The 57,671-nt window shown below is 42.4% G+C and carries 46 protein-coding genes (1 of these 46 running past the window's edge); 28 read left to right on the top strand and 18 right to left on the bottom strand.

Features of this window, described 5'->3' with window-relative positions:
- From RE317_RS16265 to RE317_RS16250, 4 genes are all read left to right on the top strand, one after another.
- Positions 1-162 carry the 3' portion of a CdaR family protein gene (locus RE317_RS16265; RefSeq protein WP_005852250.1) on the top strand. It extends 852 nt beyond the left edge of the window, so only the last 162 of its 1,014 coding nucleotides appear in the window; its start codon lies off the left edge, out of view; its stop codon occupies positions 160-162.
- Positions 155-751, top strand: a complete 597-nt coding sequence (coaE, locus tag RE317_RS16260) for a dephospho-CoA kinase (protein WP_005852248.1) — start codon at positions 155-157, stop codon at positions 749-751. Before RE317_RS16265 ends, coaE begins: the two co-directional genes overlap by 8 nt.
- A gap of 66 nt (positions 752-817) precedes the next feature.
- On the top strand, positions 818-1,255 hold the full coding sequence (locus RE317_RS16255) for a DUF5606 domain-containing protein (protein WP_008671167.1): 438 nt from the start codon (positions 818-820) through the stop codon (positions 1,253-1,255).
- A gap of 196 nt (positions 1,256-1,451) precedes the next feature.
- Complete coding sequence (locus RE317_RS16250; RefSeq protein ID WP_032939774.1) at positions 1,452-1,715, top strand: hypothetical protein; 264 nt, start codon at positions 1,452-1,454, stop codon at positions 1,713-1,715.
- A 304-nt stretch (positions 1,716-2,019) separates the two neighbouring features.
- Here RE317_RS16250 and RE317_RS16245 read toward each other — a convergent pair whose 3' ends face one another.
- The 8 genes from RE317_RS16245 to clpB form a co-directional block, all read right to left on the bottom strand.
- A complete protein-coding gene (locus RE317_RS16245) occupies positions 2,020-2,160 on the bottom strand; it encodes a hypothetical protein (protein ID WP_005852143.1) in 141 nt (46 codons plus the stop codon).
- 48 nt (positions 2,161-2,208) lie between these two features.
- A complete protein-coding gene (locus RE317_RS16240) occupies positions 2,209-3,102 on the bottom strand; it encodes a fimbrillin family protein (RefSeq protein WP_008781651.1) in 894 nt (297 codons plus the stop codon).
- A gap of 124 nt (positions 3,103-3,226) precedes the next feature.
- Positions 3,227-5,740 carry a leucine-rich repeat protein gene (locus RE317_RS16235; protein ID WP_258968779.1) on the bottom strand — a complete coding sequence of 838 codons (2,514 nt, stop codon included), beginning with the start codon at positions 5,738-5,740 and terminating at the stop codon, positions 3,227-3,229.
- A gap of 69 nt (positions 5,741-5,809) precedes the next feature.
- Complete coding sequence (locus tag RE317_RS16230) at positions 5,810-6,709, bottom strand: fimbrillin family protein (RefSeq protein WP_117873497.1); 900 nt, start codon at positions 6,707-6,709, stop codon at positions 5,810-5,812.
- A 22-nt stretch (positions 6,710-6,731) separates the two neighbouring features.
- Positions 6,732-6,863, bottom strand: a complete 132-nt coding sequence (locus tag RE317_RS16225; protein WP_005852136.1) for a hypothetical protein — start codon at positions 6,861-6,863, stop codon at positions 6,732-6,734.
- Positions 6,860-7,120: a hypothetical protein gene (locus tag RE317_RS16220; RefSeq protein WP_008670085.1), complete on the bottom strand. Its 261-nt coding sequence runs from the start codon at positions 7,118-7,120 to the stop codon at positions 6,860-6,862. Before RE317_RS16220 ends, RE317_RS16225 begins: the two co-directional genes overlap by 4 nt.
- 353 nt (positions 7,121-7,473) lie before the next feature.
- Complete coding sequence (locus RE317_RS16215) at positions 7,474-8,649, bottom strand: helix-turn-helix domain-containing protein (protein ID WP_008670084.1); 1,176 nt, start codon at positions 8,647-8,649, stop codon at positions 7,474-7,476.
- Positions 8,650-9,081: 432 nt separating this feature from the next.
- Positions 9,082-11,670 (bottom strand): ATP-dependent chaperone ClpB, encoded by a 2,589-nt coding sequence (gene clpB / locus RE317_RS16210; protein ID WP_005841607.1) that lies wholly within the window; start codon positions 11,668-11,670, stop codon positions 9,082-9,084.
- Positions 11,671-11,944: 274 nt separating this feature from the next.
- Here clpB and RE317_RS16205 point away from each other — a divergent pair, with 274 nt between their 5' ends.
- From RE317_RS16205 to RE317_RS16195, 3 genes are all read left to right on the top strand, one after another.
- Positions 11,945-12,526, top strand: coding sequence for a DUF6621 family protein (locus tag RE317_RS16205; RefSeq protein WP_005841605.1), 582 nt, complete (start codon positions 11,945-11,947; stop codon positions 12,524-12,526).
- A gap of 12 nt (positions 12,527-12,538) precedes the next feature.
- Positions 12,539-13,435 carry a LysR substrate-binding domain-containing protein gene (locus RE317_RS16200; RefSeq protein ID WP_005841603.1) on the top strand — a complete coding sequence of 299 codons (897 nt, stop codon included), beginning with the start codon at positions 12,539-12,541 and terminating at the stop codon, positions 13,433-13,435.
- Between the two features lie 88 nt (positions 13,436-13,523).
- On the top strand, positions 13,524-14,510 hold the full coding sequence (locus RE317_RS16195) for a YeiH family protein (RefSeq protein ID WP_005852123.1): 987 nt from the start codon (positions 13,524-13,526) through the stop codon (positions 14,508-14,510).
- A 91-nt stretch (positions 14,511-14,601) separates the two neighbouring features.
- Here RE317_RS16195 and RE317_RS16190 read toward each other — a convergent pair whose 3' ends face one another.
- Complete coding sequence (locus tag RE317_RS16190; protein ID WP_008670079.1) at positions 14,602-15,891, bottom strand: DUF4010 domain-containing protein; 1,290 nt, start codon at positions 15,889-15,891, stop codon at positions 14,602-14,604.
- A 78-nt stretch (positions 15,892-15,969) separates the two neighbouring features.
- Complete coding sequence (locus RE317_RS16185) at positions 15,970-16,452, bottom strand: hypothetical protein (RefSeq protein WP_008670078.1); 483 nt, start codon at positions 16,450-16,452, stop codon at positions 15,970-15,972.
- Positions 16,453-16,585: 133 nt separating this feature from the next.
- Between RE317_RS16185 and RE317_RS16180 the strand changes: the two genes are divergently transcribed.
- From RE317_RS16180 to tatC, 3 genes are all read left to right on the top strand, one after another.
- Positions 16,586-17,095, top strand: coding sequence for a hypothetical protein (locus RE317_RS16180; RefSeq protein WP_005841596.1), 510 nt, complete (start codon positions 16,586-16,588; stop codon positions 17,093-17,095).
- 147 nt (positions 17,096-17,242) lie between these two features.
- The gene (locus RE317_RS16175) at positions 17,243-17,446 is read left to right on the top strand and encodes a twin-arginine translocase TatA/TatE family subunit (RefSeq protein ID WP_005841594.1); all 204 of its coding nucleotides are present in this window, start codon (positions 17,243-17,245) and stop codon (positions 17,444-17,446) included.
- Positions 17,447-17,452: 6 nt separating this feature from the next.
- Positions 17,453-18,283 carry a twin-arginine translocase subunit TatC gene (gene tatC / locus RE317_RS16170; RefSeq protein WP_008670072.1) on the top strand — a complete coding sequence of 277 codons (831 nt, stop codon included), beginning with the start codon at positions 17,453-17,455 and terminating at the stop codon, positions 18,281-18,283.
- Positions 18,284-18,369: 86 nt separating this feature from the next.
- Here the strand turns inward: tatC and ald are convergent, their stop codons facing one another.
- Complete coding sequence (ald, locus tag RE317_RS16165; RefSeq protein WP_008670070.1) at positions 18,370-19,461, bottom strand: alanine dehydrogenase; 1,092 nt, start codon at positions 19,459-19,461, stop codon at positions 18,370-18,372.
- A gap of 193 nt (positions 19,462-19,654) precedes the next feature.
- On the opposite strand from ald, the gene RE317_RS16160 reads away from it, so the two are divergent.
- The 4 genes from RE317_RS16160 (at position 19,655) to RE317_RS16145 (ending at position 26,170) form a co-directional block, all read left to right on the top strand.
- Positions 19,655-21,325 carry a M23 family metallopeptidase gene (locus tag RE317_RS16160; RefSeq protein WP_005841587.1) on the top strand — a complete coding sequence of 557 codons (1,671 nt, stop codon included), beginning with the start codon at positions 19,655-19,657 and terminating at the stop codon, positions 21,323-21,325.
- A gap of 42 nt (positions 21,326-21,367) precedes the next feature.
- Positions 21,368-23,008, top strand: coding sequence for a C69 family dipeptidase (locus RE317_RS16155; protein ID WP_008670067.1), 1,641 nt, complete (start codon positions 21,368-21,370; stop codon positions 23,006-23,008).
- A gap of 313 nt (positions 23,009-23,321) precedes the next feature.
- Positions 23,322-25,067, top strand: a complete 1,746-nt coding sequence (locus RE317_RS16150; protein WP_005841583.1) for a phospho-sugar mutase — start codon at positions 23,322-23,324, stop codon at positions 25,065-25,067.
- Positions 25,068-25,249: 182 nt separating this feature from the next.
- Positions 25,250-26,170 (top strand): DMT family transporter, encoded by a 921-nt coding sequence (locus tag RE317_RS16145; protein WP_117694780.1) that lies wholly within the window; start codon positions 25,250-25,252, stop codon positions 26,168-26,170.
- A gap of 48 nt (positions 26,171-26,218) precedes the next feature.
- Here the strand turns inward: RE317_RS16145 and RE317_RS16140 are convergent, their stop codons facing one another.
- Entirely contained in the window at positions 26,219-27,094 is an 876-nt protein-coding gene (locus RE317_RS16140; RefSeq protein WP_117694782.1) for an aldose 1-epimerase family protein, read from the bottom strand.
- Positions 27,095-27,260: 166 nt separating this feature from the next.
- On the opposite strand from RE317_RS16140, the gene RE317_RS16135 reads away from it, so the two are divergent.
- The 11 genes from RE317_RS16135 (at position 27,261) to RE317_RS16085 (ending at position 39,774) form a co-directional block, all read left to right on the top strand.
- Positions 27,261-29,312 carry a histidine kinase gene (locus RE317_RS16135; RefSeq protein ID WP_117873499.1) on the top strand — a complete coding sequence of 684 codons (2,052 nt, stop codon included), beginning with the start codon at positions 27,261-27,263 and terminating at the stop codon, positions 29,310-29,312.
- 127 nt (positions 29,313-29,439) lie between these two features.
- Positions 29,440-30,204 (top strand): LytTR family DNA-binding domain-containing protein, encoded by a 765-nt coding sequence (locus tag RE317_RS16130; RefSeq protein ID WP_005841573.1) that lies wholly within the window; start codon positions 29,440-29,442, stop codon positions 30,202-30,204.
- 265 nt (positions 30,205-30,469) lie between these two features.
- Complete coding sequence (locus tag RE317_RS16125; RefSeq protein ID WP_022508096.1) at positions 30,470-32,164, top strand: WG repeat-containing protein; 1,695 nt, start codon at positions 30,470-30,472, stop codon at positions 32,162-32,164.
- A gap of 22 nt (positions 32,165-32,186) precedes the next feature.
- Entirely contained in the window at positions 32,187-32,681 is a 495-nt protein-coding gene (locus tag RE317_RS16120) for a hypothetical protein (protein ID WP_008670055.1), read from the top strand.
- A gap of 150 nt (positions 32,682-32,831) precedes the next feature.
- Positions 32,832-33,317: a hypothetical protein gene (locus RE317_RS16115; protein WP_005852087.1), complete on the top strand. Its 486-nt coding sequence runs from the start codon at positions 32,832-32,834 to the stop codon at positions 33,315-33,317.
- A 12-nt stretch (positions 33,318-33,329) separates the two neighbouring features.
- Positions 33,330-34,280 carry a DUF6175 family protein gene (locus RE317_RS16110; RefSeq protein ID WP_008670052.1) on the top strand — a complete coding sequence of 317 codons (951 nt, stop codon included), beginning with the start codon at positions 33,330-33,332 and terminating at the stop codon, positions 34,278-34,280.
- Between the two features lie 7 nt (positions 34,281-34,287).
- Entirely contained in the window at positions 34,288-35,223 is a 936-nt protein-coding gene (locus tag RE317_RS16105; RefSeq protein WP_008781687.1) for a hypothetical protein, read from the top strand.
- An 11-nt stretch (positions 35,224-35,234) separates the two neighbouring features.
- On the top strand, positions 35,235-37,082 hold the full coding sequence (locus tag RE317_RS16100) for a WG repeat-containing protein (protein ID WP_008670048.1): 1,848 nt from the start codon (positions 35,235-35,237) through the stop codon (positions 37,080-37,082).
- Positions 37,083-37,100: 18 nt separating this feature from the next.
- Complete coding sequence (locus tag RE317_RS16095; protein ID WP_008670046.1) at positions 37,101-38,312, top strand: hypothetical protein; 1,212 nt, start codon at positions 37,101-37,103, stop codon at positions 38,310-38,312.
- Positions 38,313-38,739: 427 nt separating this feature from the next.
- Entirely contained in the window at positions 38,740-38,982 is a 243-nt protein-coding gene (locus tag RE317_RS16090; RefSeq protein ID WP_008670044.1) for a hypothetical protein, read from the top strand.
- 15 nt (positions 38,983-38,997) lie between these two features.
- Positions 38,998-39,774 carry a porin family protein gene (locus RE317_RS16085; protein WP_117873501.1) on the top strand — a complete coding sequence of 259 codons (777 nt, stop codon included), beginning with the start codon at positions 38,998-39,000 and terminating at the stop codon, positions 39,772-39,774.
- Positions 39,775-40,481: 707 nt separating this feature from the next.
- Here the strand turns inward: RE317_RS16085 and RE317_RS16080 are convergent.
- The 3 genes from RE317_RS16080 to RE317_RS16070 all read right to left on the bottom strand — a co-directional run bounded on the left by RE317_RS16080 (position 40,482) and on the right by RE317_RS16070 (position 46,981).
- A complete protein-coding gene (locus tag RE317_RS16080) occupies positions 40,482-41,999 on the bottom strand; it encodes an arylsulfatase (protein ID WP_008670041.1) in 1,518 nt (505 codons plus the stop codon).
- 215 nt (positions 42,000-42,214) lie between these two features.
- Positions 42,215-45,760 carry a pyruvate:ferredoxin (flavodoxin) oxidoreductase gene (gene nifJ / locus RE317_RS16075; protein WP_005852063.1) on the bottom strand — a complete coding sequence of 1,182 codons (3,546 nt, stop codon included), beginning with the start codon at positions 45,758-45,760 and terminating at the stop codon, positions 42,215-42,217.
- A 42-nt stretch (positions 45,761-45,802) separates the two neighbouring features.
- Positions 45,803-46,981 (bottom strand): ATP-binding protein, encoded by a 1,179-nt coding sequence (locus RE317_RS16070; protein WP_005852061.1) that lies wholly within the window; start codon positions 46,979-46,981, stop codon positions 45,803-45,805.
- 102 nt (positions 46,982-47,083) lie between these two features.
- Here RE317_RS16070 and RE317_RS16065 point away from each other — a divergent pair, with 102 nt between their 5' ends.
- Entirely contained in the window at positions 47,084-48,295 is a 1,212-nt protein-coding gene (locus RE317_RS16065) for a hypothetical protein (RefSeq protein ID WP_008670037.1), read from the top strand.
- Between the two features lie 38 nt (positions 48,296-48,333).
- On the opposite strand, the gene RE317_RS16060 is transcribed toward RE317_RS16065, so the two are convergent.
- From RE317_RS16060 to RE317_RS16050, 3 genes are all read right to left on the bottom strand, one after another.
- The gene (locus RE317_RS16060; protein WP_008670035.1) at positions 48,334-49,707 is read right to left on the bottom strand and encodes an efflux transporter outer membrane subunit; all 1,374 of its coding nucleotides are present in this window, start codon (positions 49,705-49,707) and stop codon (positions 48,334-48,336) included.
- A 21-nt stretch (positions 49,708-49,728) separates the two neighbouring features.
- Positions 49,729-52,830, bottom strand: a complete 3,102-nt coding sequence (locus tag RE317_RS16055) for an efflux RND transporter permease subunit (protein ID WP_005842146.1) — start codon at positions 52,828-52,830, stop codon at positions 49,729-49,731.
- Between the two features lie 66 nt (positions 52,831-52,896).
- Complete coding sequence (locus RE317_RS16050; protein ID WP_005842144.1) at positions 52,897-54,096, bottom strand: efflux RND transporter periplasmic adaptor subunit; 1,200 nt, start codon at positions 54,094-54,096, stop codon at positions 52,897-52,899.
- Positions 54,097-54,588: 492 nt separating this feature from the next.
- Between RE317_RS16050 and RE317_RS16045 the strand changes: the two genes are divergently transcribed.
- Positions 54,589-56,097, top strand: coding sequence for a TrkH family potassium uptake protein (locus tag RE317_RS16045; RefSeq protein ID WP_008670032.1), 1,509 nt, complete (start codon positions 54,589-54,591; stop codon positions 56,095-56,097).
- A gap of 125 nt (positions 56,098-56,222) precedes the next feature.
- Entirely contained in the window at positions 56,223-57,584 is a 1,362-nt protein-coding gene (locus tag RE317_RS16040; RefSeq protein WP_008781693.1) for an MATE family efflux transporter, read from the top strand.
- Positions 57,585-57,671 lie beyond the last annotated feature (87 nt).

Here is a 57,671-nt window from a genome sequence, read left to right as displayed (position 1 = left end):
GAGGATTTCTTTATCGGGGTGACTTATGAGTCTTTGTTGAACAATAAGGGGGAGAAGTGTCCGGTCAATCTCAAATCCATCCCCCGATATGTGAACCACGTCCGTTTGAATCCCAAGGAGGTGGATTATTTGATAGAACAACGAATTAAATTCAATGATTAAGATAGCGGTTACCGGTGGCATCGGCAGTGGAAAATCATACATTTCCCATTTGCTGGAGGATATGCATATCCCAGTGTATAATGCGGATAATGAAGCGAAGCGCCTTACTGTTTCCGATGCCGGAATTCGTGGGGAACTGATTGCTTTGTTAGGTGAGGAGGTTTATAAGGATGGTCTGTTAAACAAGCCGTTGCTGGCTTCCTATCTGTTTTCCGATCCGGCGCATGTGCTCCAAATCAATTCCATTATCCATCCCCGGGTACGGAAAGATTTTACCGTATGGGTGGAACGTCAGGAAAAGTGTGAGATAGTGGGTATGGAATCAGCTATTTTGTATGAGGCCGGTTTTCAGGATACGGTAGATGCGGTAATAATGGTCTATGCACCTGTAGAACTGCGTATACAGCGTGCCATGTATCGTGATGGAGCCAGCGAGGAACAAGTCCGGGCACGTATTGCTGCCCAGATGGATGATGAAGAAAAGCGTCGGCGGGCCGATTTCACGGTGGTGAATGACGGGGTGCAATTGCTCATACCCCAGTTGAACAGAATAGTAGAACAATTAAAAACCGAAAAATTCATACTATAAATTTGGGAGTTTCATTGGTGAATTGTACTTTTGCTTCCTCAAACCATAAATATAAAATAGAATAGTATGTTAAAGACCATTTTATCAATCGCGGGCAAACCGGGATTATATAAATTGATTTCTCAAGGAAAGAACATGTTGATTGTAGAAACAGTTGACGCGGCTAAGAAAAGAGTTCCTGCTTATGCTCATGACAAAGTTATCTCATTGGCGGATATTGCTATGTACACAGATGCAGAAGAAGTGCCTTTGAGCGAAGTGCTGGAAGCGGTAAAGAAGAAAGAGAATGGAGCGGTTGCTTCTATCAATTATAAAAAAGCATCAGCCGATGAGTTGCATGCTTATTTTGCAGAAGTTTTGCCAAATTATGATCGTGACCGTGTCCATAACGGAGATATCAAGAAACTGATTTCATGGTACAATATTTTGGTAAACAATGGTATTACTGAATTTGTAGAAGCTCCGGCAGATTCTGCTGACAAAGTGGAAGCTGCTGCTGAATAATTGAAATAAAGCGAAGGGGAAAGGCCTGTCAAGTAGATTGTAAACTGCTTGACGGGCTTTTTGTTTACCGGCATTATTGGTAAAAAAAGTATGTGTACTTCATCGGCGAAGTAAGTGGTGTTACTTCACCGATGAAGTACACATACTTTGTCTATGAACATATATTACCTTTTTCAGTGGGATACGGTCGTTTATAATGCCCTGTAGAGAATATCCTAAAAAATCCTTCAGATCTTTCAGCCTCTCCGCAAACACCCTGCCCGTCGGCGTTTCGGCTGAAGAATTGAGGTTATGGAATCCTTCAGCCAAGTGGAAATGTTTCAGCCGGTTTTATTTTCGGAGGAGTGGTTGTTCTGAAGGATATTTTCCGGCTGAAACATTTCGTGAGGTATATCCTTCAGCCGGAATGCCGACGGGCAGGGTGTTTGCGGAGGGGCTGAAAGATCTGAAGGAAAAATAAGGCGTTTCGGCATGTAGATACCGTTATGGAAAAAAACAACAGGTCAAATTTTAAAAAGCTCTTGTTCTTTCAATGAAAACGTCTTGTTCTTTTTTTAAAGACCTTGTTCTTTTCAGAAAAGAACAGGACGTTTGAAAGGTTAGTAACCTGCATGTCGGAAGGTTAGTAACGTGTGGGGCGACACGTTACTAATGTGTGGGTTGTAAGATTAGTAATGTTACAGGTGAAAGATTATATATCTTACAAGTGATACATATCATACAGGTATGAAGTTTCAGTATATGTTTGATAATAAAACAGTAGGTTATCTTTTTTTACGATTATCCAGTTCAATGAACTCTTTTCGGATGAATAAGTTTCTTATGTTTTTCAATATGGCAGATTTTTCAACTTCGATAGTCTCGGTGTCACAGCCTTTCAACCCTTTGTAACATTTTACTTTCATATAGGTATCGTTTTGATCGATATTTCCTTTTCAGATCACCGGAGTGTTTCAATTCGTTCTGCTGTTGGTCAGCGCAAGGTTCACCACCTGCTCCTCTCCGCCACGCAGCTCGGTCAGTCCGTCAGGGATGGCATAGGTGATTATTTGACCGCTCACGGTGATTTCTATCCACGGGGTGTCGCTGACGACGGGCTGAGGGAAGAGGATGGCGCGGAAGCGGTTGCCGTCACCGTCAGTGGATTTCAGAGGGGTGAAGTCGGAGAGTGTCCTGTGGGTAGTCACCTTGCCGTCATAGCCTATAGTACCCGTGGAACGCATATTCTTTATCACGATCGTGGCGTTATTCACATCCTCCTGCGTCAACGTGCCGGGCGTGGCGGAAAGGCTGAGGCTGACCGTGAGGCGGTACATTACGTGGCGGAAGTCGAGGGGAACGGCACCGTCGCTTTCCACACGGTGGAGGGAGGAGGCATGAAGCAGGTCGGTGGCGGCGTATTGCTCCTCGGTGCTCTGGTCGGTGGGCAGGGTGAGTTCTTGGATTGTTTCCATGTAGGTGCGTGCCGGGAAAAAGGCAAAGAAATTGAGCTCGGCGCTGTTGCCGAATCCTTCCCACGTCAGGTTGTCGGCTTCCCATGTGCCGTTGCGGAAGATAGCGGGATATATCATAGCGGATTCGGGGCGGTCCTCATGGGCGATGAATATCTCCGTTTTGTCACCGTTGTTGAAGCTGCCCTTACCGTCGTCGTTGATGGTGGCGCGTGTGGCGGGGTCGGCGGCGGCATCGCTGCCCGTGAAGCCGGCGATAGCGGTAGTGAAGCGGATGGTGTTGCCGTTGTCCGTGCCGCTATCGGGAGTCAGTGCATCGTCCTGCGAGCAGGCCGATAATCCGACCACACCCGACAGGATGGCGATAAGGCATATATTCTTTTTTATTATTTTCATATCGTTGCGTTTGTTAAATTACGTTGTTTTTATGGATTGTGGTTGAAGTTCCCGAAGTTGAACTTTGGCGGTGCCGAAGCTGAACTTCGACCGACTCGAAGTTCAGCTTCGGGAAAGGTGCGGATTATGGCTGCTGCGCAAAGCTGATGCTCTTCCATTGCATGAGGTAGCCGCTGCCTTTCTTCCCAGCCCATTCGTTGCCGTTGTGGACTTTGGGGAGGGCCGTGCCATCGGGCTTTTTGTCGGCGTTCAGCACGAGGTCGCAATTGGCGGGGTCGAATGCGTTCGCTCCGGAATGAGCGGCTCTGTTCTGAAAAACGCTGGTGTTCCCTATATTGCTGGTATCATCATCTATATTAACGAAATCTCCGGCTGCTGCGGCTTCTATCCGGGTGAGGCTGCTACAGCCCGTTACGATATAATTGCCGAACCGGGTACATGCCGGCAGTTTGAGCGTTTCGAGGCTCGTGCATCCGTAGAAAGCAGCCAAATCTATCGCTTCCACATTATCCAGCGTGAGTTCCGCCAATGAAGTGCATACCTGAAATGCGTATTGATCAATCCGGGTGAGCTGCGGAAGATTCACCGTAGTCAGCGCAGTGCAATTGAAAAAAGCATATTCTCCGATTACCTGCACATCACCGGGCAACACCACCTCCTGCAAAGCAGTGCAACCTGCAAAGGCGCTGCCGGGCAGTGTTGCCGATGTTCCCCAGCCCGTCACTCCGCTGAGGTCGCATTTCGTGATTTTCGTATTATAGGCAAATGCACCCAACTGACCATCGCCCATTCCTGTCTTGGAAAGTTCGCCCGTCAGCTTGATTTCGGTGTAGCCTGCGGCGAGGGCGGCCCGGATAGTTAGCTGTGCTTCGTCGGCGGTCATGGAGGTCATGTCGATGTCGCCGGAGGTGGGGGGTGGGAAACCTTTCGGGCACAGCTTGATTTGATGATCCGCCGGGTCGAGGTAAATCTCGAAGTTGCCGTCGTATTTCATCGACTGCCCTCCATAGAGGCTGACCATTGACTCTGGATTCACTATCAAATGATCGCAGTCCGCCTGCGTCAGTTGGTAACCGCCGGTTCCCCCGGCGATGGAGATTATGTCGACCAAGTAGAGCTTGAGGTGCACATCATCCGTGAGGGCTTTCGGAACGGAGATAAGGGGGTTGGAAACGGGCAGAATGCAGTTTAGATTTATGTAAGCCCCGTCGGCGGTCTTTCCCCCGTTCAGCACGAGGGTGGCGCCCTCCATGACTTTTGCACAGCCCGAACTGCCTGCCGCGTAAGACAATTCGCAGCCGTCACCCAGTTCCAATGCTGCTTTCTCGTCGGAAACCACAATCACAGGCATATTACCGTTGCCGTCCAATATCACGTTCCCGCCCAGCGTAATCCTGCCGTTACAAACACCTACCACGGCAGAATATGAGTTTGGAGCTTGAACCAACTTGATATTGGTGAGTTCGATATAGACGGCATCAGCGTCGGTATTGGCATTTCCGAGGAAGTAATAGCTGCCCGCTTCCCAAGCGAGGGTGTGGCCGCCGCCGTCTATCTTGAAGTAGCCGCTGCCGTTTATGTATGTGCGGCTGCTACTACTACCTCCTGCGGGTATCGTGATGTCGCTGCCCAGCGTAATGAGCGTAGGGGCGTCGGCCGAGCCGCCGCCCGTCTGCAGGGCTTCGTGCAGGGCTTCGTAGGTGGTGATGCCGGAAGTACCGCCGCCTATCACCACTTCATCCGTAATCTCCGGCTGCGTGTCCCAGCCGGAGATGTTGCTGCCGGTGAGTTCCACTTCAGTGTCGCCCGTGCCGGATTTTTTCTTCAGCTTGAGGTTGAGGGTGAGCCGCTTGCCGCTTTCGAGGCGGGTTTGGTTGCCGGGTTCGGCAGTGTTCAGGTCGGCAGGTACATGATAGTACCACACATCCTCGCCTACGGTTATTCTGAGCCATTCCGCACCTGCGGTGAGGTCTTGCGGTGCTACTTTCCAGTCGGCATTGGCGCCACCTTCGTTACTGAGGATTACACTGCCATCTACCCGGTCGTAGTTCACCACGCCGGTCAGCAGGTTCACCTCCACGCTGGCAAACATCGTTGGCGCGCCATTCTTTGCCACGGAGTTTATTAGGGCGGAAGACAAGTTCGTGCCGGTCATGCCATCGCCCGCTGCTAGGTTGATGACGAGCCGGTGCATCAGATGCTTGAATGTCAGTGCCACCGTTTTGCCCTTGCTTGCGGTGGCGGTGGCGTGGAGCAGGTCGTCCGTGTGGTTCCACGCTTGGGGCATATATAGGTATGCCGCCGGATCGTCAATGTCTGGCATGGTGTTCGTGATGCGTGGGTAGTGGGCGGAGAAAGTGACCGCTTCCGTTTCACTCAGGTCTTTCCAATAGAGCGGATTGCTGTTGCCGGCCCGGTAAGCGATGTTTTGGTTACTGTATGCCGGGGATGTGGCATCTCCGGTAAAAGTGTACATGCCCCATTCATCGGCAGGCTCGAATGAGCCTGCGCCGTCGGCATCGAGCTGCGGCGCGCGTGTCTGCACTCCCTCGATGTCGGCGGTGATGTGTACCGCGCCTTCGGGCAGGGTGTTGCCGCCCGGCAGGTCGTCGTTGTGGCAAGCCGTCAGTGCCAGCATGGCCAGCACCAAAAAGGTGAATAAGTATCTTGTTGCTTTCATATCATGAGTTTTTGTTGTTTGTCAAAATCAGATTTCCAAATTACCCGACACTGTGCCTTGCGTGTCCCACGGTTGGATCGTGGCATTCACTTCCACTTCCGTACCTACAGGTGTGCGTTTCAGCGTAATGGTGAAAACAGTTTTCTTGCCTTGCTCGAAGGTACGCTCGGCTTCCACCGGCCATGTCAATACAGTGCCGCCCGTCAGGGTTAGTTTCAAATTCCTTCCGCTTGCACCCTCTTGCGGCAGGATGATGGCGGAGGCGGTCTTGCCATCGGCGGCCGTGTTCAACGTAAGGGTGGCGAGGTCCTGCCCGGCAGTCAGCGTGTTCTGCAACACGTTGAAGTCTGCTGCTACGGGCTGTTTGCTCAGCGTGATGCCCATGCCTGCCAGTTCCGCATCACTCACGCCTTCACCGGCGGTCAACTCTACTTCCACACGGCTTAGGCGGTGGAAGAACTTCAAATCGACAGTATTGGTACTTTTGTCCTTTCCCGTGGCGTTGTCGCTCCGCAGCAGGTCGATGTCGGCAGGGGCCTTTTGGTCGCTCACATCCACCTTATATATATCGTCCGTCAGGTCGGTTTGCGGGTAGTAAGCAATGAAGTCCACCTTCTCATCCGCATTCAAAGGAAAGTAAATGGTCTGTTCTGTTCCGGCAGGTGTAAACTTTCCATCTCCGGCGGTGGTCACATACTTGCGGTTGGTGGCGTCGTCCGTCACTGTCTTCATTCCGTGTTCCAGCATATAGATACCGATACCGTCGTTTGCCTCCCATGTGTCGGTCGTGGCGCGGGGAAGCGTGATTTCTCCGGCAAAGGAAACGGCTATACGTCCGTCATCCACTTGCGGTTCATTTTCATTATTGCTACATGCGGCTATCATCAGGGCTGCCATGCCGATAAACAGATAATTTGTTTTCATCATACTATTTGTCATTTTAAATTTGTTACTTGATGGTTATATTCACCACTTCCTGTACCTGCCAATCGGTGATGGTTGCTGTACCTGCCGGAGTGTTGTTGCGGGCATCTGCTGTCACGCAGTTTCCGTCACGGGTAAATGCAGGTGCGGTGGTCATCGGTTCCCCACCCGGCGTCTGTGTATTGGCTTGGATGTCTTTTCTTGGGACGCGGCTGCTGTTTCGGACAGCTTTTGAAGGCCAGTTAGGGTCAGTTCGTCCTGTTTTGCGTTTTCTGCCGTTTTCACCTTGAACATATTATTTTCCTCCACAAAATGGAATACCATTTGCGGAGCTTTGTTTGTTGCCGGCGCAAACATCGGTGCGGCAACCATAGCCAGTAGTGTGTATACAAGCATAGTTTTCCATGCATTCATATCAGTATGGTATATTAGTGTTTTTTATATAGGATGCCTTGCGGCTGTTTTTCGTGCAGAAAGAGAAAAAAACGGGTTGCTGAAGAAGCTTTTGTGTTGCACAAAAATATAACATGTAAGTAAATGATTGCAAATAAAATCAATTGTCTTTCGTTCAAGTCAATGAAAGACAATTCTTTATATGCTGAAAAGCAGGAAAACTAACGAAAGACAATGTTTAATTAGCGAAAGACAATTTTATCCAAGTACGAAAAACAGTGTGGCAGTTGAGGACATTCAGAAAAAACAGGCACATCATTCACCGGTAATCTGATGCGCTGGATGTGGGAAAGATGATTTGGAAGGCAAAGATGTCAGGAGGATGTTTCGATTTCCGCATCAGTGTTCTTTAAGTAGATTTGTTTACAGTAACTTTTGGGAGTCATTTCCATCATTTTTTTGAAATCTCTGTTGAAATTACCGCTATTGTTGTATCCTACCATTTCACATACTTCTTCTATCGTATATCCGGGATTTTCGGCAAACAGACGGGCTGCTTCGCGCAAACGAAGCTCCTTGCGCCACGGACGGAAATCCATTCCGTAATGGTCTTTCATATATTGCCGGAAGAATGATTGGGACACTCCGAAAGAATCTACCACGATACCGGAAGGGATATCCTTCTCACAGTATGCTTTCTCATCTACATATTTTTGTAATCTTTCTTTTAATAGCCGCTCTTTTTCTTGAAAAACAGTTTTTGACTTTTCCTTGTTCTCTTTTACGGACTTGTCTGTTTCGCCCATGTCTGTTTCCATCGGATGTGCATAAATCTTTGTTTCGGGTGGAACAGCCGCAATGACCGGAATCGCAAATTTCATCCTGCGATAGTAGTTGACGAACCACATCACCATGAAGCTGTAATAAAGCACATACAGTGGAACAAAGAATTTGTACCAGTCGGTAAAAAATAAAATGGGTATAGCCATGATCCCAATAGCCAGTGCACTATAAAATCCGGTCTTTACCCATGCCAGACGATTCTCTTCGTCCTCATCATAATAGTCCTCTACCTCTTGTACCGTCTTGCGGTAAGCTTGCGTGAATTTTCGGGTATAGATAGTTAACTGGATAATATAAGCGGCGATGCCCGTATAAAAGAACCACAAATAATAGTCTATAAAACAAAACAAGGCGACAAACAGGATAATGCCTGCCGCTGCAATGCCTCCGGCCTGTCGGAACACTATGCTCCATCTGACTTCACCCGGACGTATGAAAACCAACATGGATATGGTAAAAAGAAAAGCCTGAAACGATGCAACGAAAAGTGTACTGGCAGGTTCAATACGATGGTCATAACCCGTAAAGCAGCATACCAGACTGAGAAGGGCGAGTACGAAATAAGAGGGCACAAGGATATTACGGGCCTTCCGTAACTTTTCTAATCCGCATTCCGGCGGTATCGTTGTAGTTGCTAGCATGCTTCCCAGCATCGCTACTATGAAAGCTGAAGTTCCCATCAAAATTTTATATGTCGTTTCATCCATGTGTTCAAATCGTTAGGGTTACAAAAGTAGTCTTTTTTGTATTGCGTGCCAAATAATTGGTTTTCAAAGAATAAGAAAAAATAATGATGCCCGTTGTCTCCTTTTCCGCCGAATAAGAATAGATTGGAGAAATTCTTATGATTAAAAATGGAGTTAATAAAAAATATACCAGTCTACACAGACTGTTCTGAATCTTGCCGTATTTCAGTTTTCTTTTTCTTATACAAAAATGAAAAAAGGAAGTAGAGATGGCTGATTAAACTGTTTTATGAGCTTATTGCCGTTTTTTAGCTATTGGAAACATATTGGTTAAGGAAATATTCAAAATATTGCAGATAGAGGGCTATAGTTAACGAAAAAAGGGGTGCATGATGAACACCCCTTTTGCTCAGTAAAGATAAGGCCTTATCTTTACTGGTTGTTTGTAACATTCTAGTTGCGGAATTTTAATCCGTCACCCGCTGTTTCTACGATAATCGGTTTGCTTCGGTCCACTTCCTGTGACAATAGCTTTTTGGACAAATCATTCAGCAAATAGCGTTGGATGGCACGTTTCACGGGACGGGCGCCGAATTCGGGATCATAGCCTGTGCTGGCAATGAAACGGACGGCCTCATCGGTCATTTCCAAAGTAATGCCGTTGCCGGCCAGCATATTCTTGATACCGTTGATTTGTAACATCACAATCTGTTCTATCTCTTCTCTGTTCAAAGGCAAGAACATGATTGTTTCATCTATACGGTTCAGAAACTCCGGCCGTATCGTTTTTTTCAACATGGACATAACCTCTTTCTTCGTCTCTTCAATCACCACTTCGCGATTCTCGTCATTAATCTTTTCGAACTGGCTTTGAATGTATGCGCTGCCCAGATTGGAAGTCATGATGATAATTGTATTCTTGAAGTTTACCGTACGTCCCTTGTTGTCAGTCAGACGTCCGTCATCCAAAACTTGCAGCAGAATATTGAACACATCGGGATGTGCTTTTTCTATTTCATCAAACAATACCACAGAGTATGGTTTGCGTCGGACGGCTTCTGTCAACTGACCGCCTTCATCGTAACCTACGTATCCGGGAGGCGCTCCGATCAGACGGGATACAGAGTGTTTCTCCTGATATTCGCTCATGTCGATACGCGTCATCAGACTCTCGTCATCAAACAGGTAGTCGGCCAATGCTTTGGCAAGTTCTGTCTTACCTACACCGGTAGTACCCAGGAAGATGAATGAACCTATCGGACGTTTCGGATCCTGTAATCCGGCACGGCTACGGCGTACGGCATCGGATACGGCTGCTATGGCTTCATCCTGACCTACCACACGCAAATGTAATTCTTGCTCCAGATGAAGCAATTTGTCACGTTCGCTTTGCAGCATCTTGTTGACCGGTATCCCTGTCCACCGTGAAACAACATCGGCAATGTCCTCAGCGGTAACTTCTTCCTTTATCATGGCACTGTCACCCTGCTTGTGTTTCAGGTCTTCTTGAATATCCTTGATCTCGTTCTCTAAAGCCTGTAATTTCCCATAACGGATTTCGGCTACTTTACCGTAATCTCCCTCACGTTCCGCTTTCTCGGCTTCGAATTTCAATTGTTCTATTTCCTGCTTGTTTTGCTGAATCTTGTTGACCAGTTCCTTTTCACTCTGCCATTTGGCTTTGTAAGAGGTTTCCTGTTCTTTCAGTTCGGCAATCTCTTTATTCAGTTGTTGTAATTTCGGCTCGTCTTTTTCACGTTTGATGGCCTCACGTTCAATTTCCAGTTGTTTCAGGTGACGTGAGATTTCATCCAGTTCTTCAGGCACGGAATCACGTTCCATACGCAATTTGGCAGCAGCTTCATCCATCAGGTCAATAGCCTTGTCCGGAAGGAAACGTTCGGTAATGTAACGGTTACTCAATTCTACAGCGGCAATGATGGCTTCATCTTTGATACGTACCTTGTGATGGTTTTCGTAACGTTCTTTTAACCCACGGAGAATGGAGATGGTGCTCAGCGTGTCCGGTTCGGCTACCATAACGGTTTGGAACCGGCGTTCCAATGCCTTGTCCTTTTCGAAGTACTTCTGATATTCGTCCAAAGTAGTGGCTCCGATGCTGCGGAGCTCACCACGGGCCAAGGCGGGTTTTAATATATTGGCGGCATCCATGGCACCTTCACCTTTACCGGCTCCGACCAAGGTATGGATTTCATCGATAAACAGGATGATGCTGCCTTCGGCTTTGATTACTTCATTGACAACAGATTTCAGACGTTCTTCAAATTCACCTTTGTATTTGGCTCCGGCAACCAGTGCGCCCATATCCAATGAGAAGATTTGTTTGTTCTTCAAGTTGTCGGGTACATCACCTCGGATGATACGGTGTGCCAAGCCTTCAACAATGGCGGTCTTACCGGTACCCGGCTCACCGATTAAAATCGGATTATTCTTGGTACGGCGGCTTAATATTTGTAATACCCTACGTATTTCTTCATCACGCCCGATAACCGGATCAAGTTTTCCGCTGCGGGCAGCCTCATTCAAATTAATGGCATATTTGCTTAAGGATTGATAAGTGTCTTCACTGGATTGTGAAGTTACTTTTTCACCTTTACGTAGTTCTGCTATGGCGGAGCGCAGCTCTTTGTCTGTCATTCCCGCGTCTTTCAATATGGTAGCGACAGTACTCTTTACATTCAACAAGGCCAGGATAATAGCTTCCAGTGAAACGAATTCGTCACCCATCTCTTTGGAATACTGTACGGCTCTTTGTAATATCTCGTTGCTTTCACGGCTAAGGTAAGGTTCTCCTCCCGAAACCTTAGGCAGTGAGTCAATTTGCTTGTCGATGACCAATGCGATCTGCTGGGCGTTCATTCCCAATTTCTGGAAAATGAAGTTGGTGACGTTTTCACCTACTTTCAGTACTCCGGCCAACAGATGCACAGGCTCGATAGCTTGCTGTCCGCGGGCTTGAGTTACGTTCACCGCTTGTTGCACTGCCTCCTGTGATTTAATTGTGAAGTTGTTAAAATTCATATTGTATCTCCTTTCTAAATATTATTCAAATACCTATTGAAAACGTAACTGTCACTGCTTTGTTCAGTGGCTTTTGCGATTTCATTTGATAATCGTCAAATAGTTTGCCAAAAAGAAAAAGAAAGCTAATGAAGTAAAATAAGAAGACAAAATGGCAGGCTCTCCGGCTTTTAAATGAAAAAAAGTCCGAATTGTACACAAAAAGGCAGATAACTCTTTTTGCAAGCAGATGATAATTGCTATCTTAGCATCGAAATCATAAAATGAAAACGAGATGACAAATGAAATAAAGTTTGCAGATACTGTAATTCTGGTGGATGTAGCCTATGTAGACAGGGTGGCGGGTGATTTATCCAAACATTTTGGTGACGTGGTGGGCCGTAAGTTGCCGAAAGCGGATTTACCGGTGTTGTTGGAATGTCTGTCACTGGATAGTGGAATACCCTTGGGGGAGAATGCAGTTCAGGTATTATTTATTTATGACGAGGAAAGTAAGAAAATGGATGCTTTTCAGCCGTCGGATTTGGAAAAGGAATTAAATAACGTGGCTTTCAAAAGCCAGTTGGGAGAGTTTGCACTTTATTCTTTCGAACCATCGGATATGGCTAGTCGCGAAGAGTTGTTTCTGGAGTCTTTGAGAGTGGTGGTTGATGCAAAAGAGGTGAAACGGGTGATTATTGTCCCTGCCGAAGAAGAATATGGAGATAAAGTTCCTGCTATATTAAATAAGGTGGACGGAAAAGAAAAAATGACGGTATTCGGTATGAATCCTCCAACCAGTGAAGTCGCTTATCAGTGGGAGATGTTTGGATTCGCTGTTTTACAGTCGTTAGGAATTAAAGCAGACGAACTATAATCATTAAAAAACATGTCTGATTTCAGGTTAAGAGTATTCAGTAGTGTTGCGAAAAACCTCAGCTTTACAAAGGCTTCGCAAGAGCTGTTTATCAGTCAGCCGGCTATAACCAAGCATATTCAGGAATTGGAAACGATGTACCAGACACGCCTTTTTGAGCGAATGGGGAACAAGATCTTGCTGACTGATGCAGGCAGGTTGTTGTTGGAGCATTGTGAGAAAATTTTGGAAGATTACGGACGCTTGGAGTACGAGATGAACTTATTACGTAATGAGCATACCGGTGAGTTGCGCTTGGGAGCCAGTACTACAATTGCCCAATATGTGCTTCCCCCTTTGCTGGCCCGCTTTATCGAGAAGTTTCCGCAAGTGTCTTTATCACTTTTCAGCGGGAACTCCTCTGAGGTGGAAAAGGCATTGCAGGAACATCGTATAGATTTGGCACTGGTAGAGGGAAATACCCGGCAACCTAATTTGAAATATACTCCTTTTCTGCAAGATGAGCTGGTGGCTATCGTCCATACTCATAGTAAGTGGATGGATTATGATGAGATAACTTTGGATGAATTGAAAGAAGTTCCTCTTGTGCTTCGTGAAAGAGGTTCGGGAACATTGGATGTATTGATTACCGCTTTGCATAAACACAACATAAAGTTATCGGACCTTACTATCCGTATGCACCTGGGAAGTACAGAGAGCATTAAATTATTTCTGGAAAATAGTGAGTGCATGGGGATTTTGTCTATCCGGTCTATTAATAAAGAACTGTATTCAGGGAAGTTTAAAGTATTGGATATAAAAGACCTGGTGATGTTTCGTGAATTTGATTTTGTCCAATTGCAAGGGCAGGATACAGGGCTCCCGGCTCTGTTCATGCAATTTGCCAATCATTATAAGGAAAAGTTATAACTTATAATTAAAAACGATTAGATTGTTTTTGAAACATATATTACCTTTGCATCCCGAAATGGAGAAATAATGTTAAAAAGTAAAATATATGATTTCAGTAACAGCTTTACAGCAAAACAGCAAAACTATTTATGTAGGTTTGCTTTCCACGTTAACGGTCTTTTTGTTGATGGACTATATTCCGGTATTGGCTTCATTTTCCCAGTGGGTCACTCCCCCCGTATCTTTATTTCTGGGGTTGATATTTGCATTAGTTTGCGGACAGGCCTATCCTAAGTTCAATAAAAAGGTTTCTAAATATTTGTTGCAATATTCTGTAGTGGGATTGGGGTTCGGTATGAATCTTCAGGCTTCTCTGGCTTCCGGTAAGGAAGGAATGGAATTCACGATCATTTCTGTAATCGGTACAATGATTATAGGTATGTTTATAGGGCATAAACTTTTGAAGGTAGATCGTGATACGGCTTATCTTATCAGTTCGGGTACTGCAATTTGTGGGGGAAGCGCTATTGCTGCTGTGGGTCCTGTATTGAAAGCTAAAGATAGTGAGATGTCTGTGGCTTTGGCTACTATCTTTGTATTGAATGCCATCGCTTTGTTTATTTTTCCGGTGTTAGGCCATATGTTTGGGTTAGATCAACAACAGTTTGGTACTTGGGCAGCTATTGCTATTCATGATACGAGTTCTGTGGTGGGAGCAGGTGCGGCATACGGTGAAGAGGCGTTGAAAGTGGCGACAACAATCAAACTGACCCGTGCACTTTGGATTATTCCTTTGGCATTCGCTACTTCTTTTATTTTCAAGGGAAGCGGTAAGAAAGTAAGCATTCCTTGGTTTATCCTTTATTTTGTTGTGGCTATTGTTCTGAATACTTATGTGCTGGATGGTGTGCCTCAATTCGGGCAGGCTGTTTCCGGACTGGCACGTAAAGGATTGATTATTACCATGTTCTTTATTGGAGCTTCCTTGTCTATGGATGTATTGAAGCAAGTAGGTATGAAACCTCTGATTCAAGGTGTTGCTCTTTGGGCGGTGATCAGTCTTAGTTCATTGGCTTATATTCTACTTTTCTGATAGGGATTTATTAGAATATTAAAAAGTATGCGGATGATATGGATTGTCTGAAAAATCCTGTTATCCGCATGTTTTTTTATGAGAATATAATTTAGAAGTAATAGATGAATAATAGTACAGCGTTTACTCCAATGACAGTGAGGAATCCTTTCCATACATAAGGTAGCATTTCTTTTCTGCGGGAGGAAAAAAATATGGCATAGAACATATTCACTACGATGTTGCTGATGATAGCTTGCATGATACAGGCCCCTACAATGGTTGCCGGAATATTTCCGCCTTGTAACAGGTTTAGTATGAAAGGAGTGATATCACTTAATCCTGTTGCAATGGAGAGAATACTCAAACCTCCTGTTCCTGCATAAACCAATGTATAGTGAGTCAGAAATGTAAATACTACAAATAATAAAGCAAAGATCAGAGCGACTTTGAATTCCAGTGGATTACTTTCCGTTTCCGTTTCTTCAATAACTTCGCGCTCGCCTTTTATAGTATGCTTTTTATGGATGAATATGCCGATGCCGGCGGCGGTTGCAGACATGATGAGCAGATAGGGGTAAATATTCAGAAAGATGGAAGTGCTGAATATAAGGATCAAAATCATGAAACGTAAGAACATCATGCTGACAGCAAGCATCATGGCAGATACATATTCCGGTATTTCATGCGCTTGTACCCGTTTGCATTTGCGGGCAAGGATGGAAATGGTAGCGGTGCTGCTATACAGACCACCGATAATGCCCGAAACCAAAGTGCCTGATTCGCGGAAAACATATTGCTTCAGCAGGTAGGACAAATAGGAGATACCCGATACGACTACAGTAGCCAGCCAAATGGTGTATGGAGTGAGATTGATACCCGGTATGAGAGGTTCCTTGGGTAGCATGGGCAAAATGATACCGCTGATAGCCAGAAATTTTGCCAGTGTGATCATTTCATCATTCTGCATCCGTTGTACAAGTTCTGTGAAGGTGTGTTTCATTTCTGTGAAAAGAAGCACGGTGACTACCATCATCACGTAAAACCAGGAAGGTTGTGTACTTATGATAGGAGCCATACAATAGGTGATAAGGGCGATGATGATTGTTGTCACTCCAAACACGTGGAACTGGGATTGCTTGACATAATAATTGATGCCCAGTAACATACCTAAAATTATTCCGCCTCCCATAAATAAATGCATTTCCTTAGGATCAAGTATATAGAGGAGATATCCCAAAATGCCGATAAAAGTAAAAGTCCGGTCTGTGCCGAAAAGCGTAGTTTCCCCCTCTCGTTTCAGGCTGATTCTCCGTTGGGATAAACCGATGAGTAAAGAGAACAAGGTCACCAGAATGAAAGTAACCAATTGCTGGGGAAGGTAATCGTACAACTTTTCCATAAATCTGTCAAGATTAGGTTGATGTAATAGGTTTTTCCTTTTAAACTGCATTGACTCCTCTGATGGATTCAAGTGGCTTTAAAACGCTTGCTTAAACTGGCTTTCTTCAAAAAGTCCTTTTAATTTATCATCACTTTTTATTTGGTTGATGATTGTGGACAGAACTCCTGCTTTAGGCAATTCTACCACAACGTCTGTTTTATATTTACCACCGCTCTGCCGGCTGTTTTCACAGACTACTTTTAAGTTAGCAGCCTCTTGCTGGGTAGCCATATGGATCAGATCTGAGAACTGTTCCCACTCTGCATTACCGAATTTTTTTTGAGACTTGGCAGCCATTTCCGCCTTTGCTTTGATCTGGCTGGTTATTGCAGTACGGGCTGCAATGACCGCCTTCTTTTTGGAGGCAGTGGCATCACCGCTCTGAGCTGATGCTGAGGCACGGAAGAAGTCTGCGTTTGTGCTATATGCATTTCCGGTACAAGGAGTACTTTGTGCCTGTGCCCATGTTGACATTCCAAGGACGAAGGCTAAAAAATAGATGAATTTATAATATTTCATAGTTGTAATTTTATCAATCTATTGCGAAGATAGAAGAATATTTGATAATATAAACAAGAAAAGGGAAAAAAAAGATTGAGCTTGCTTTATGAAATGATTATATTTGCAGAAATTAAATGAAAGGTTAGTATTCATGGAATCAACAACAAAACTCTATTCGTTAAATTACACAAACGCAAATACTTATTTATTTGCATTCGTGTTTATTGTAGGTAATGTGGTATTGCCGCAACTTTGTCATTTGGTGCATTTGGGTGGACCTGCTATGTTACCCATTTATTTCTTCACATTAATAGGTGCTTATAAATATGGATTCAAAGTGGGGATGTTGACGGCTGTTCTTTCTCCGCTTGTCAATAGCTTCTTGTTTGGAATGCCTTCTGTGACCATACTTCCGGCTATATTGGTAAAGTCGGTATTGTTGGCGTTGGTGGCGGGATATATGGCAGATCGTTTCCGTAAGATTACGATTCCTGCATTGCTGGGGACTGTTATGGCATATCAGGTGGTGGGTACCTTGATAGAATGGGCTCTTGTCGGTGATTTCTATTTGGCGGCACAGGATTTCCGGATTGGAATTCCGGGCATGTTGCTCCAGATTTTTGGTGGCTATGCTTTGTTGAAAGCTATTGCAAAAAGATAAGTTGTAAACATTTGATGTTATGCTGCAAATTGTGAAACAGCCTGAAAATGGTGGCGCTGGCTATGTTCTGGTAGCTGTCATGGATGGAGATCCCGGTAAATGGATGACTTTGTTTTTTGATAAATCATTTAATAGTTAATAGATAAAATGACAGGCACATTATTATTTTTAGGATTAGGAATGCAGGAAATATTATTCATTGCATTGATTGTTCTTTTATTCTTTGGTGGGAAGAAGATACCCGAACTGATGAAGGGGTTGGGCAAAGGGGTTAAGAGTTTTAAGGAAGGGATGAACGGGGTGGAGGATGATATAGATGGAAAAGATAAGAAAGGGGAAACGAAAGAGTGACAAATGATGGAACAACAGCAGAAGATACTGACTTTTTGGGATCATCTGGAAGAACTGCGCCATGTCTTGTTCCGTATTGCAGTGGCTGTGGTATTTCTAATGTTGGTAGCATTCTTGTTTAAGGATGAGCTTTTTGCTATTGTTCTAGCGCCTAAGAATGCTGATTTCATTATTTATCGTTTTTTTTGCCGGATAGCTGATTTCATGGCTATGCCTTCATTATGTCCGGAAGTGTTTTATGTGAAAATGATCAATACCCAATTGGCGGCTCAATTCATTACTCATATGAGCGTGTCTTTTTATACGGGTTTTTTGCTGGCATCTCCTTATGTTATTTATCAGTTGTTCCGTTTTGTTTCGCCGGCTTTATACGAGAATGAAAAGAAATATTCTACCCGGATTGTAGGGTGGGGCTATTTTCTTTTTATGATGGGAGTTCTTTTGAATTATTTTTTGATTTTCCCTCTTACTTTCCGTTTTCTTGCTACCTATCAGGTCAGTATGGAAGTGGAGAACACGATTACTTTGTCTTCGTATATGGATACATTGATGATGATGAGCCTGATGATGGGGATTGTTTTCGAGATTCCTGTTCTTTGTTGGCTTTTTGCCAAACTGGGATTTCTTACGGCTGATTTTATGAAGCGGTATCGTCGTCATGCTATTGTTATTATTCTGATAGTTGGAGCTGTTATCACTCCTACGTCAGATGTCTTTACATTGATGATGGTGTCTGTGCCCATGTATTTGCTTTACGAAGTCAGCATTTGGATTGTAAGTCGGACAGGGAAAAAACAGCAGGAAGAATCCTTGGAGGAAGTGCTTGAAAAATCATGAGATGATAATCCTTATAAGTATTATATCGTAAAAAAGGAAGACCTTCTAAAAAGGCCTTCCTTTTTTCCATTAGGATCCATACTTTATTAAATCTTCCAGCCAAAGGCCTCTGCCACGGCCGGAAACACAATCTTTCCGTTGACAATATTCAAGCCGTTTTTTAGTCCAGGATCGTTTTCGCAAGCTTTTTTCCAACCAAGATCTGCCAATCTGATGGCGTATGGCAGTGTAGCATTGGTTAATGCCAAGGTTGAAGTACATGGTACAGCTCCCGGAATATTGGCCACACAGTAATGGATGATACCGTCTACTTCGTAAATAGGTTCGGCATGAGTTGTAGGATGGGACGTCTCAAAACATCCTCCTTGGTCAATGGCCACATCTACCAGTACAGTACCCTTTTTCATCAGTTTCAGCATAGGGCGTGTTATGAGGTGGGGAGCCTTTGCACCGGGGATAAGAACTGCACCGATTATCAAATCAGTTGTTGGCAGTTCTTTTTCTATATTGTGGCTGGACGAGAATAATGTTTTTACATTTTTAGGCATGAACTCACTCAACTGACGCAGGCGGGGTAATGAAATATCACAGATTGTGACATCAGCCCCTAATCCTGCAGCCATTAAAGCTGCATTGGTTCCTACAATGCCGCCGCCTAATACCAGCACTTTGGCTGGCTTGACACCGGGAACTCCACCTAGCAAGATGCCACGTCCTCCTTGAGGCTTCTCCAAAAAACGTGCTCCTTCCTGAGTGGACATTCGTCCTGCCACTTCACTCATGGGAATCAGCAGAGGCAGTCCGCCTTGTTTGTCTGTTACAGTTTCGTAAGCTAGGCATACTGAACCACTACGCATCATTGCCTCCGTTAATTCTTTGTCACAGGCAAAATGGAAGTATGTAAATACCAGTTGGCCCTTACGTACCAGGTTATATTCACATTCGATGGGTTCCTTGACTTTTATAATCATCTCGGCAATGGCGTACACATCTTCTATAGTAGGAAGGATACGCGCTCCGACTTTCTCATACTCTTCATCGGAAAATCCGCTGTTTATACCTGCGGTGTGTTGTATATACACCGTGTGACCTCTCTGTACCAACTCGTGTGCTCCTGCAGGGGTTAATGATACACGATTCTCGTTGTTTTTGATTTCTTTAGGAATTCCTACTATCATAATTGTCACATTTAAGGGGTTTGACTGCCTCAAAGATAACAAAATGTCAGAAAAGTAGGTTTTGTCTGGATATGTTTTTTTCGTAATAAATGTATGTTTAGCAACATTGTTTTAAGGGATATTCTGTTTTTTATTTGTAAGTTTGCGGAGAGATTCAAAATTTTTGTGATGAGTTCTCCATAAAATAAAGAAAATGACTTTACGAAATTATATAATCATAGCAGCTTTGGGCAGTGTTCTTGCTGTACGGGCACAGGAAGAACCGGCTGCTCCTGTATTCCGTCCTCCTTTTGATTTTCCGCTTATTCTGAGCGGTAATTTCGGTGAACTGCGTTCTAACCACTTTCATGGAGGAGTGGATTTTAAAACCCAGGGAGAGGTGGGAAAACCTATTCATTGCATTGCCGACGGATATGTGAGCCGTGTACTGGTTACTCCCGGAGGATATGGGCAGGCTATTTTTATTACGCATCCCAATGGATATACTTCAGTATATGGACATGTGTTGAAATTTGCTTCTGCAGTGGCAAAAGTGGTGGAGGAATATCAATATCGGCATGAAACTTTTGCTGTGGATTTGAAATTCGAGCCTCATCAGGTCAGTTTCAAAGCTGGAGAAATCATTGCTTTAAGCGGTAATGAAGGGTATTCTTTCGGACCGCATCTGCATATGGAGATACGCCGTACGGATACTGGTGAATTGATAGATCCCTTACAGTTCTATACCGATAAAATTAAAGACACTACTCCGCCACGTGCGTCAATGATTATGCTTTATCCGCAGCGGGGCGCTGGAGTTGTGGAAGGCTCACAAAGAAAAAAATCCATATCTGTTGCTTCTTTGGGACAACCGGTTTCTGCTTGGGGGAAAATAGCCGCTGGCATTAAGGCATACGACTATATGGATGGCACACATAATAATTATGGTGTGCGTTCCGTGGTACTCTATGTGGATACGACAGAAGTTTTTCGCAGTACGGTGGATGGCGTTTTGCCCGAAGAGAACCGGATGATTAATGCCTGGACAGACTATGAGGAGAATGTAAAGAGGCATAATTGGGTGATGCGCTCACAGATTCTTCCCGGAAATAGTTTGCGCATGTTACAAGCCAATGATGAAGGAGGGGTGGTTACGATTGATGAAGAACGTGATTATCATTTTCGTTATGAATTAGCTGATTTATACGGGAATAAGTCGACTTATCGTTTCATTGTGCGTGGCCGTAGGCAGCCGATAGAGGAATATCATCCGCAGGTAAAACATTATTTGGCATGGAATAAAGGTAATGTGGTTCAGGAACCGGGTATGGAACTGGTTATCCCCCGAGGAATGTTGTATGAGGATGTGGCACTGAACTGTCATGTGGTTAAAGATACAGCTGCAATATCTTACGAGTACCAGTTGCACGATGAGCCAGTAGCTTTGCAGGCTGGGTGCACGTTGATGATCGGGGTACGCCATCTTCCTGTAGAGGATACGTCGAAATATTATGTGGCCCGTAAGTGGGGAAAAAGGAAAGGTTCAGCAGGAGGAATTTATGAAAATGGTTGGATGAAGACTTCCATCCGTGAACTGGGAACCTATACCGTAGCTATAGATACTTTGTCTCCACGAGTGACCCCATTAAATAAGGCACAATGGAAGACAGGTAAGGTTCAGTTCAAAATAGGAGATGCGGAAACGGGTATTAAGGATTATAAGGTGAAGATAGACGGCGAATTTGCCTTATTCGGTTTCAGTTCCAAAAATGCGAAATTGTGGATGAAGCATCCTGAACGGTTAAAAAAAGGAGTCGCCCATAAATTGGAATTGGTGGTGACAGATTATTGTGGAAACGAAACAAAAGAGGAATATGAATTTTGATGGTAAAATAAGTATTATACACAATTAAAAAGTTATATATTAATGAAGAATAAACTGATTTTAGGTGCTGCCTTTCTATTGGCGGCAATAACAGAGAGTTTGGCATGCACTAACTTGATTGTAGGTAAGGGAGCCTCGGTTGATGGTTCTGTTATCGTTTCTTATTCCGCTGATTCATACGGAATGTTTGGCGAGTTGTATCACTATCCTGCCGGTATGCATGAAAAAGGAGCCATGCGTGATATCTATGATTGGGATTCGGGCAAATATTTAGGGCAAATAAAAGAAGCGCGTCAAACCTATAATGTGGTAGGTAATATGAATGAATTTCAGGTAACCATAGGTGAAACTACTTTTGGTGGACGGGAGGAATTGGTTGATTCTACCGGTATTATGGATTATGGAAGTTTGATTTATGTAGCTCTCCAGCGTTCTCGTACAGCTAAAGAAGCCATACAGGTAATGACGGATTTAGTAAAAGAATATGGTTATTATAGCAGTGGCGAATCATTCAGTATCGCTGATCCCAATGAAGTCTGGATTTTGGAGATGATCGGTAAGGGTCCCGGTGTGAAAGGTGCTGTATGGGTAGCAGTCCGTATACCGGATGATTGTATTGCCGCACATGCTAATCAGAGCCGGATTCATCAGTTCAATATGAATGACAAGGATAATTGTCTTTACTCTCCGGATGTGATTTCTTTCGCTCGTGAAAAAGGTTATTTTGACGGTATGAATAAAGATTTCAGTTTCTCGGCGGCATATAATCCTTTAGATTTTGGTGGTGTACGGTTCTGTGAAGCGCGTGTATGGAGTTTCTATAATATGTTCAACAAGTCGGTGGGAGATACCTATCTTCCTTATATTCAGGGGGACAGCAAAGAACCGATGCCTCTTTATATCAAGCCTTCCCGTAAACTTTCAGTACGTGATGTACAAGCGGCTATGCGCGATCACTATGAGGGTACTCCACTGGATATAACTAATGATCCCGGTGCCGGTCCGTTTAAAACTCCTTATCGTCTGTCTCCCTTGAGTTTTAAAGTAGGAGATCAGGAATATTTCAATGAACGTCCCATTTCGACTCAGCAAACGGCTTTCACTTTTGTGGCACAGATGCGTGCTAACCTGCCCGATGCAATAGGGGGAGTATTATGGTTTGGAACAGATGATGCTAATATGACAGTGTTTGCTCCTGTATATTGTTGTTCGGATCGTATTCCTGACTGTTATAGCAGTAAAGAAGCCGACTGTGTAACTTTTTCATGGGACTCTGCATTTTGGATTTATAATTGGGTGGCCGATATGATTCGTCCACGTTATAGCCTGATGATTGATGATATGCGTGCCGTTCAAAATAATTTGGAAGATACTTATGCGAATGCACAGGCTGGCATTGAATCTTCTGCCATGAGCTTATATGAGAAAGATCCTGTAAAGGCAAAAGAGTTCTTGACTAACTATAGTTGCATGACAGCCGAATCGGCAATAGACAGCTGGAAGAAATTGGGCGAATTTTTGATTGTGAAGTATAATGACGGTGCTGTGAAAAAGATGGCAAAAGATGGAACCATACTTCGTCCTGAAACCGGTCATTGCGCTCCTTTGGTACGTCCGGGGTATCCCAAAGAATTTTTGGAAGAACTGGTAAAGGCCACCGGTGAACGCTATAAGATGAAATAGGATATATTTTTGTATGTTCTGAAAGTCTGATTAATTAGTGGAGGGGCAGGTTATGATCCTGCTCCTGTGCATAATAAGATAGTTTTTTAGATTGTATTCAGGATGCCTGGGAGCTTTCCCGACTGTTATATAGTAGTGTTTTTTTACCTTGTATGGTCTTCTGCTTTTTTATGACAGATTATTTTAGGGGGATAATCCTTTATATCTCTAATTTTCTTCTTTCAAATTTCTAGGATTTTTAATTTAATTCTTTTACATTTGTCAAGACGTAAAAATCGGATGTAATTATAAACCTTATAAATAACAAAAAATTATGGAAAATGAAGAATTGATAAAGCAAGTGACAGAGAAAGCAGAGAAATGGTTAACACCTGCTTATGATGCCGAAACACAGGCTGAAATTAAGAAAATGTTGGCGAATCCCGATAAGACTGATTTGATTGAAGCATTTTATAAAGATTTGGAGTTTGGGACAGGTGGTTTGCGTGGTATTATGGGCGTGGGCAGTAACCGTATGAATATTTATACGGTAGGTGCTGCTACTCAAGGTTTGTCCAATTATCTAAATAAAAATTTTAAAGATCTCGATCAGATATCTGTTGTGGTAGGTCATGATTGCCGTAACAACAGCCGTTTGTTTGCGGAAATTTCTGCCAATATCTTTTCTGCGAACGGTATTAAAGTATATTTGTTTGAAGATATGCGTCCTACTCCTGAAATGTCATTTGCTATCCGTCATTTCGGTTGCCAGAGCGGTATCAATATTACTGCCTCTCATAATCCGAGAGAATACAATGGTTACAAGGCTTATTGGGATGATGGTGCACAAGTATTGGCTCCGCACGATAAGGGTATCATTGATGAGGTGAACAAGATTTCATCGGCTACCGACATCAAGTTTGAAGGTAACAAGGATCTGATTCAGATTGTGGGCGAAGAGGTAGACAGCGTCTATTTGAATAAAGTGAAAACAATTTCTATTGATCCTGAAGTGATCAAGCGTCAGAAGGATTTGAAAATTGTGTATACTCCGATTCATGGTACAGGTATGATGTTGATTCCGCGTGCATTGAAGCAATGGGGATTTGAAAATGTACATACCGTGCCTGAACAAATGGTGAAGAGTGGCGATTTTCCGACTGTTGTCTCTCCGAATCCGGAAAATGCCGAGGCTTTGTCTATGGCTATTGATTTGGCTAAGAAAATAGACGCTGACATTGTAATGGCTAGCGATCCGGATGCTGACCGCGTAGGTATGGCTTGTAAAAATGACAAAGGAGAATGGGTGCTGATCAATGGTAACCAAACCTGTTTGCTGTTCTTGTATTATATAATAAAGAACCGTATTGCGATGGGTAAGATGAAGGATGATGATTTCATTGTGAAGACTATCGTTACTACGGAACTGATTAAATCTGTCGCAGACAAGAATCACATCGAAATGTTGGATTGCTATACCGGATTCAAGTGGATTGCACGTGAAATCCGTTTGCGTGAAGGCAAACAGCAATACATCGGAGGTGGTGAAGAAAGCTACGGATTCCTGGCCGAAGACTTTGTCCGTGATAAAGATGCTGTTTCTGCTTGTACATTGTTGGCGGAGATTTGTGCTTGGGCAAAAGACCAGGGCAAGACCTTGTTCGAAGTTTTGCTTGATATTTATGTGGAGTATGGTTTCTCAAAAGAAACTACTGTGAATGTTGTGAAACCAGGAAAGAGCGGGGCAGAAGAGATTAAGGCAATGATGGAAAACTTCCGTTCTAATCCTCCGAGAGAAATAGGCGGTTCTAAGGTTGTTCTTGTCAAGGACTTTAAAACTTTGAAGGTGACTGATGGTAACGGGAATATAACAGAAATAGATATGCCGGAGGCTAGTAACGTATTGCAATATTTTACGGAAGATGGAACTAAGATTTCAGTTCGCCCGTCAGGAACAGAACCTAAAATCAAATTCTATGTGGAAGTAAAAGGTGAAATGGGTTGCCACAAATGTTTCGATGCCGCTAATGCAGCTGCTGAGGAAAAGGTGGAAGCCGTAAGAAAATCACTGGGAATTTAATCGAGTATAAGCATCGGGCGAAAGTCTGAGAGAATATTCATAAATAAAAGAAGGGGTGGTGGAGATGTATTTCTCTATCCCCCTTTTCTTTTATTTCCGTGCCATTTATATCAAAATCTACACTTCTTTGTTTATTTTTTGTTGTAACTTTGCCTTCTGTTTTAAATAAGGTAAAAGATATGATGTGGTTACTTCTGGCATTTCTCTCGGCTGCATTGCTGGGATTCTATGATGTATTTAAGAAACAGTCGTTGAAGGACAATGCGGTTATTCCGGTATTATTTCTGAATACGTTGTTCTCTAGTTTGATATTTCTTCCTTTTATTGTATTGTCAGTGTGGAGGCCGGGAATATTGGAGGATTCTATTTTTTATGTGCCTGTTGCAGGGTGGGAGGTGCATCGTTATGTAGTGTTGAAATCTGTTATTGTCCTTTCGTCGTGGATATTGGGATATTTTGGGATGAAGAATCTGCCTATCACAATTGTGGGACCTATAAACGCTACTCGTCCGGTGATGGTGTTGGTGGGAGCTTTAGTGGTCTTTGGTGAGCGATTGAATTTTTACCAATGGATTGGTGTGCTGATGGCTGTCTTCTCTTTTTTTATGCTGAGCCGCAGCGGAAAGAAAGAGGGAATAGATTTCAAACATAATAAATGGATTTATTATGTGGTAATGGCAGCTGTGTTGGGAGCGGTCAGCGGGCTTTATGACAAGTATCTCATGGCGCCTGTCGATCAAGGAGGTATCGGACTGGATAGAATGATTGTACAGTCATGGTATAATATCTATCAATTGTTTATGATGGGAGGTGTTTTGATGTTGTTATGGTGGCCGAAGCGCAAATCTACCACTCCGTTTCATTGGCATTGGTGTATTATTCTGATATCTATTTTTCTGTCGGCAGCTGATTTTGTTTATTTCTATGCCTTAAGCTTGGATGGTTCAATGATTTCCATAGTATCTATGGTAAGGCGTGGCAGTGTGCTTGTTTCTTTTCTATTTGGTGCAATGGTATTCCGTGAGAAGAATCTTAAAAGCAAGGCTGTGGATTTGGCACTGGTACTTATTGGTATGATATTTTTGTATTTGGGAAGTCGGTAAGCAAAAAAGACGGGGTGTGACTCATCGTGCATACCCCGTTATTTTTGATTACTCTATAATGATTTTATATTCTACATCAAACGTTTCTTTTGGTTCCAATTTCTGTATCCATTCACGGTCCTTTAATTCGCCCGAATACCCTACAGAATCGCAACTTCCATACCATGGTTCAATGCAAACAAATGGGCAATCGGGATGTGTCTTGGTAGGAGACCACAAAGCTACCAATGGAGAATTAAATTCCAAACTGATATGGGGCTTTTTCTTTTTATCCAGTAAGGTTATTTTTTTCAGTTGTTTATTGTCAAAAATATAAGTGTCACAATCAAAAGTATGAATATCAATTGGCATCAGCCCTTCTTTGTTTAATTTTAGTACATGACGTTCTGGTGATACGCACCCCTTTTCGGTTGGCATGATATATTCTAAGTCAGACTTTCGGTCAAAAACAAAGAAGCCACGATCCTTTGTAGCAGCATCGAACTCGGGGAAATAGAAAGCTGGGTGTGCTCCAATCTGGAAATACATATCCATGGCTCCCAGATTTTCTACACGCCATTTTACGGTGATTTTATTTTCTTCCAATAAATATCCCACCAGCAGGCGGAAGGGAAAAGGAAACTTGCCCAATGTATCAGGAGTGCTTTCCAACCAATATACAGCTCCTTTGTCTTCTTTATAGGTTAGTTTGAAGTCCATATCACGTGCAAAACCGTGTTGTCCTATTTCATAAGTATTTCCGGCATGACGGTATTTATTGTTCCACACACGTCCTACTATAGGGAAAAGGACAGGTGAACGCCGTCCCCAAAATTTAGCGTCGCCCTGCCAAAGATATTCTTTGCCATCCTTTTTGATACTTTGAAGCTCGGCACCATGCTCGGCTATTTGTACAGTCAGGATAGAATTAGATAGTGTTTCCATGTTTCTTCGTTTATAAATTCTTTTTTCAAAGGTAGGGATGTTTCATGACATGACAAAGTGAATCTTCATCTTTGTGTAAATTTTATCTAAAAGGCTGTTTGGGTCAAATAAATTTTAATAAAAGTATATGGTTGTGTTTATTTTTGCTTATGTTTGTCAATAAGCTATGAAGGAGGATAAGATGGAGAACATACATTTGATATTTAAATTTTTATGGTATAGTGTATTATTTTGTATATGGGGAGTATCTTGTACAAGTTCCGGAACTTATAAAAAGACCCAAATGGATATCTATATGCAGTATTATGATTTTATAATTGATTCATTGTCAAAAAATCCTAGTTATGTATGTACCCGGACTGCCAGGCAAATGTCGGTTGCCACAGATAGTGTGGCGTATTACCATTATCTTGTTCTTTTGGCAAAAGCATATATGTTTAAATCCGAGATGGATTCGGCTAAACTTAGCATGGATAGAGCGGAAGTATTTTGCGAAGGAGCTGAACCGTCATCGTTAATTAATGATTTGTATGCTGAGATTTACAATATGCGGGGTAATGTATGTGCTCGTCAAGGGTTGACAGATTCTTCAGTGGTATGTTTTCAAAAAGCATTTGATTATCGTTTGAAGGGTAGTAACAGAGATATGCTTCATGATATTTCTATTAATTTGGCTGATGCTTTTGTCCGTACCGGTCATTATGATAAAGGCGCGATGTGGTATCGTAAAGCTTTGTCTTACTGTGATTCATTGAAGATTCCTGAAGAAAAACGTTTTCCTGTTTATTACGGATTGGCACAGGTTTATATGGAACTTCGTGATTTTACGTCTTGTGATCATTACTATGAACTGGCTGCCCGGCAATATGATAAGATGCTTCCATTTGAGAAACATATTTATTTAAATAATCGTGGTAATTCTTATTATTTTCGTGCTGATTATCCTAATGCTTTGGAATTTTTCAGAAAATCATTATTGTTAGCTCGTTCTTATCCGGATATGATTTTTGAGGAACATCTGACTGAAATGAATTTGGGAGAAACTTTTCTATTGATGAATCAGGTTGATTCTGCCGCATACTATTTAAACCTTTGCAGTGATTTTTTTCGTTCTATCGAAAATCAGACGGCTCTCTATTATTTGGATACCCAATTGATTGAACTTGCCTTGAAGCAGAATAATTTGTCTTTAGCACGTAAACGTATGTCTGAGGCTATACAGCCTGATTATGTGGAACCGAATATGCAGCATATCCGTAACCGTTACCTGCAACATTATTTTGAAGAGGTGGGGGATTTCAAACAAGCCTATTATTATCAAATGGAAAATCAGCGTATTGATGATTCTACACGTAATGAGCGTATTAAAATGCGTACAGCTGAAATTGATCTGAAATACAGTCAGGACACCACGCTGATGAAGCAGAAAATTTTTATCCAGCAAAAAGAGAATGAAGTACTGGCGCTGAATCAGACGCTTTACCTGTGGATGTTTGCCTGCATCTGTATTTTGGGGCTCGTTGTTTTTGTTTACATGTACAACAAGAGACAGCGTTTCCTGCTGCAAATGAAAAGTCAGAATATGATTGCCACTTTGCGTATGGAGAATATCCGTAACCGGGTTTCCCCCCATTTCATTTTTAACATTCTGAACCGTGAGATGGGAAACTACACCGATGAGCAGGCCGGAAATATGCGTGGGTTGGTAAAGCTGATGCGGCGCAACCTGGAACTGACCGAACAGCTGTGCGTTACCATGGCCGAGGAACTGGACTTTGTCAATACGTTTATCAACCTGGAACGTGAAGCATTGGGAGATAGCTTTATACTGTCCACATCCATAGATGCTGCCATCCATCTTGACCAAGAAATACTTCCTTCCATGATGATACAGATTCCGATAGAAAATGCCATCAAGCATGCCCTGAAGGACAAAGAGGGGATGAAAAGACTGTGGATTGATATCAAGAAGACCGGGGAGGGAATCTGCGTCAAGGTGCGTGACAATGGGGGAGGTTACCGGATAAACAGTGCCAACCATGGTACAGGCACCGGTATAAAAGTGATTCTTCAAACCATACAGTTGTTGAACGCCAACAATAAAAAGCATATCGACATATCCATAACCAATGTGCAGCTGGAAGACGGAGAAACCGGTTGCGAGTTTGCTGTCTTCCTGCCCCAAGGCTATGATTATAATTTGAAAAAGATGGTTTAGTTGTTATTTTTGCTAGGATAGTGTCCGAAACGGTCGCTATAGTTCCATAACCGGAGTGTCGGGTTTGTGCGTTAAAACATGTTTTAATACTTTTGTTCCGTTAATAACTAAAGCAGGATTGTTTACTATGGATAAACTATACAGGGTCGTAATAATTGATGATGATGAGTTCTCTGCGGACAATCTTTGTCTGGAGTTGAAGAAATATAACAGGCTGTCTATAGACGGGATGGCACGTAACGGTGCGAATGGCCGGAAACTGCTGGAAAAAGTTCATCCGGACTTGCTGTTTCTGGACGTGGAATTGCCGGACATGAAGGGCATGGAACTGCTGGAACAGCTAAGGGGGGCAATCACTTGGAATATGCAGATTGTGTTCTATACAGCTTATGATAAGTACATGATTTATGCTATTCGTGGAGCAGCTTTCGACTACTTGCTGAAGCCTATAGACAAGAAGGAGCTGGAAGGGATCATTGACCGCTTCATGAAAAAGGCGGAAGAGTCGGCAGCCGCATCTTTGGTTATCCCTCCGCGTGTGTATTCGGCCGGCGAGCATACTTTTATGATATCCACACCCATCAATGACTTGCGCATTCTGCGCTCCATTGACATCGGTTTTTTCCGTTATAACTCCGACCGGAAACTGTGGGAAGTGGTGCTGAACAACCAGCTGCCTTTGCTGCTGAAGAAAAATACTACGGCCGATCATATCAAGGGATATGACTCCTGCTTCGTCCAGATCCATCAGTCGTATATCATTAATATCAATTATCTGATGATGATTAAGGAGAACCGCTGCGTCATGTTTCCCCCGTTTGAGAATATTACGGAACTTCAGGTTTCCAAGAAGTTCAGAAAAGAATTGCAGGATAGGTTTTATTTGTTGTAGTGAATCTATTGATGACGTTGAAAATACAAGTTTATAGAAAGTGATTTTAAGTCACAGTGGAAAAGCAGGAGTCGTGAGATTGCTGCTTTTTTTGTTTTTAGTGCTTAATTTTCCCTTTGCGGTATATGGAAATGAGGCTATATAGTCGTTAATTTAGATAGAATAGTATGCTTGTTAGGCTGTTTGATACTTTCTCTTGGTTTTGTGAATTTGTAAAATGACGTTAATTGTTTTTCTTTGAAGCCGCATAAGGTTAAAAAAAGACATGTATATGAATGAAGTAAAAAAAGTAATATTGTTTTTATTATGCTGTGCTATACCTTTTAGTTTTTATGCACAGAAGGCGCGCCAAAATGCTGTAACAAAGAAATGGGGATATGAGCAGACCGAAAATAAAGGATGGTGGGAAAATTCAAAATATAGGGGTAATTCTATGTTTGGTGGATGGGATGCGGCTTTAGTAAATCAGGATTATGAGATAAATTGGTTGATTTCTCCACAATATGAAGGGGTGACCAAGAGATTTACAGAAAAGTTGGCAGGAGTAGTTTTAGGAGGAAAAGTAGGTTTTATAGACATACACAACCGTTTTATAATTAAACCGCAGTTTGAAAATGCAGATGATATTCATGGATTTAATTTAGGACTGTCTGCGGTAAAGAAGAATGGCAAGTTTGGCTTTATAAATAAAAAAGGAGAATTTGTCATTGAACCTCAATTTGATTACGCTGATAATTTTAGAGATAACATGTTGGCTACAATCAAGCAAGAGGGTAAGTTCGGGGCTATTAATTTAAGGGGAGAAATCGTTGTTCCATGTAAATATATTCTAGAAGAAGCAATGATAAGCGTTCCTATATCCAATAAGGTATATCGCCAGAAACAAGAAGAAGTGAAAAATGCGAAAGGGAACGGTGATTTTGATGATTTGCTTGATAAAATCGCTGAATGTAGCAGAGAGGTCAATGAAAAAATTAATAATCCTGGAGCAGAAGTTATAACCGATTCTCTCAGAATAAGGGAAGATAATGGTAAAATGGGCCTTGTAGTGGGAGGACAAACTGTAATTCCTACAGAATATGAGGAGCTTATAATAGCAGAAGATGGATTTGTTCTTGCTTGCAAGCAGGATAAATGGGGGGCTTTGGATATATATGGGCGTACTATATTGCCTTGTGTTTATCAATGGGTATATTATGATGTATCGGCAAAGGTCTGGATTGCCAAAAGTCTTGCAATGGGGCTATATAATAGTCAAGGTGCTTTATTACTACCGGGAAGGATTGATTATATAGGTAGTTTTGTGGATGGCAAAGCACCTGTTTGGCTGAATTCCGTACTCGGTTGGATAGATACGAAGGGACAACTCTCTGATGGCTTTGCAGAGGATGTGACAGAATCCTTTTTGAAAGAAGAAAAAAAGGGAGTGGCAGGTGCTTGGGGTATGTTTAATTTATTGACAGATTTGATTCCGGACTATGCCATGGCCCACTATTATATGGGAAAAGGGCAAGTGACTGATGGCATTTATTCTAAAGGAATGGAGCATCTGAAGATAGCGGCAGAATTGGATCCGGATAATGGAGAAGTAGCGTTAGCGCTGAAGCAAGCCAAAAAGGACAAGAAGAAAAGAACGTTGAATACGATTGGTTACATTGCAAGTGTGCATAATGATTTGGAATCTACAAACTCTAATTCTTTTAAAGATGAAAGCAGGAATCAAAATAAGCCTTCATCCGGAATTAATCTGGGAGTTTCTATGGATGAGGTAGATGCCCTTGGTGGGTCTACAGCTACTGCTATAGCAGGAGGTAGTAATCATTGTGGTTTTTTGAAATATGTGTTAGAAGATCTTGAAGAAAAGATTCAGAAGAATACGGGCGAATTGATGGGAGAGTATTATCGGAAAGTGAAGGATGAATATTTGCAGTTTGCCGGTAAAGAAGGGTGTGAACAATAATATATAATTAAAGAATAGAATTATGAGAGTAATGAATGTGAAATTTGTCGGTAGAATCATTATGACGGTTCTTTTTGTATTCATCTGTATTGGAGCGCACGCAGATGATGCCCCTTTAAAATATGAGATAGAGGGAGAAGGAGTAGGTGCACAAGGTACTTATTTGGTAAAAGTGACAGTAATCCAGAAGAAAAGTAAATTGGATGCCGATGTGATCAAGAAGTGTGCAGTTCATGGGGTGCTTTTTAAAGGATTTTCCAGCCAGACTTCACGCACCCGGCAGAAACCTTTGGCAGGAAGTATGGTGGTAGAACAGCAACATCAGGATTATTTTGATGTCTTTTTCCAAAAAGGAGGTTCTTACATGAATTTTGCCAATATGGTAGGAGAGAATCTTTCAGTGGTGAAGATGGGAAAGCAGTATCGAATTTCAGCAGTGGTTTCCGTTGCGAAAGACGCCCTCTATCAAGAGCTGGTATCAGCCGGAGTTATTAAAGGACTAAATAATGGATTTTAGCTTATGTATAAGAGGTTGATTGTTACTTTTCTGATACTGGCTGACGGATTATTGTCTGCTTTTGCCCGGCAGGCTCGTGATGTGATTAATCTGAATAATGGTAACTTGTATCATTGAAATTAGACTATGAATTTTAAAGAAGAAAAAATTATGAAACATCTGTTTTATACGTGGAAATTGGGATGTCTGCTTTTACTTATCCTTGCCGGATGCAGCAGCAAAAAAAGTGTTTCTTCCTATCATTCCTTTGAGAGTGAATGTTTGGGAGTAGAACTGGATGGGTCGGAAACACTTCGCGCCTGGGGCAGAGGGAAAAATCGTACAGATGCTATAGAGCAGGCAAAGAAAAATGCAGTAAGAGATGTCTTGTTCAAAGGTGTTGTTGCCGGTAGTCGTGAATGTAGTGTGCGCCCTTTGATAACAGAAGTGAATGCACAGGAACGGTATGCATCTTATTTTAACGACTTTTTTAGAGACGGAGGGGAATATCTGAAGTATGTAAGTATGGAAGATAAGAAAACAAATTCTAACACGAAGGCTTCTAATAAAACCCAAATTTCTTATTCCACTACGGTGCGTGTGCTTCGTTCTCAATTACAGCAGAAACTGATAGAAGATAAAATTTTAAAACCATAAAGACAGAAAAACATGAAAAAATTATATGCTATTTTATTTCTTGTAGCACTTATACACACCGGAGTGTATGGGCAGGCTAAAAAACCCACCATTATGGTTGTTCCCGCTAATGTGTGGTGTACCCATAATGGTTATACACAAAAATATAACAATCAAGGCACTATTACTGAAATTCCGGATTATAAAAAGGCATTGGATAATGATTTGAACTTGGTGAATGTCATAACGAAAATAGGTGAATTGATGGCTGAAAAAGATTTTCCGTTGAAGGATATGGCATCTTCTATTCGTTCCATAGAGCAGAGTTCGGCGGAACATGAGATGACTACCAGTTCTACTTCGGGAGCTTCACTGGCAGAGTCTCCTTTGGATCGGTTAATGAATAGAGCTAAAGCTGATATTCTGATTGAAGTAGTTTGGAATATTAATACAATGGGTCCCAAACGTTCTGTTACTTATACTTTGCGAGGCTTGGATGCCTACACTAATAAGCAGGTCGCAGCGACGCAAGGTACGGGAGAACCTTCTATGGCTGCTGAAGTGGCAGTATTGTTGGAAGAAGCGGTAGTAGACAAGATGGATGCTTTCGTAAGTCAATTACAGAAACATTTTGATGATTTGATGGCTAATGGCCGTGAAGTGGCATTAGAAGTCCGTGTGTTTGATAATGGGAGCGGCGTTAATTTGGAAAGTGAATTTGGGGGGGATGAACTACAGGAAATCATAGAAGATTGGGTGGCGCAGAATACGGTGGCTCATCGTTTTAGTTTAACTGATGCAACTGAGAATATGATGCTTTTTGAGCAGGTACGCATTCCGCTTTATCGTGAAAATGGAATGGCTAGAGATACAAGAAGCTTTGCAAATGATTTGCGCAAATATCTCAATCAGAAAGCCAATCTTACCTGCAAAGTAATGACGAAAGGGTTAGGTAAAGCTGAATTGGTTATCGGAGAAAAATAGAAAAGATATGAAAATAAGGAATATGATATTTGCCGCTTGGTGCGCATGTTGTGTCATGTCTGTGGCAGCACAGGATTGTGAGATAAGCCTTACCATAGCTAAAGCTGCCCAGAAAGAGGAACTTCCATCCCAGGTACAAGAGATTTTAGGAAATCGTTTAGCTGCGGCAGTGGCCGGTCAGGGGAGTGTTGCCAATTCCAATTTTACACCATTCTTTATCACAGCTAAGACCAATACTTTATATAAGGAAACATTGTCCGGTCCTCCTGTCAGTACAGCGCTTACTGTTCAATTGACTTTGTATATAGGCGATGCAGTAGGGCAGAAAGTATTTTCTACTCTCACTGTGGATGCAAAAGGAGTAGGTACTAATATTAACCGGGCATATATCAATGCTTTCCGTGCAATAAATGGCAATAACGTGAAAATACAAGAATTTATACGCGAAGGGAAAGAAAAAATTATCTCTTGGTATAATAGTAATTACAGGCAAATATTGGTAAAAGCGCAAAAAAGTGCTTCTATGCATGAGTATGATGCTGCATTGTATTATGTTACCTCTATTCCTGAATGTTGTGTCGGCTATGAGGAAGCTAGTAAACTGATAGACACTTATTATACTCAATATGTGAATTATAATTGTCAATTGATTATGCAATACGCCAGATCCGAATGGGCGAAGTCACCCGATGCGGAAGGTGCTTCAAAGGCTTTTGACTGGTTGGTTTTCATTGAACCGGGAAGCAGTTGTGAAGGTGAAGCTAAAGTTTTGTATAATGAAATAAAGCAAAAGGTGACCAGTGATTGGGATTTTGAGAATCGTGAGAAATATAAGGATGAAGCGGGGCTGAAAAAGCAGAGGATAGAAGCTGCCAGAGCTATAGGTGTAGCATTTGGTAATGGGCAGCAACCGGTTACTACTAATATTACTTGGCTCCATTAATTCAAGTTCAAATGATTTTAAATAAAGAGAATATGAGAAATAAAAAAGTTATCCTAATTCTATGTCTGCTGGTGCTGGTCAGTGGCTCTGTGCAAGCTCAGAGGTTGAAGGCCGTGCAGAATGAAAAGGGGCGTTATGGCTTTATGACGGAAGACGGGACGGTAGTGATAAAATATAAATATGATGAAGCTACTCCCTTTAAAGACGGTATCGCTAAAATAGGAAAAGATGGAAAATACAGTCTGATTAATGAAGATGGTGAAATCATTACAAAACGGAAATATACATATATCGGTGAATTTTATAACGGGGTTTGCCCCGTCGCTGAAGGTGGAAATACTAAAAAAGGAGTAATGCTAACCACGGGTGGGCTCATAGGCAATAAAGCTAGTAGCAATACAGGTGAAAAATGGGGGTTGATTGATAAGACAGGTAAGGAAATCCTGAAAACCGATTATGAAGCAATGGGAGATTTGAATAAGAAACTGATATATGTCTTGAAAGGCAAGAAGTTCGGGTTCATTGATTCAGCTGGCAATATCATAGTGAAGCCTACTTATAATTTTATTGGCAGTTTCAATAACCAAGGAATCTGTTGGGTTAATATCGGTGGCAAATACGATAAAAAGAACAACATGGTGTCTAAAGGTAAATTCGGGTTAATCAATGAAAATGGGCGGGAAATAATTCCTGCCAAGTATGAAGATGTGGGCAACTTCCCTGTTTTGCGAGATAAGAAAACCGGAGCTTTGCTTGATGAGGCTGCCTTTTATACCAAGGCAGACCAGTCTGCATTTCCGGCTACCAAGCAGGAAATACAGAGCTTGCTGCTTCCCAAACCTCATGCCGCTGAGTCCCAGTTGCCTTCATCGAGGGTCGATTATTTTTATTTCATTAATAAGAAATCCCAAGGGTTGGTAGATATCCATGGAAATACTATTATTCCTTTAACTGCCAATCAGGCTATTCTTCCTCCTTCAGACAATATGCTTAGGCTTGCTAAAGTGGAAAAGAAGCAAATAGCTAAAGCTTATTATGATTTGGATGCTGAAGTGATGGTCAGAATATCTTCTTCAGAAAAGGGAAAGTTTGGAGCTTTCAGCCATAATTTAGCTCCGGTTTCATTGGATGATGAGTTGTATTTCATAGATAAAAAGGGGAACAAGGTGATTGGTGGCCTGTCAAAGGCTTTCCTGAGTAATGAAGGATACCGGGTGGTACAAAAGGGATCGGCTTTTGGCGCTATTGATTCTACAGGGGCAGTTGTTATTCCTATTGAATATACCAATTCGCTTACCAGCGTGAACAATGGACGTTTGGGAGTACAAAAAAATGCTTCTTGGTTTTATGTGGATATGAAAGGACAAATCGTATCCGATAAGTATGACCGTATAGGCAATTTTCATCAGGGGTATGCATCCGTATGCCTGAACAAATTATGGGGGGCTATTGATTTGCAGAACCGGGTTGTCGTTCCTTTAGAGTGGCAAGGTGTAGCTCCTATAGTCGATCCGAAATTGATATGGGTGAAAAAGGATAACCTGTATTATCTTTATGATGGGGTGCAAAAGTCTGTTCGTCTGAAGCAGGGATTTGCCAATGCGTCCAACTTTGATAATGAGATGGCTTATGTGATGTCTGATGGAAAGTGGGGGATTATTGATCCGGATGGCAAGGTACTGGTGCCTTGCTTGTTCGAGAAAGAAGAGGATATGGTCTTGGCCAAACAATATATGTTAGCGGAAGACAAGAAGAACTTGACCGAAGTAGAGGCTCTTCGAGTGATTGCACGTTTTGACCCGGATACAAATATGTTTAAGATAACCTCTGTCATTCCGGATAAACATTGGGATTATTAATTATTGAATGTTTGAAAAATGAAAAGATTCATTATAATACAGCTGTTGGCGGTGGTATTCGCCGCTCAAATTCAAGCCCAGGGAGACGGCGAAATAAAATATCGCCGCAGTTCTCTTTATAGCATGATGATCAATCACGAAGGAAGAGAATTTGGTGATGAAATAAAGGATGTTTTTCTCAAAATTCCTGTCCCTGATAAATATAATAACCATGATTTAAGTGTAAAAGTAATCTATACTTCTGAAAAGAAATTGGATAAAAACCATGAGGAGATAGATGAATTTATCAGAAACAATGGTATTGCCAGCCGTATGGTAGGACGCTGGTTTAACCGTGATTACATGACAGGGATCTGTGATGTGGAACTGGTGAAAGAACGAGGGCTGTATAACGCTTCCGAACTGGACAAGGCTCTGGCATCCAAGACTCAACGCGGAAACGCTCTGCTGGAAGATGCCGGTGAGGACTTGATTGGAAATACTTTTCTTATTGTGAATGACATTCGCTATATTGACCGTTCAAAAGGTTCAAGTGTGTGGGGAGGAATTGTCAAAGGACTGGGTGCGGCAGCGGCTATTTACACCGGTGAGACATCCTATATGGATTTAGGTAATTCTACGGGAGATATGGTTGCATCCTATAAGGGGTTTAAAGTAAATATTGATACTTATCTCTATCAACTGGTTTGGGATGAAGAGACTGCAACAAAATTCTATACTCAATATTATACTGATAAGGATAATAAGGAGAAGGTGAATGCTTTCAATAATAACCGTAAGATGTTCAAGTTGAAGTATGTGGGCAGCCAGCATAGTGATGGAAGTAACACTTCCTTTTTGGGTATTAACTTGGATGAGCCCCAGCAAATGGTGCGAAAGGCATGCCAACGTGCCATTGATGAAAATATAGCGAGTCTGCAAAAGAATTTTGACCAGTTCAAAGTGAATACTCCCTTAATCAGTGTTTCTCCCCTGAAAGCTTATATTGGCTTGAAAGAGGGAGTCACTGAAATGTCTAAATTTGAAGTGCTGGAAGCTGAATTGAGCAAAGAAGGCAAAATGACTTATAAGCGTGTAGGAGTGATTCAGCCTAAGGAAAATCTGATTTGGGATAATCGCTATATGGCTTCCGAGGAACAGGCTTATGGTTCGGACTTTGGTTTTACCACTTTCCGAAAAGTATCGGGTGGCGATTTTTATCCGGGAATGTTGATTCGTGAAATAAAATAAGTGTTTAAGTTAGCCGGCTTCGTCAACAGAAGTGAAAATAGGTTACTTGCCAAAAAGATTTGTTGATATGGCTGAATAGTGAAACATAAAACAAACAGGCGTTTATTCTTTGGAAATGAACGCTTGTTTGTTTATGTTTTAAATGGTTCTATACTGCCAGCTTGGAGAGGTGTGAAAAGTAGAACTGTTTTTTTGATGGCTCTTCCAATTTCATATCATATAGAGCTGGAATGTGAAGCTTAATTTACAAATTTTCAAGCTTGTCTTATTGGCATAATTTATTTATTGTATATATAGTCGTTAATTTTAGCTGCTTGGTATCTGCTTTAGTGTGTTTAGTGTAAATCTTGACAAATGATGGTTTTTTGAATATAAAAGTTGCAATACATTTGCAAATGTAAACTTATAGAGTCAATTGTTACGAAGTATGGAAAAGACAATTATTGCAGCACTTTTAATGCTGATTTCGTTAACATCGTATGCACAGGGTTTAATGTGGACTGCGAAGGCTGAACTCAATATGAGCAGCATGTCTAACGTAGAGGAATCTAAAATGCATCCAGGTTTCTATGCAGGAATAGGAGCTGGGTATGTTATTGATGAAACTTGGTCTGTCCGTCCTTCTTTATTGTTCACTATGAAAGGAGTGAAACAAGATTACAAATTTTAATAAAAATACTGCATTATGAAGAAACTGTTTTTTATCATGGCTATGTCCGTATGTGCATTCACGGCACAAGCACAAACTACTTCCGGTATTCGTGTGGGGTTGAATATGACCAGTGTTACAGGGAAGTATAATGATCTTATGGCAGATCAAGATTATAATAATAAAAGCTATATGGGTTACAGTATCCATTATTTTATAGATGTTCCTGTGATTGGAAACTTCAGTATTCAGCCTGCTGTTGGACTTTCTATGAAAGGTATCACTTATGAGTACGATAAATTTACCACTAAAAAGTCGCATCGGCTCGATTTGGATTCTTATAAGAAATATGATGTGACGGAATCTCGCGGCACTAGTGTCACTCAGAAACATAATCTGGGATATTTGGACGTTCCTATTTTATTTGCTTATGCTTTACCTTTGTCAGAATCGTTTAGGGTTCAGTTGGGAGTAGGGCCTTACTTCTCTTATGGGTTGTTTGGTAAGTTTAAATATGAGTCGGATAAATATTTGACAGTATCCCCCGATAAATATGGAGAAAATAAACATACCATAACCAAAGATGATTGTCCCTCCTTTGGCAAGAATGATGATGCGGACGATCCTAAAGGTAATATTAACCGTTTTGATTGGGGAATTGCCGTACAGGGCAGCATTTATTGGAAACGCTTGTTTTTGAATGTCGCTTATCAAAAAGGTTTGAAATCGGCTAATATTACTGACGAGAAGAATGAAGGGAAAGATAAATTGGCCCTTTCCAATTTGTCGTTAGGGTTAGGCTTTATATTTTAAGTTGTGAACAGGCTGAGGAACTGTTGGAAAATAGAAGAATAGAGAGGTATCAGAAATTTGATGAAACTTGTGCACCCTTTCTTGCCGAAATGAAGAATCTGTCGGGTGTAAATAGAGGTTCATTTGGAAACGTATGTGTAGAAACCCGTTTCCGGTCACTGTTCCGTATCGTTCCGAAAGTCTTTATTCTTTTCGGAAAAGACAAGGACGTTTACAAAAAAGATGAAGACGTCTGATAAAAAGAACAAGACGTTTCATTCCAAAGATCTATATCTTTCAATCTTTAGTTTAAGTCTTTCCGGCTCTACCGGTTTAGCCTTCTCCTCCGAAAGGGAAGGATGCTGGATGTGACGGCAAAACTTGGTACAGGATTTCGTGGAACTTGCTGCAAGATCCGACAGAACTTGTATCAAGATTCTGAATACTTTAGCAAGGAAAGTCGCAGTTTCGAGGCTGCACAAGCTTACCGTGTTTATTGCACAAGCCTGCTTTGTCCACCGGACAGGGCAGGCTTGTACCATGGAACAAGGTGGATAAAGTGGTGGCTGCAGGCATTTTTCTTGCATAAAATAATGTATTGCCATCACCTCTCTAACTCCCTATTCATAGGGAGTACAGGGAAAAGGTGACAGCAGTGGCAACAGAATTATAAAACTCTGTTGTAGGAAAGTGGGGCAATTGGAAACGACTCCTCTGTACAACACACGTTATCTTTTATTTTCTTTTTCCGGATAATGAGGTCCATAAAGCATGGTCTTCTCCTTGACCACCAATCGGCCGTCCTTCACGAACTCTTCGCCGCGTTCACTTAAGTGGCGAATCATTTCATTACGCATTTCCGTCAGCTGCTTCCTGTATTTTTTGTCATTGACGGCATTGTGCAATTCCTGAGGGTCTTGGGTCAAGTCGAATAATTCTTCGGTACCGGTATGGATACGCCATATATATTTTATTTTGCCGTCAGTCAGTGCACACCAATAGTTATCATCACTGTAACAGGTGGCATGCTCCAGATCCAGATACTTGCGCCAGTTTGTTTCCATGCCTTTGGCAAGCGGTAACAAGGAACGGCCGTCCATGTCAGTGGGGATGGTCACATCGGCTGCATCGAGGAAAGTGGGAAGAATATCACGCAACTCTACGGGAGCGTCTGTTTTTCCCGGTGTAACGTGGTTGGCAGAAGGCCATTTCACGATGTATGGCACATGAGTGGAGCCCTCGTATGGATAGGTCTTTCTCCAGTGATAATGGTCGCCCATCATATCGCCATGATCGGAAACGAAAACGATTAATGCGTCATTATACATATCCTTTTCTTTCAATGTTTGGATAATTCTGCCTATCTGTTCGTCAATGAAAGTGATGTTGGCATAATAATGACGTCTGGAATTGCGTGCATATTCATTGCCAAAATTACCGTATGGAGCGTCTTGTGCCGTTTCTTCAGGATTTAGTTTCTTGGCGTATTTGCCACACCAGTCTCCGATGGCAGGATCGGGTATTAGGGCATCCTTATACATGTCCAGATATCTTTGTGGTGGATCATACGGACTGTGCGGACGGGCAAAAGAAACTTTCAGAAATAACGGTTTGTTGGTCGGATCGTAGTTGCTGATAAGTTCACAGGCCATTTCTCCTGTCCAATAGGTAGGATGGAGGTTTTCGGGCAATTTATAGATACTTGCCGTATGGTCGTTCCAGCCTATGCCGGTGGCGTCAGGATTCTTTCCGGGGGCTTTTGTTTGGAACCATTGGCGGTAATCACTGGTGAAATTCTCGTCCTCCATGCGTCCGCTTTCATCTAGCAGAGTGCCTTCGAAACCATGTTTTATCCGTTGGGGATGCCAGTGCATTTTCCCGATTCCAAAAGTATAATAACCAGCGTCTTTTAGCATCTGTGGCATTTCGTATTTATATTCGGGAGATACTTTTCCATATCCCAACAAGCCATGATGCCAAGGAGAAAGTCCGGTCAGCAGACCTGCACGTGCCGGAGTGCTGCTTGGACAAGAAGAATAACCATTCATAAATAATGTTCCCTCGGCAGCTAGTGCGTCCAGGTTAGGGGAGATAACCGCATCGTTTCCCATACAGCCTATGGCATCAGCTCGCTGTTGGTCGGTCATTATCAGTATGATATGAGGATGTTTTTGTGCGTATGCAAAAGAGGAGCACACTCCGGCTGTGACAGCCAATGTGTATTTCAGGTTGATTAGAATATTCATGTTTATAGGTTTTTCATAATGTTATGTGCAAAGGTAGGAAATTTTTGGTAACCTTAAGCCATAAATGGTGATGGTTACAGTAGAAATACTTGAAATTGAAGTCTTGTTTTGTACATACGTATGGGTGACCTCATATATACTAATGGTAGAAAAGGCTATAAAAAAAGGCTTGTTCCATACAGAACAAGCCTTTTTTTATATGCATGTATCAGAGATTATTCACCCCAATTCATTGCTTCCATACGTTTGTAAGAAGCATAACGTTTCTTGGCCATTTCTTCGCAAGCAGCAAATAGATCTGCTGCTTCAGCAGGATACTGTTTCATTACAGAAGCAAAACGAACTTCGTTCTTCAAGAAATCCTGGAAACCTTCCCATTTCGGTTCTTTAGAGTCAAGCATGAATGGATTCTTGCCTTCTTCTTCCAAAGCGGGGTTGAAACGCCACAAGTGCCAGTAACCGCATTCTACAGCCTTAGCCTCTTCAGCCTGGCTCTTACCCATACCTGCCTTCAAACCGTGGTTGATACACGGAGCGTAAGCGATAACCAATGACGGACCGGGGTAAGCTTCTGCTTCACGAATAGCTTTCAAAGTCTGAGCTTGGTCAGCACCCATAGCAATCTGGGCAACATATACATAACCGTAAGTAGTAGCGATCATACCAAGGTCTTTCTTACGTACACGCTTACCTGAAGCGGCAAACTTAGCGATAGCACCCAGCGGAGTAGCCTTAGATGACTGACCACCGGTATTAGAGTAAACTTCAGTATCCAATACCAAAATATTTACATCTTCACCGGAAGCAATCACGTGGTCCAAACCACCGTAACCGATATCGTAAGAAGCACCGTCACCACCGATAATCCATTGGCTCTTCTTAACCAAATAGTTCTTGAATTCTGCAATGGTAGCGCAGTTCTTACATTTATCTTTAGCAGCTTCCACCATTGGAATGATCTTTTCGGCAGCAGCTTTGCTCTTGTCTGCATCGTCCTTACCGTCAATCCATTCCTGGAATGCTTCTTTGTATTCTGCCGGACAAGTATCACTGGCGATAGCATCCTTCATGGCAGCTTCGATACGTGCACGAAGTTTCTTGTCAGCCAAAGTCATACCTAAACCGAATTCGCAGAAATCTTCGAACAATGAGTTAGCCCAAGCAGGACCTTGACCCTTTTCGTTCTTAGTATAAGGAGTTGAAGGAACAGAACCGGAGTAGATAGAAGAACATCCGGTAGCGTTAGCAACCATTTCACGGTCACCGAATAACTGGGAAATCAGTTTCACATACGGAGTTTCACCACAACCTGAACAAGCTCCAGAGAATTCAAACAACGGAGTAGCGAACTGAGAGTTCTTCACATTGGCTTTGATATCTACCAAATGTTGTTTGCTCTTCACGTTCTTAGCGCAGTATTCCCAATTGGCTGCTTGAGACAACTGGCTTTCCAAATGTTTCATTGTAAGAGCCTTGCCTCCCTTCTTCGGATTGCCCGGACAAACATCGGCACAGTTACCACAACCCAGACAGTCAAGCACGTCAACCTGGATGCGGAATGTCATTCCGTCAAATTGTTTACCTACAGCTTTCAATGTCTCGAAGTCTGCACCCTTCTGTTCTTCAGCGTCAAGTACGAACGGACGGATGGAAGCATGAGGACAAACATATGCACACTTGTTACACTGGATACAGTTTTCAGCATTCCATTCAGGTACGAATGCAGCTACACCACGTTTTTCGTATTGAGCAGTACCTTGTTCCCAAGTACCGTCTTCGATGCCTTTGAATGCAGATACCGGCAACAAGTCACCATCCTGAGCGTTGATAGGACGAACTACTTCGTTGATGAATGCAGGGTCATTGTTAGCAGCAGGAGCTTCAACTTCCAGATTAGCCCAAGCCGGATCAACTGTCAATTGTTTGTATTCACCACCACGGTCTACGGCAGCATAGTTCTTGTTCACCACGTCTTCACCCTTCTTGCCATAAGACTTAACGATGAATTTCTTCATCTGTTCTACAGCCAAGTCAACAGGAATAACGCCTGTGATACGGAAGAATGCTGATTGCAGGATGGTATTGGTACGGTTGCCCAAACCGATTTCCTGAGCAATCTGAGTTGCATTGATGTAGTAAACAGTGATATTGTTCTGAGCGAAGTATTTCTTCACTTTGTTAGGCAGGTTCTTTGCCAGTTCTTCACCTTCCCAGATAGTGTTCAGCAAGAAAGAACCGTTCTTACGCAAACCACGGGTTACATCGTACATGTGCAGATAAGCCTGTACGTGGCAAGCTACGAAGTTCGGAGTATTTACCAAGTAAGTAGAACGGATAGGAGTATCACCGAAACGGAGGTGAGAGCAAGTGAAACCACCTGATTTCTTAGAGTCGTATGAGAAATAAGCCTGGCAGTGCTTGTCGGTGTTGTCACCAATAATCTTCACAGAGTTCTTGTTGGCACCTACAGTACCGTCAGCACCTAATCCGTAGAATTTAGCTTCGAACATGCCTTCACCGCCCAATGCGATTTCTTCTTCCTGGGGAAGAGAAGTGAAAGTTACATCGTCTACGATACCCACAGTGAAGTGGTTTTTCGGCATTGGCAGAGCCAAATTCTTGAATACAGCGATGATTTGAGCCGGAGTAGTGTCTTTAGAACCTAAACCGTAACGACCGCCTACGATAACCGGGGCGTTTTCTGTTCCATAGAAGCAGTCTTTAACATCCAGATACAAAGGTTCACCGTTTGCTCCCGGTTCTTTAGTACGGTCAAGAACAGCGATAGTCTTGGCAGTCTTAGGTACAGCAGCCAAGAAATGTTTAGCAGAGAACGGACGGTATAAGTGTACAGAAACCAAACCTACTTTTTCACCTTTGCTCATCAAGTAGTCGATAGCTTCGCGGGCAGCTTCTGTAACAGAACCCATTGCGATAATTACGCGTTCAGCGTCTTCAGCACCATAGTAATCGAACAAACCATGAGGACGGCCTGTGATTTTGCTGATTTCGTTCATGTATTCTTCTACGATAGCCGGAACAGCTTCATAGAAGTTATTGCAAGATTCTCTGTGCTGGAAGAAGTGATCGGGGTTTTCAGCCATACCGCGTGCAACAGGGTTGTTAGGATTCAACGCGCGTTGACGGAATTCAGCCAAAGCCTGTTGGTCGATCAGACCTGCCAGATCTTCGTTTTCCAGCATTTCAATCTTTTGGATTTCGTGAGAAGTACGGAAACCGTCGAAGAAGTTAACGAATGGCACGCGTGATTTGATAGTAGCAAGGTGAGCTACGGCAGCCATGTCCATAACTTCCTGTACAGAACCTTCGCACAACATGGCGAAACCTGTCTGGCGACAAGACATGACGTCCTGGTGGTCGCCGAAGATACACAATGCGTGTGAAGCCAATGTACGGGCCGATACGTGGAATACGCAAGGCAGGAATTCACCGGCAATTTTGTACATGTTGGGGATCATCAGCAACAATCCCTGAGATGCAGTGTAAGTGGTAGTCAACGCACCTGCCTGAAGAGAACCGTGAACAGCACCTGCCGCTCCGCCTTCTGACTGCATTTCCTGTACCAAAACTGTTTCGCCGAAGATGTTTTTACGACCTGCGGCAGCCCATTCGTCCACGTATTCAGCCATAGTAGACGACGGAGTGATGGGATAGATAGCAGCTACTTCAGAGAACATATACGAGATATGTGCTGCTGCCTGGTTACCATCACAAGTGATGAATTTTTTTTGTTTAGTCATACAATTACTAATTATTAGGTAATAAAATTTATTCTCTATCTCTTAATATAAAAAGCCGAAAAGCCATAATGGGATCATATTTCCGTGTCCTAATTCCAATTTGTGTAGGGCATAATACACGTTTGGATTATTTTTGAACTTGCACCCTTCTGCGCAAATACGGAAATGCAGTCCGTTGTCTACCATAAATGAAGTGCCTTTATCGCCTTTATATAGTTTATGGTCCTTATACAGGGTATTCATGAAAAATGTATCCAGAACATCCTGTTCTTCGACCTTTACCGGATAAATGGAGTACATCAGGTTGGTGTTGTGCATCATCAGTTTGGAAGGTTTCTTGGGAAATTCCTCTCCCTTGGGATAAACCATATTGATAAGACGCGCATCTGCCAGATACTTAATGTAATTCATCACCGTGGCACGTGAAGTTTGAATCTCCGTGGCCAGCTGGCTGACGTTCGGAGCAACGGGTCCGTCCACAGCTAGCAAATATAGTAATTTTTTTATCTTTGAAAGATATTTCAGCTCAATTTGTTTGATAAGAAGTATATCTACTTCTATCATCATATTCATGGTTTTTAGCAGATTCTCCGAAAAGTTACGTTTTTCCAGAAAGAATGGGTAGAAACCGTGATGCAGATAGTCTTGAAAATAATCCAACGGCTTCACGTTGCGCAGGATGGTTTTCGCTATCTGTTCGTGATTCTCCAAAATTTCTTGTAAGGTATAGGCACGGAAACAATTACCGCTTTGCAGATTCAGGTATTCGCGGAATGAGAAACCTCTCAGGTAGTATACCTTGACAATGCCGCTCAGTTCTGGATTTTCTTCTTTCAGTCGCATCACGGATGATCCGGTGAATATAATCTTCAGAGTAGGAAACATTTCATAGCAAGCACGCAGGTCGTGGCTCCATTCGGGATACTTGAACACTTGGTCTATCAACAAAACTTTTCCTCCTCGTTTTACGAATTCTGCGGCAAACTCCACTAACGTATATTTAGAGAAGTAAAAGTTATTCATGTTGATGAACAGACATGAGTGATCCGTTCCGAACTTTTCTTTTGCATATTGCAGGAGGAAAGTCGTTTTTCCTACGCCACGAGTACCCTTGATGCCGATCAGTCTGTCGTTCCAGTCTATTTCGTCCATCAAGTCCCGGCGAACAGGAGCATTTGTATGTTCCACCAGATAACTGTGTGTTCTGTAAAAGGTTTCCATGGTTGCTTTTTTATCGGTTGCAAATATAGCAATACTAATTCAAATTGCAAACTGGAGATAGCAAAATATTATTTTTTTTCAACTAAAAGACGAACAAGAGAAATGGTTTGTACTCTAAAACATTTATCTTTGTGTCCGGAAATGGAAGCGCTTTATTTATTCAATCCGGAAAATGATATGGCATTGGCTTGTGGTGATCCTTATTATATGGCACCTGCCAGTGCCCGGCGAATGGCGGCCGAGCTGTCCGTGTTGCCTGCATGGTATGCAGAACAGGGAGGAACTGTGTGGCTGGATTCTGCTCTGCGTATGAAAACAATGGAAAGACAATCTTTTTTGCCGCCTTCGGTCAATTGGACTTCAGAATTCCTCCCCATTTATAATAAAGTGATTCCTTGGGGATGGAATCCGTCTTTGGTGCGTCGTTTGCAGGAAGCTGGATTTCCTGATACAGCATATCCTTCAGTAGAGCGTATGAAGCGTATCCGTCAAATATCCGGACGTCAGACGGCTGTAAAAGTGTTACGACGCCTTTGTAGGCATATAGGTGGGAATATTCCCACATTGGGGGAGGCTTTTGTATTGTCATCAACAGAGGAAGTGAAGGCTTTTGTGTTGTCTCATCCTCGTGCTTTGTTAAAAGCTCCATGGTCTGGTAGTGGGAGAGGGATACAATATGTTTCAGGTAGTTTTACCATCCCTCTGGAAGGGTGGATTCGACACATACTTACCACTCAGCATGAGGTGATAGGAGAACCTTTTTATGATAAGCTTTTGGATTTTGCCATGGAGTTTTTTGCAGACGAGTGGGGACAGGTACATTTTATAGGGTATTCTTTATTCGAAACAGACAAGAGAGGTGTTTATAAAGAAAACTTGTTGGCTGCGGATCGGGTTATTGAAGCGAGGATATCCACATATGTTTCTGCGGAAATCTTACATCAGGTTGGGAGGGCGTTACAGGTGGAATTGGCGGAAGTGATCAAAGGGAGTTACGAAGGCTATCTGGGGGTGGATATGATGATATGCCGTACCCAAAACGGCGGGTATGCCATTCATCCGTGTGTGGAAATAAATCTTCGTATGAATATGGGAGTGGTAGCACGTTTGATATATGATAACTATGTGTGTGATGGCGGGCAGGGACGGTATGTTATAGAATATTATGCAAAGCCCGGTGAGGCATGGCATTCTCATCTTGCGCTTCAAGAAAAGCATCCTTTATATCTGGAAAATGGAAAAGTGAAGTCGGGTTATTTGTCACTTACACCGGTAGAGAACAATACGTCTTATCAGGCATATATCTTAATTTGATTTTCCGGATAAAGGAAAATCAAATTAAGAGGGGATGGTTACCATCCACCCCCTAATGCTTTATACAATTTTACTAATGTAATTTGTTTGTCTCTTATTGCATTACTTAATCCTATTTGTGCATCGAAATAGCTACGTTGTGCATCCAATACATCCAAATAGCCTATTACTCCATTGATGTATTGCAATTGGGCCAGTTCCATTGTTGCTTTAGAGGAACGTTCCAGTTGCAGACGCGATTCGTAGATATCTTTTATCTTATTGAAGTCCACAATGGCATTGCGGGCCTCTTTGAATGCAGTCAGCACTGATTTTTCATAGCTGTAGCATTCCTGTTCGTATGCGGCTTTCTTAGCCTTTAGGGTTGCTCTGTATTTTCCCATGGCGAAGAGAGGAGTTAGAAGATTGCCACTGATATAATGAATGGGTGATTTAAAGAAATCAGAGAATTCTTCACTTTCTACGCCATATTGTGCTGTGAGGCTGAGTCGTGGGAACATATTGGTATAGGCAATACCTACACTGGCATTGGCTGCTATTAATTTCTGTTCTGCTTCGCGTACATCGGGACGACGTTCCAACAGAGTGGAGGGTAGACCTACTGGTAATGTTTCAGGTAGTTTTACCTCTTCGGGCAGAATGGAACGCTGTATGCGGTGCGGGTATTCGCCTGCCAGGAATGCGATATCATTTTCTTTCAATGAAATTTTCCTTTCCAGTTCAGGAACTAAGGTTGCGGTACGTGCATACTCCACTTGTGCCTGTTGATAAGAAGTTTCTGAAGTCAGTCCTCCTTCAAAACGAAGCTTTGCCAGGCGTACTCCTTCTTTACGGGCATAGAGTGTTTGACGAACGATGTTCAGCTCATTGTCTAATGCGACCAATTCAAAATAGGCTTGTGCCACTTCGGACACAATACTCATTTTCAAGGCACGTTGCGCCTCGATGCTTCCCAGAAATTGTGCTATGCTTTTGTCTTTTGCCCAACGCAGGTTACCCCATAAGTCTAATTCCCAAGTCACGGTAAGTTTACCACCCAGTTCGGGGTCATTTTTATAGTTGTCACCACCATAATTACTTCCTTCTTTTTGGGCATAAGCGCTTCCGTTCAGTTGGGGGAAAAGGTTGGCAAAGTCTATGCGCTTCATTGCGGCAAGTTCTTTTACACGTGCCGCAGCTATTTTCATGTCTTTGTTGTTATCCAACGTCTTTTCTATCAGGCTTTGCAAGGTTGTGTCCGTATAGATTTCCCACCATTGCATATCGGCTATAGATAATGTATCCTGTTGTCGTAATGTATCTAATTGTTGGGGAAGATGTAAGTCGGGACGTGTGTAGTGCTTACCTAATTGGCAAGAAGTCAGCAAAGTCATTCCTGATACGGCTATATATAATAATGTATGTTTCATCATTTCTTTCATCTTTTTATATCCTTATTTTTGTTTCATCTTCGCTTTCATCTTGTATATCAGTACAAAGAAGAAAGGTACTAACAAAATTCCCACAGTTACAGCAAAGATCATTCCGAAGAATACACCTGTACCAATAGCCTGACGGCTGGCTGAACCTGGCCCGCTGGCAATGACCATAGGTAACATACCTAAGATGAATGCCAATGAAGTCATCAAAATAGGTCGGAAACGGAGCTGTGAAGCATGAAGTGCAGCTTGTACTACATCTACTCCTTTGTCTACTTGTTCTTTGGCAAACTCTACAATAAGAATTGCATTTTTGGCGGCTAGTCCTACCAGCATCACCAATCCGATCTGGAAATAGACATCATTCTCCAGTCCACAGCCCCATACACCTAGATAAGCACCTAATGCGGCTACAGGCAAAGAGAGTAATACTGCAACCGGTACCATCCAGCTTTCGTATAAGGCAGCAAGGAACAAAAATACGAACATGAACACTAATGCCAGCACCATGCCGGTCTGTCCACCTGCCTGTTTTTCCTGGAAGGATAGTCCGCTCCATTCTACACCGATATTTTCCGGTAGGTGTTCGCGGGCTATTTGTTCGATAATTTCCATAGCCTGTCCTGAACTGTAACCGTCTGCGGCCTCACCGAGAATCACAGAACTGTTGAACATATTAAAACGTTTGATGCTGCCCGGACCAGTGGTATACGAAGTGGTACCCAGCGAGGTGAGCGGTATCATGGCATTGTCTGTACCCCGTACAAAAAACAGGTTGATATTCTCCTTATGTTCCCGGTAGGGTGCTTCTGCTTGAATATATACACGGTAGATGCGGTTAAACATATTGAAATCGTTTACATATACCGAACCTGTATAAGCTTTCATAGTCGAGAATACATCGGCTAAAGGTACTCCTGAGAATTTTACTTTGTCACGGTCTACATCAAAATAAAGTTGGGGGATATCCGCTTGTAAAGCCGAAGATAAACCTGATAATTCCTTACGTTTTGATGCATAATACATCAATGTATCCGTAGCTTGTACCAAATTTTCGAAAGTGGCATCTCCACGTGCTTCCAATTGCATTTCGAACCCGCCCGAACTGCCTAATCCCGGAATAACGGGAGGGGTGGAAAGATATACCTTGCATTCGGGGTATTGTGACATGTCTTTTTTTACCTGTGCCATAATATTGTCAATAGTTTGCGAGTCACGTTCCTCCCAAGGTTTTAAGATGACAGTCAGTTCACTTCGTGCCTGACTGGTTCCTACACGCGGACTGCTTCCCGCCACGCTTTGCACATATTCCACTGCCGGATTTTTCATCAGGTATTCCACAGCACGTTCTGTTACGATACGTGTACGTTCCAACGTTGCACCTTCGGGTAGCTCCAACTCTATTTTAAAATACCCTTGGTCTTCGATGGGGAGGAAGCTGGTGGGAATAATGCGATGGATTAACAGGATGGCGATCAATACCATGCCGAATGTGCTCAGTACCCGACGCGGGTGTTTCACAATGTGTTTGATAAGCCCTACATATTTATGATTGCCGATAGCCAGCCACTCATTGATACGGCGGAATACGATATTCTTTTTCTTGTTCGGATCTTCCGGTTTCAGGATAAGCGAACACATGACTGGACTCAATGTCAAAGCTACTACCGTAGACAGCAATACGGATACTACGATGGTTACCGTAAACTGGCGATAAAGTTGTCCGGTAATTCCACCTAGAAAACTTACGGGAACAAATACTGCTGCCAGTACCAAAGAAGTGGCGATAATGGCTCCTGTAAGTCCTTCCATAGCTTTCTTGGTAGCTTGGTAGGGAGATAGTTTCTCCTCTTCCATGATACGCTCCACATTCTCTACTACCACGATAGCATCGTCCACCACAATACCGATGGCAAGTACCAACCCCAACAGGGTCAGGATATTAAGCGAGAATCCGAAAATCAACATGAATCCGAAAGTTCCAATCAGTGAGATAGGTACGGCAACTAGTGGGATAACTGTTGCACGCCAGCTTTGGAGTGAAAGGTATACTACGATAATAACCAGTATCAGGGCTTCAAACAGTGTTTTGTACACTTCATGAATAGATTCCGAAATATATGTGGTCATATCGAAAGGTATCTCGTAACTCATTCCTTCGGGGAAATTCTTGCTGATTTCCTCCATAGCTTCTTTCACGCTTTTTGCTACTTCCATAGCGTTGGCTCCCGGTAACATATAGATGGCCAATACCGCTGCATTTTCTTTGTTAATGGCACTCTCGGTATTGTATGATTGTGCTTCGAGTGAGATGCGGGCCACATCACGTAAACGGATGATGGAACCATCGGCATTGGCACGGACTACGATTTCCTCAAACTGGCTTACAGTAGATAGACGTCCCTGAGTAGTGATGGGAATGGTTACGTCTAATCCTTGTACGGGTTGTTGTCCCAGTACACCGGCTGCTGATTCCCGATTTTGGTCTTTCAGTGCATTCTGCAGATCGGCTACGGTCAGACCGAAATTGGCCAGTTTGTCGGGCTGTACCCAAATTTGCATGGCGTAATATCGGCTTCCGATGTTTGAAACACGTCCTACGCCAGGGATACGGCGGATTAGGTCCAGTACATTCAGAGTAGCAAAGTTGCTAAGGTATATTTCATCGAATTTCGGGTCGGTAGAGGTAAGGCATAGGGTCAGCAATTGACTGGCAGCCTGTTTCTCTACCGAAATACCATTTTGTATAACTTCTGCTGGAAGACGTGATTCTGCTAACTTGATACGGTTCTGTATTTCTACTGCCGCCAGATCGGGATCTGCCGAGATATCAAAAGTGACGGTGGCTGAAAAACCTCCCGAATTGGAACTGTTTGATTCCATGTAAAGCATTCCTGGAGTACCGTTCAATTCCTGTTCTATAGGAGTGGCTACTGCTTGTGATACTGTCAGGGCACTGGCACCCGGATAGGATGCGCTGATTTTCACTACCGGCGGGGTAATCTGCGGATATTGGTCAATGGGTAGCATCGTGAGACCGATGATACCGACAATGACTATTAATATGGAGATGACAGCTGAAAATACCGGTCTGTCTATAAAGAAACTAACTTTCATAATGTCTATTGTTTTTTTGAATGCGTAAATTTTCCTCCATAGGGGAATTCGTATTCGGGAGTGAAATTATCCGATCGTATCTTTTTCCTCCGTTTTTTTGTCTTCTACAGCAGGACTTACTTTTACTTTCATGCCTGGATTCAGCTTGTGGTATCCTTCTATAACAATGTCTTCTCCGGGAGCCAAGCCTCTTTCCACCACTACTTGATTCTGGAATTCAGGTCCTAATTCAATGAAACGTCTCTCTACTGTAGAATCTTTGCGCATTACATAAATATAGGCACCGCCTTTTTCTATGATAACGGACTTTAACGGAACTACCGTAGCTTTTTCTCTGACATCCAATAATAGTTTTACTTTGGTGAACTGTCCAGGAAGTAATATCCGTTCTGGATTCGGCATTTCGGCACGTACGGAGAATGTACCTGTGCGTGGATCAACTTGCGGTTCGGCAAAGTCTACCAGTCCTTTGTATGGATAAATAGTATTGTCTGCTAGAGTAATGGAAACATTGGGTTGCCAAGAGCGGGTAGAGTCTTTTTGACCTAAGTTCACATTACGTTCTTTGCTTTTCAGATAGTCTAGAGCTGTCATGCTGAAATCCACTAATACAGTATCACTTTTTACTACGGTGGCAAGCAGTGATTTGCCACTTGGACCTACCAATGTCCCTAAATCCACGTGACGTTCACTGATATGTCCTGCTAACGGAGAACGAACTATCGTATAACCTAGTTCCAATTCTGCTTGATCAAGGTCGGCACTACTCATAGCTACCGAGGCTTCTGCTGTTTCATATGCAGCAGTAGCATTGTCCAAGTCCAACTGGCTGGCAGCATTTTGTTCATATAGCGGACGGATACGTTCTAAATCGCGTTTTGCTTTTTGTGCCTGTGCTTCATCTTTTTTCAATTGGGCACGCGCTTTGTCAGCTTTGGCTCGATATTGATCTTGATTGATAACAAACAGCACTTGATTCTTAGTGACATATGTACCTTCTGCGAAAAGCATTTGTTCTAAATATCCCTCTACTCGGGCACGTACTTCAACGAATTGCTGTGCACGTACGCGTCCTACATATTCACCATATATTTCCACATCGTCTTGCGTTGCCGGTGCTATGGCAACTACTGGAAGTTCCGGCATCTTTGCCGGTCGATGGGAAACAATCAGGTAAATCCCGATAACTAGTCCAATACCTATTACTACAAGCGCTGTTCTTTTCTTTTTTAGCGCAATTTCTTTGTGTGTAAAAAATAGTTTCATACTTTAGTTTTGTTATTGTTTAAGATGCCGTCAGTAGGAATACAAGCAGCGTGCCAAACTACTGTAAATAGCCTTTCCTTTTCATAATCAGTGTTTTATTACTGCCTTTTGTTGATAGGGAAAGTGTGGAAAACAGGCAACAGCTGTAGAATAATTCCACAGTAGGCGAATTAAATTTAGTAGAGGATTATCGATTTGGATGCAAAAATAGTAAAATAGTGGGTAATTTTAAAATATTTATTCATTATTCATTATGATGAGGACGATGTTGTAGTGTTAGCAGATATGTATGTAATTTAAATTTTGCTTGAGATCGTCATATCTGCAACCTTGTTGTTTTGAAATACGCTCCCTTTCATTTTGAAAAGGGTAGTGTTTCCCTTTTTTATGACTTCATATAATATCTGTTTGTTTATCAATAGTTTATAATGTTGTTTTTCATTTTGGCATAGTATTCGCTATATACTTGTCAAATATAAAAAGTATAAAAAGATGGGAGAATTTTATAATCCAGATAAATTATATAAAGGTGGAAGCCGGAATAATAGCTTGATAAATAAAAAAATGATATTCCGTGTATTGGGGGTATTACTTTTTATTGAATCTGCTATGTTCCTGCTTTGTGCGGCTGTTTCCTTATGTTACGGTGAGCAAGATTATCAATATTTTCTATATACCATTCTTTTGAATACATTGGTCGGTGGAGTTTTGCTAATTTGTAGTAGAGGTGCTGAGAATCGGCTGACACGACGAGATGGGTACTGTATTGTAACTTTTACTTGGTTTTTGTTTACGTTGTTTGGAATGTTGCCTTTTTATTTTAGTGGAGGAATCCCTTCGGTGACGGATGCCTTTTTTGAAACCATGTCGGGTTTTACTACTACAGGAGCTACTATATTGGATAATATAGAATCTCTTTCACATGGTCTGTTATTTTGGCGTAGCTTGACACAATGGATAGGTGGCTTGGGTATTGTCTTTTTTACTATTGCTGTGCTTCCTATTTTCGGGGGAGGAACTATACAACTTTTTTCAGCTGAGGCTATCGGAGTGACGCATGACAAAACACATCCCCGGATTGATGTGATGGCTAAGTGGCTGTGGATGATATATGCTATTCTTACAATTGCAGAAACTGTGCTGCTGATGATAGGAGGAATGAGTTTTTTTGATGCGGTATGTCATTCATTCTCTACAACGGCTACAGGTGGTTATTCTACCAAACAAGCTAGTGTAGCTTATTGGAACTCTCCGTTTATAGAATATGTAATAGCGATATTTATGATCCTTTCGGGTATTAATTTCTCTCTCTATTTTATGTGTCTGAAAGGGAAAGGCAAGCGTTTATTTCAGGATGATGAATTCCGTTGGTTTATGAAATCAGTGAGTATTCTGACACTTGTTATTACGTTTGCCTTAGTTTTTCAGAATCATTATGATTGGGAAGAGGCATTCCGCAGGGCTCTGTTTCAAGTGGCTACGGCGCATACGTCATGCGGCTTTGCAACGGATGATTATAACTTGTGGCCATCTTTTACATGGATGCTTCTTATTTTTGCTATGTTGTCAGGTGGATGTACGGGGTCTACTAGTGGGGGAATCAAAAATATGCGCCTTATGATTCTGGCGCGTAATATCAAAAATGAATTCAAACGGATGCTGCATCCTAGGGCTGTATTGCCTGTTCGTGTGAACCGTCAGGTTATATCGCCTTCCATCATTGCTTCAGTGAATACATTCTTTGTATTTTATTTGTTCTGTATTTTGGCCGGATGGATACTGCTGATGTTTTTCGGGGTGGGGATAATTGAAGCGATGAGTACAGTAATTTCTAGCTTAGGCAATGTGGGACCGGGATTAGGAGCATTCGGTCCTGCTTTTTCATGGGCGGCGTTGCCTGATGCTGCTAAATGGATATTGTCGTTCCTGATGTTGATAGGACGTTTGGAGTTGTTTGCTGTGTTGTTGCTTTTTTATTCAGGATTTTGGGAAAGACGATAGTTCTCCGGGAAAAATTGATATGTATCATTTAATTAATGGGTATTCATTGAAATGAAGTTCTAGAAATATGTATTTTTACAAAGGATGATATATATTTGTGCTCGGATTTACAATACATTCATGTTATGGCAACTTCGAGAGAGATGACTTCGGGACGTCCGTTCCCTTTGATATTGAATTTTGCTTTTCCTTTATTGCTGGGTAATTTACTTCAGCAGACTTATTCGTTGATGGATGCTGCTATTGTGGGTAAGTTTCTTGGAATTAATGCTTTGGCTTCTGTAGGAGCTAGCACTTCGGTGGTGTTTTTGATATTAGGCTTTTGCAATGGCTGTTGTGGTGGCTTCGGTATTCCTGTCGCACAGAAGTTTGGAGCAAGGGATTATGGTATGATGCGGCGTTTTGTGGCAGTTAGTTTACAATTGGCAGCGGTGATGTCTGTAGTAATTGCTATTGTAACTAGTATGTTTTGTTCGGATATTCTTCAGATGATGCAGACTCCGGAGAATATTCTTGAGGATGCTTATCTTTATTTGCTGATTACTTTTATCGGGGTGCCCTGTACCTTTTTCTATAATTTGCTTTCAAGTATTATTCGTGCATTGGGTGATAGCAAAACTCCGTTTTGGTTTTTGCTTTTTTCTACGATATTGAATATTTTGCTTGATCTCTTTTGTATTTTGATACTTGATTGGGGAGTGGCGGGAGCAGCTGTGGCTACGGTATTCTCACAAGGGGTTTCGGCTGTATTGTGTTATTTGTATATGATGCGTCATTTTGAGATTCTGAAGGGAACTCCGACAGAGCATAAATTTCGAGGAGCGTTGGCAAAGACTTTACTGTATATCGGTGTGCCGATGGGATTACAGTTCTCTATTACTGCTATTGGCAGTATTATGTTGCAAAGTGCGAATAATGCATTGGGTACTGCTTGTGTGGCTGCTTTTACGGCTGCTATGCGTATTAAGATGTTTTGTATGTGTCCGCTTGAGAGTCTGGGTATAGCTATGGCTACTTATAGTGGACAGAATTACGGTGCGGGAAAACCGAAGCGTATCTGGCTGGGAATCAAGGCGAGTGTGTTAATGATGGTTATTTATTGTGGTTTTATGTTTGTAGTCTTGATGTTGGGAGCACGTACTTTTGCCTTGTTATTTGTTGACCCAGCAGAATGGGAGATATTGAAAGATACGGAATTGTTTTTGCATATTTCCGTTTCTTTCTTTCCGGTTTTGGGCTTACTTTGTATCTTGCGTTATTCCATTCAGGGGGTGGGCTTTACCAATTTGGCTATGTTGTCGGGGGTATCCGAAATGATTGCCCGTATAATGGTCAGTCTTTATGTAGTACCAATATTGGGCTATTTAGCTGTTTGTTTTGGTGACCCTACGGCATGGATATTTGCAGTTATTTTTCTGATTCCCGCATTTATATATGTGTATGGAAGAATAAAACGGATGTCTACTTCAGGAATGGTAAAATACTAATTTGGTGTGAGAAGGTGTGTCAAAATGCGCACCTTCTTTTTTTATGCACAAAGCCCCGACTTTCACAAGCAGGGGCTTTGTTATTAC

Origin of the sequence: Phocaeicola sp. GP0067 (genome assembly GCF_031119655.1) — a bacterium.
GTDB classification, from domain to species: domain Bacteria; phylum Bacteroidota; class Bacteroidia; order Bacteroidales; family Bacteroidaceae; genus Phocaeicola; species Phocaeicola vulgatus.
Note: the sequence above shows the minus strand (reverse complement) of the source record. Positions and strands in the feature narration are given on the sequence as shown.

Excerpts from the sequence above, each read along its gene's own strand:
- RE317_RS16095 (WP_008670046.1), top strand. The coding sequence starts at position 37,101 with ATGAAAAGATTCATTATAATACAGCTGTTGGCGGTGGTATTCGCCGCT.
- RE317_RS16060 (WP_008670035.1), bottom strand. The coding sequence starts at position 49,707 with ATGATGAAACATACATTATTATATATAGCCGTATCAGGAATGACTTTG.
- RE317_RS16135 (WP_117873499.1), top strand. The coding sequence starts at position 27,261 with ATGAAGGAGGATAAGATGGAGAACATACATTTGATATTTAAATTTTTA.
- RE317_RS16235 (WP_258968779.1), bottom strand. The coding sequence starts at position 5,740 with ATGCTGGCACTGACGGCTTGCCACAACGACGACCTGCCGGGCGGCAAC.
- ald (WP_008670070.1), bottom strand. The coding sequence starts at position 19,461 with ATGATAGTAGGAATTCCTAAAGAAATCAAAAACAACGAGAATCGTGTA.
- RE317_RS16110 (WP_008670052.1), top strand. The coding sequence starts at position 33,330 with ATGAAAAAATTATATGCTATTTTATTTCTTGTAGCACTTATACACACC.
- RE317_RS16195 (WP_005852123.1), top strand. The coding sequence starts at position 13,524 with ATGATTTCAGTAACAGCTTTACAGCAAAACAGCAAAACTATTTATGTA.
- RE317_RS16205 (WP_005841605.1), top strand. The coding sequence starts at position 11,945 with ATGACAAATGAAATAAAGTTTGCAGATACTGTAATTCTGGTGGATGTA.
- RE317_RS16245 (WP_005852143.1), bottom strand. The coding sequence starts at position 2,160 with ATGAAAGTAAAATGTTACAAAGGGTTGAAAGGCTGTGACACCGAGACT.
- RE317_RS16175 (WP_005841594.1), top strand. The coding sequence starts at position 17,243 with ATGACAGGCACATTATTATTTTTAGGATTAGGAATGCAGGAAATATTA.
- RE317_RS16085 (WP_117873501.1), top strand. The coding sequence starts at position 38,998 with ATGAAGAAACTGTTTTTTATCATGGCTATGTCCGTATGTGCATTCACG.
- RE317_RS16130 (WP_005841573.1), top strand. The coding sequence starts at position 29,440 with ATGGATAAACTATACAGGGTCGTAATAATTGATGATGATGAGTTCTCT.
- clpB (WP_005841607.1), bottom strand. The coding sequence starts at position 11,670 with ATGAATTTTAACAACTTCACAATTAAATCACAGGAGGCAGTGCAACAA.
- RE317_RS16115 (WP_005852087.1), top strand. The coding sequence starts at position 32,832 with ATGAAACATCTGTTTTATACGTGGAAATTGGGATGTCTGCTTTTACTT.
- nifJ (WP_005852063.1), bottom strand. The coding sequence starts at position 45,760 with ATGACTAAACAAAAAAAATTCATCACTTGTGATGGTAACCAGGCAGCA.
- RE317_RS16090 (WP_008670044.1), top strand. The coding sequence starts at position 38,740 with ATGGAAAAGACAATTATTGCAGCACTTTTAATGCTGATTTCGTTAACA.
- RE317_RS16190 (WP_008670079.1), bottom strand. The coding sequence starts at position 15,891 with ATGGAAAAGTTGTACGATTACCTTCCCCAGCAATTGGTTACTTTCATT.
- RE317_RS16185 (WP_008670078.1), bottom strand. The coding sequence starts at position 16,452 with ATGAAATATTATAAATTCATCTATTTTTTAGCCTTCGTCCTTGGAATG.
- RE317_RS16150 (WP_005841583.1), top strand. The coding sequence starts at position 23,322 with ATGGAAAATGAAGAATTGATAAAGCAAGTGACAGAGAAAGCAGAGAAA.
- RE317_RS16065 (WP_008670037.1), top strand. The coding sequence starts at position 47,084 with ATGGTTTGTACTCTAAAACATTTATCTTTGTGTCCGGAAATGGAAGCG.
- RE317_RS16230 (WP_117873497.1), bottom strand. The coding sequence starts at position 6,709 with ATGATGAAAACAAATTATCTGTTTATCGGCATGGCAGCCCTGATGATA.
- RE317_RS16080 (WP_008670041.1), bottom strand. The coding sequence starts at position 41,999 with ATGAATATTCTAATCAACCTGAAATACACATTGGCTGTCACAGCCGGA.
- RE317_RS16220 (WP_008670085.1), bottom strand. The coding sequence starts at position 7,120 with ATGAATGCATGGAAAACTATGCTTGTATACACACTACTGGCTATGGTT.
- RE317_RS16120 (WP_008670055.1), top strand. The coding sequence starts at position 32,187 with ATGAGAGTAATGAATGTGAAATTTGTCGGTAGAATCATTATGACGGTT.
- RE317_RS16125 (WP_022508096.1), top strand. The coding sequence starts at position 30,470 with ATGTATATGAATGAAGTAAAAAAAGTAATATTGTTTTTATTATGCTGT.
- RE317_RS16225 (WP_005852136.1), bottom strand. The coding sequence starts at position 6,863 with ATGACCACCGCACCTGCATTTACCCGTGACGGAAACTGCGTGACAGCA.
- RE317_RS16050 (WP_005842144.1), bottom strand. The coding sequence starts at position 54,096 with ATGAAACTATTTTTTACACACAAAGAAATTGCGCTAAAAAAGAAAAGA.
- coaE (WP_005852248.1), top strand. The coding sequence starts at position 155 with ATGATTAAGATAGCGGTTACCGGTGGCATCGGCAGTGGAAAATCATAC.
- RE317_RS16250 (WP_032939774.1), top strand. The coding sequence starts at position 1,452 with ATGCCCTGTAGAGAATATCCTAAAAAATCCTTCAGATCTTTCAGCCTC.
- RE317_RS16040 (WP_008781693.1), top strand. The coding sequence starts at position 56,223 with ATGGCAACTTCGAGAGAGATGACTTCGGGACGTCCGTTCCCTTTGATA.
- RE317_RS16240 (WP_008781651.1), bottom strand. The coding sequence starts at position 3,102 with ATGAAAATAATAAAAAAGAATATATGCCTTATCGCCATCCTGTCGGGT.
- RE317_RS16045 (WP_008670032.1), top strand. The coding sequence starts at position 54,589 with ATGGGAGAATTTTATAATCCAGATAAATTATATAAAGGTGGAAGCCGG.
- RE317_RS16180 (WP_005841596.1), top strand. The coding sequence starts at position 16,586 with ATGGAATCAACAACAAAACTCTATTCGTTAAATTACACAAACGCAAAT.
- RE317_RS16140 (WP_117694782.1), bottom strand. The coding sequence starts at position 27,094 with ATGGAAACACTATCTAATTCTATCCTGACTGTACAAATAGCCGAGCAT.
- RE317_RS16215 (WP_008670084.1), bottom strand. The coding sequence starts at position 8,649 with ATGGATGAAACGACATATAAAATTTTGATGGGAACTTCAGCTTTCATA.
- RE317_RS16055 (WP_005842146.1), bottom strand. The coding sequence starts at position 52,830 with ATGAAAGTTAGTTTCTTTATAGACAGACCGGTATTTTCAGCTGTCATC.
- RE317_RS16200 (WP_005841603.1), top strand. The coding sequence starts at position 12,539 with ATGTCTGATTTCAGGTTAAGAGTATTCAGTAGTGTTGCGAAAAACCTC.
- RE317_RS16105 (WP_008781687.1), top strand. The coding sequence starts at position 34,288 with ATGAAAATAAGGAATATGATATTTGCCGCTTGGTGCGCATGTTGTGTC.
- tatC (WP_008670072.1), top strand. The coding sequence starts at position 17,453 with ATGGAACAACAGCAGAAGATACTGACTTTTTGGGATCATCTGGAAGAA.
- RE317_RS16070 (WP_005852061.1), bottom strand. The coding sequence starts at position 46,981 with ATGGAAACCTTTTACAGAACACACAGTTATCTGGTGGAACATACAAAT.
- RE317_RS16160 (WP_005841587.1), top strand. The coding sequence starts at position 19,655 with ATGACTTTACGAAATTATATAATCATAGCAGCTTTGGGCAGTGTTCTT.
- RE317_RS16155 (WP_008670067.1), top strand. The coding sequence starts at position 21,368 with ATGAAGAATAAACTGATTTTAGGTGCTGCCTTTCTATTGGCGGCAATA.
- RE317_RS16100 (WP_008670048.1), top strand. The coding sequence starts at position 35,235 with ATGATTTTAAATAAAGAGAATATGAGAAATAAAAAAGTTATCCTAATT.
- RE317_RS16255 (WP_008671167.1), top strand. The coding sequence starts at position 818 with ATGTTAAAGACCATTTTATCAATCGCGGGCAAACCGGGATTATATAAA.
- RE317_RS16145 (WP_117694780.1), top strand. The coding sequence starts at position 25,250 with ATGTGGTTACTTCTGGCATTTCTCTCGGCTGCATTGCTGGGATTCTAT.